The organism is Butyricimonas sp. RTP31003st1_G1_RTP31003_210430, from assembly GCF_040920905.1.
Taxonomy (GTDB): Bacteria; Bacteroidota; Bacteroidia; order Bacteroidales; family Marinifilaceae; genus Butyricimonas; species Butyricimonas paravirosa.
This window is the reverse complement of record NZ_JBCOSQ010000018.1, coordinates 1-57671: the sequence shown is the minus strand read 5'-3', so window position 1 is coordinate 57671 and position 57671 is coordinate 1. Positions and strand designations below refer to the sequence as shown.

41 protein-coding genes, 1 tRNA gene and 1 pseudogene (1 of these 43 running past the window's edge) are annotated in these 57671 nt (G+C 41.9%); 21 read left to right on the top strand and 22 right to left on the bottom strand.

Features of this window, described 5'->3' with window-relative positions; translation table 11 throughout:
* From AB5542_RS07665 to AB5542_RS07650, 4 genes are all read left to right on the top strand, one after another.
* Positions 1-641, top strand: the 3' end of a protein-coding gene (locus AB5542_RS07665; protein WP_279040244.1) for a Gldg family protein. It extends 1660 nt beyond the left edge of the window; the window shows 641 of its 2301 coding nt (coding positions 1661-2301); its start codon lies beyond the left edge, outside the window; it ends in the stop codon at positions 639-641.
* A 7-nt stretch (positions 642-648) separates the two neighbouring features.
* A complete protein-coding gene (locus tag AB5542_RS07660; RefSeq protein ID WP_279040242.1) occupies positions 649-4002 on the top strand; it encodes an ABC transporter permease/M1 family aminopeptidase in 3354 nt (1117 codons plus the stop codon).
* A 71-nt stretch (positions 4003-4073) separates the two neighbouring features.
* Positions 4074-4625 (top strand): DJ-1 family glyoxalase III, encoded by a 552-nt coding sequence (locus tag AB5542_RS07655; RefSeq protein ID WP_087422303.1) that lies wholly within the window; start codon positions 4074-4076, stop codon positions 4623-4625.
* 1 nt (position 4626) lies between these two features.
* Positions 4627-5448, top strand: coding sequence for a DUF4846 domain-containing protein (locus tag AB5542_RS07650; protein ID WP_279040239.1), 822 nt, complete (start codon positions 4627-4629; stop codon positions 5446-5448).
* A 169-nt stretch (positions 5449-5617) separates the two neighbouring features.
* On the opposite strand, the gene AB5542_RS07645 is transcribed toward AB5542_RS07650, so the two are convergent.
* The 14 genes from AB5542_RS07645 to mce all read right to left on the bottom strand — a co-directional run bounded on the left by AB5542_RS07645 (position 5618) and on the right by mce (position 21445).
* A complete protein-coding gene (locus tag AB5542_RS07645) occupies positions 5618-7189 on the bottom strand; it encodes a PKD-like family lipoprotein (RefSeq protein WP_279040237.1) in 1572 nt (523 codons plus the stop codon).
* A gap of 15 nt (positions 7190-7204) precedes the next feature.
* Positions 7205-7942 (bottom strand): DUF4843 domain-containing protein, encoded by a 738-nt coding sequence (locus AB5542_RS07640; protein ID WP_279040235.1) that lies wholly within the window; start codon positions 7940-7942, stop codon positions 7205-7207.
* A gap of 13 nt (positions 7943-7955) precedes the next feature.
* Positions 7956-9389, bottom strand: coding sequence for a RagB/SusD family nutrient uptake outer membrane protein (locus AB5542_RS07635; protein WP_270542768.1), 1434 nt, complete (start codon positions 9387-9389; stop codon positions 7956-7958).
* 10 nt (positions 9390-9399) lie between these two features.
* The gene (locus AB5542_RS07630) at positions 9400-12663 is read right to left on the bottom strand and encodes a SusC/RagA family TonB-linked outer membrane protein (protein WP_270542767.1); all 3264 of its coding nucleotides are present in this window, start codon (positions 12661-12663) and stop codon (positions 9400-9402) included.
* A 178-nt stretch (positions 12664-12841) separates the two neighbouring features.
* The gene (locus AB5542_RS07625; protein ID WP_279040232.1) at positions 12842-14008 is read right to left on the bottom strand and encodes a FecR family protein; all 1167 of its coding nucleotides are present in this window, start codon (positions 14006-14008) and stop codon (positions 12842-12844) included.
* Between the two features lie 71 nt (positions 14009-14079).
* On the bottom strand, positions 14080-14619 hold the full coding sequence (locus AB5542_RS07620; RefSeq protein ID WP_279040231.1) for an RNA polymerase sigma-70 factor: 540 nt from the start codon (positions 14617-14619) through the stop codon (positions 14080-14082).
* Positions 14620-14700: 81 nt separating this feature from the next.
* Positions 14701-15471, bottom strand: coding sequence for a TIGR02757 family protein (locus AB5542_RS07615; protein WP_279040229.1), 771 nt, complete (start codon positions 15469-15471; stop codon positions 14701-14703).
* A 96-nt stretch (positions 15472-15567) separates the two neighbouring features.
* Positions 15568-16224: a tRNA (5-methylaminomethyl-2-thiouridine)(34)-methyltransferase MnmD gene (mnmD, locus tag AB5542_RS07610; RefSeq protein ID WP_118304069.1), complete on the bottom strand. Its 657-nt coding sequence runs from the start codon at positions 16222-16224 to the stop codon at positions 15568-15570.
* 3 nt (positions 16225-16227) lie between these two features.
* A complete protein-coding gene (locus AB5542_RS07605; RefSeq protein ID WP_087422299.1) occupies positions 16228-17256 on the bottom strand; it encodes a threonine aldolase family protein in 1029 nt (342 codons plus the stop codon).
* Positions 17257-17358: 102 nt separating this feature from the next.
* Positions 17359-18567: a sodium ion-translocating decarboxylase subunit beta gene (locus AB5542_RS07600; RefSeq protein WP_370819163.1), complete on the bottom strand. Its 1209-nt coding sequence runs from the start codon at positions 18565-18567 to the stop codon at positions 17359-17361.
* Between the two features lie 78 nt (positions 18568-18645).
* Positions 18646-19080, bottom strand: coding sequence for an acetyl-CoA carboxylase biotin carboxyl carrier protein subunit (locus AB5542_RS07595; RefSeq protein ID WP_087422297.1), 435 nt, complete (start codon positions 19078-19080; stop codon positions 18646-18648).
* 12 nt (positions 19081-19092) lie between these two features.
* A complete protein-coding gene (locus AB5542_RS07590; protein ID WP_087422296.1) occupies positions 19093-19437 on the bottom strand; it encodes an OadG family transporter subunit in 345 nt (114 codons plus the stop codon).
* 5 nt (positions 19438-19442) lie between these two features.
* Positions 19443-21002: an acyl-CoA carboxylase subunit beta gene (locus tag AB5542_RS07585; protein WP_118304065.1), complete on the bottom strand. Its 1560-nt coding sequence runs from the start codon at positions 21000-21002 to the stop codon at positions 19443-19445.
* A gap of 38 nt (positions 21003-21040) precedes the next feature.
* On the bottom strand, positions 21041-21445 hold the full coding sequence (mce, locus tag AB5542_RS07580) for a methylmalonyl-CoA epimerase (RefSeq protein WP_087422294.1): 405 nt from the start codon (positions 21443-21445) through the stop codon (positions 21041-21043).
* Positions 21446-21712: 267 nt separating this feature from the next.
* Here mce and AB5542_RS07575 point away from each other — a divergent pair, with 267 nt between their 5' ends.
* Positions 21713-22126, top strand: a complete 414-nt coding sequence (locus tag AB5542_RS07575; protein WP_270542763.1) for a hypothetical protein — start codon at positions 21713-21715, stop codon at positions 22124-22126.
* A 350-nt stretch (positions 22127-22476) separates the two neighbouring features.
* Here the strand turns inward: AB5542_RS07575 and AB5542_RS07570 are convergent, their stop codons facing one another.
* Complete coding sequence (locus tag AB5542_RS07570; protein ID WP_027202993.1) at positions 22477-23028, bottom strand: RNA polymerase sigma factor; 552 nt, start codon at positions 23026-23028, stop codon at positions 22477-22479.
* 341 nt (positions 23029-23369) lie between these two features.
* Between AB5542_RS07570 and AB5542_RS07565 the strand changes: the two genes are divergently transcribed.
* The 12 genes from AB5542_RS07565 to AB5542_RS07510 all read left to right on the top strand — a co-directional run bounded on the left by AB5542_RS07565 (position 23370) and on the right by AB5542_RS07510 (position 43656).
* Positions 23370-23840, top strand: coding sequence for an RNA polymerase sigma factor (locus tag AB5542_RS07565; RefSeq protein ID WP_279040920.1), 471 nt, complete (start codon positions 23370-23372; stop codon positions 23838-23840).
* A gap of 93 nt (positions 23841-23933) precedes the next feature.
* A complete protein-coding gene (locus tag AB5542_RS07560) occupies positions 23934-26717 on the top strand; it encodes an ATP-binding protein (protein ID WP_279040922.1) in 2784 nt (927 codons plus the stop codon).
* A gap of 96 nt (positions 26718-26813) precedes the next feature.
* Positions 26814-27935 (top strand): FecR family protein, encoded by a 1122-nt coding sequence (locus AB5542_RS07555; RefSeq protein ID WP_279040924.1) that lies wholly within the window; start codon positions 26814-26816, stop codon positions 27933-27935.
* A gap of 77 nt (positions 27936-28012) precedes the next feature.
* The gene (locus AB5542_RS07550; protein ID WP_279040926.1) at positions 28013-31585 is read left to right on the top strand and encodes a TonB-dependent receptor; all 3573 of its coding nucleotides are present in this window, start codon (positions 28013-28015) and stop codon (positions 31583-31585) included.
* Between the two features lie 12 nt (positions 31586-31597).
* Positions 31598-33082: a RagB/SusD family nutrient uptake outer membrane protein gene (locus tag AB5542_RS07545; protein WP_288215220.1), complete on the top strand. Its 1485-nt coding sequence runs from the start codon at positions 31598-31600 to the stop codon at positions 33080-33082.
* Between the two features lie 10 nt (positions 33083-33092).
* Positions 33093-33965, top strand: a complete 873-nt coding sequence (locus AB5542_RS07540; protein WP_147331734.1) for a hypothetical protein — start codon at positions 33093-33095, stop codon at positions 33963-33965.
* A gap of 7 nt (positions 33966-33972) precedes the next feature.
* Positions 33973-36528 carry a zinc-dependent metalloprotease gene (locus tag AB5542_RS07535; protein ID WP_027202986.1) on the top strand — a complete coding sequence of 852 codons (2556 nt, stop codon included), beginning with the start codon at positions 33973-33975 and terminating at the stop codon, positions 36526-36528.
* Between the two features lie 307 nt (positions 36529-36835).
* Positions 36836-38512, top strand: coding sequence for an energy-dependent translational throttle protein EttA (gene ettA / locus AB5542_RS07530; RefSeq protein ID WP_087422501.1), 1677 nt, complete (start codon positions 36836-36838; stop codon positions 38510-38512).
* Positions 38513-38524: 12 nt separating this feature from the next.
* Positions 38525-39331 carry a hypothetical protein gene (locus AB5542_RS07525; protein WP_118304055.1) on the top strand — a complete coding sequence of 269 codons (807 nt, stop codon included), beginning with the start codon at positions 38525-38527 and terminating at the stop codon, positions 39329-39331.
* Positions 39332-39819: 488 nt separating this feature from the next.
* Complete coding sequence (locus AB5542_RS07520) at positions 39820-40587, top strand: polysaccharide biosynthesis/export family protein (protein ID WP_118304053.1); 768 nt, start codon at positions 39820-39822, stop codon at positions 40585-40587.
* 52 nt (positions 40588-40639) lie between these two features.
* Positions 40640-42973, top strand: coding sequence for a GumC family protein (locus tag AB5542_RS07515; RefSeq protein ID WP_288215219.1), 2334 nt, complete (start codon positions 40640-40642; stop codon positions 42971-42973).
* Positions 42974-42975: 2 nt separating this feature from the next.
* Complete coding sequence (locus AB5542_RS07510) at positions 42976-43656, top strand: tyrosine-protein phosphatase (RefSeq protein WP_279040934.1); 681 nt, start codon at positions 42976-42978, stop codon at positions 43654-43656.
* A 51-nt stretch (positions 43657-43707) separates the two neighbouring features.
* On the opposite strand, the gene AB5542_RS07505 is transcribed toward AB5542_RS07510, so the two are convergent.
* The 3 genes from AB5542_RS07505 to AB5542_RS07495 form a co-directional block, all read right to left on the bottom strand.
* Entirely contained in the window at positions 43708-46212 is a 2505-nt protein-coding gene (locus tag AB5542_RS07505; protein ID WP_279041202.1) for an AsmA family protein, read from the bottom strand.
* A 99-nt stretch (positions 46213-46311) separates the two neighbouring features.
* On the bottom strand, positions 46312-46860 hold the full coding sequence (locus AB5542_RS07500; protein ID WP_279041201.1) for a ComEA family DNA-binding protein: 549 nt from the start codon (positions 46858-46860) through the stop codon (positions 46312-46314).
* Between the two features lie 74 nt (positions 46861-46934).
* Positions 46935-48323 (bottom strand): S41 family peptidase, encoded by a 1389-nt coding sequence (locus tag AB5542_RS07495; protein WP_279041200.1) that lies wholly within the window; start codon positions 48321-48323, stop codon positions 46935-46937.
* 219 nt (positions 48324-48542) lie between these two features.
* Here AB5542_RS07495 and AB5542_RS07490 point away from each other — a divergent pair.
* Positions 48543-48618: transfer RNA gene (locus tag AB5542_RS07490), tRNA-Lys, on the top strand.
* A gap of 1032 nt (positions 48619-49650) precedes the next feature.
* Here AB5542_RS07490 and AB5542_RS07485 read toward each other — a convergent pair.
* The 3 genes from AB5542_RS07485 to AB5542_RS07475 are packed head-to-tail and all read right to left on the bottom strand — an operon-like array spanning position 49651 to position 53798.
* Positions 49651-51387, bottom strand: coding sequence for an ABC transporter ATP-binding protein (locus AB5542_RS07485; protein WP_279041205.1), 1737 nt, complete (start codon positions 51385-51387; stop codon positions 49651-49653).
* Positions 51380-53152 carry an ABC transporter ATP-binding protein gene (locus AB5542_RS07480; RefSeq protein ID WP_279041204.1) on the bottom strand — a complete coding sequence of 591 codons (1773 nt, stop codon included), beginning with the start codon at positions 53150-53152 and terminating at the stop codon, positions 51380-51382. The genes AB5542_RS07485 and AB5542_RS07480 overlap by 8 nt, the downstream gene beginning before the upstream one ends.
* A gap of 10 nt (positions 53153-53162) precedes the next feature.
* Positions 53163-53798, bottom strand: a complete 636-nt coding sequence (locus AB5542_RS07475) for a class I SAM-dependent methyltransferase (protein WP_087419806.1) — start codon at positions 53796-53798, stop codon at positions 53163-53165.
* Positions 53799-54174: 376 nt separating this feature from the next.
* On the opposite strand from AB5542_RS07475, the gene AB5542_RS07470 reads away from it, so the two are divergent.
* The 3 genes from AB5542_RS07470 (at position 54175) to AB5542_RS07460 (ending at position 57423) form a co-directional block, all read left to right on the top strand.
* Positions 54175-54786 (top strand): TetR/AcrR family transcriptional regulator, encoded by a 612-nt coding sequence (locus AB5542_RS07470; protein ID WP_279038854.1) that lies wholly within the window; start codon positions 54175-54177, stop codon positions 54784-54786.
* 104 nt (positions 54787-54890) lie between these two features.
* A complete protein-coding gene (locus AB5542_RS07465) occupies positions 54891-55865 on the top strand; it encodes an alpha/beta hydrolase (protein ID WP_279038855.1) in 975 nt (324 codons plus the stop codon).
* Positions 55866-56445: 580 nt separating this feature from the next.
* The gene (locus AB5542_RS07460; RefSeq protein ID WP_279038856.1) at positions 56446-57423 is read left to right on the top strand and encodes a hypothetical protein; all 978 of its coding nucleotides are present in this window, start codon (positions 56446-56448) and stop codon (positions 57421-57423) included.
* A 31-nt stretch (positions 57424-57454) separates the two neighbouring features.
* Here AB5542_RS07460 and AB5542_RS07455 read toward each other — a convergent pair.
* Positions 57455-57671 (bottom strand): annotated as a pseudogene (locus AB5542_RS07455) (MATE family efflux transporter); the annotation flags it as partial.

Here is a 57671-nt window from a genome sequence, read left to right as displayed (position 1 = left end):
AACGTTTCGGGGTGCAGTTTATGCCCGGTGTTCTGGTACAACCCAGTCGGGATTTCGATCCGGATCTGATTCGGGGTGAATTGACAAAAGATGCCGCGGAGATGTCCCTTAACTATGCCGATTTGCAGAAGAAAAAACGGGTGATCACGATGCCCGGAGCCACAGCGTTAAACTATACAATGGATAAAGGTTTTATGGTGCGTCCTGTTTTGACCACGCGTGACACGGGATGTTGGAACGAGATAGAAACCCGGGATTTATTGAATGAGCCGGTAGAACTCAACCCTGTTGCCGGGGAAAAAGAAGGTGTTTACCCGATAGCCTTGGCTTTGAGCCGGAAGATGGGAAACCGGGAACAACGGATTATCGTGTTGGGAGATGCGGATTGTATCAGTAACTCCGAACTGATGATGTACCGGAAGGGTATCAAGGCGTCCAACTTCTCGTTGATCACGGAGTCCTTCCGTTGGTTGACGGATGGGGAATTCCCGGTGAATACCCGTCGTCCCGATCCTGCCGATACCTCGATTTCACTGGAATTGTCATCTATGAAGTGGGTGAAAGTGATGTTCGTGGGGATATTACCCCTGTTATTAATTGGTTGTGGAATATTAATCTGGCACCGTAGGAGGGGTAGATAAAATGAATATGCGTAACGTGAATATCGTGGCTCGCTATGAGTCTAAATTGTTAAGACGAGATATTGTTTTTCTGGGATTTGTAGTGATTGCCCTTGTCGGTATTTCGTTATGGCAGATGATAAAGCAAGGAAGAGTAAATGTGTTTTGGTATAAAGTGGCTCTTCCTTCTTCTTTTCCTTTTTTTAGTATGTATTACTATAACCTGGTACAAGTCCTGATTGCTTTGTTTGTGTGCATGGAGGTCGTGTACCGGGAAAGGAAAAAAGACGCGATGGAAGTATTCCTGTGCCGACCGTTTCGGAACAGTGAATACTGCATCGGTCGTTTTCTAGGAATATTCAGGATGTTCCTTTTCGTGAATATATGCGTGCTGTTGGTATGTATGTATATAAACCTTTGGGTTGTAGGAGCCCCTTTTAACGTGTGGATTTATGTTTTCTATCTGTTCACCTTGTCCATCCCGACTTTAATTTTTGTATTGGGCTGTGCGTTGAGTATATCGGCAATGGTCAAAAATCGTCCGCTATCTGTTTTAGTTCTGGGACTTTTGGGATTGGGTATATATTTCTATTTGGATGAGTGGCAGTTTGGAGCGTTTGACTTTTGGGGCAGGAATTTGCCGAATATGTTTTCGGACGTGGTAGGACACCCTGATTTGAAGGGGTATTTGCTGCATCGCTTGACTTATACCGGGTTGGGTGTTGCCGGAGTTTTATTCTGGGTCGCTAACATGAAACGTCTGCGGGACCATAAAGAACATCAAGGATTGCAATGGGGAAGTGGGGGAGTGGTTGTATTGTGCAGCGTGATCTGTTTGTTTTTATATTGGGATGCAATTCGGCAGCGGGAGTGCCGTTCAGAAGAGTATAGGCAAGCTTATGTCGAATATCAATCCCGACCTAAAGCACGGGTTACCAACCATGAAATCACCTACGAGTGGAAGGATGGAGAGATGTGGTTGGATAGCAGGATGACCTTACAGAATCGGAATCAGGAAAGGCTCTCGGAGATCGTGTTGTACCTGAATCCTTCGTTAGAGATTTATTCTCTAAAGGAGGCAGGTAACGATATGGGTTATCACCGGGATCAGCAGGTTGTCGTGCTTGAACGCCAGCTTTTGCCGGGTGATACCATTTCTTTGCATCTCTCCTATAAAGGTAAAATTGATGAAGCAATATGCTACTTGGATGTGCCTTTTGAAGAGCGGCATAATGTAGGAAGGTATGATCCCGGAAAGCGACGTGGATTATTCAATTTCGGAACTCGTTTTGCTTATCTGGGAGAAAACTATACCTTGTTACACCCGGAAATTCTTTGGTACCCGGTAGCTGTCCCCCCGATCAATATGGTATCACCATACGCTCGTGAAATAAATTTTTCGGAATATACTCTGCGGGTAAAAACACGGGATGGACAACAGGTTCTATCGCAAGGCGAGCCGGAATACGGAACAGGTGAAGTATTTTTCAAGAATAGGCAGAAATTACCCGGGATAACGCTTTGTATCGGGAACTACCATAAGAAAGAAATCGAGATCGGTAATCTTCATGTGGAATTTTATTATTTCCCCGACCATGAATTGTTTTTCGAGGGGTATACTGAAATTCAGGGAGAGAAATTGAGCAAGGTATTGGCCATGCTCAAAGGACGTTTGGAGGCAAGAATCGGGCGGGGCTACCCGTTTCAAAAATTGATGTTGGTAGAAAGTCCTCTCTCGTTTGTTTCTTTTTTACGGAAATGGAAAACGGGTAGCGAATTTGTCCAGCCTGAATTTGTTTTTTTGGGAGAACGGGCAGCAAGTATTCCTTCCTACGTTCCGATGACTGTTGCGAAAAAATTTGCAAAGGAAAGACAGGAGAATTTGGATGATCCGGAAGGGATTTATAGTGTTGAACGTATGGGATTGCAATCTAACGTCACGCTGCTTCAACAAAAGTTACATGACATTTTGCCTATGTATTACGATTTCACGGGATTCTTGTCTTCAGGTACTTATCCGGCAGCCAATATGCTACTTAGCAAAATGTTTATTTCTAAAAAGAAATATACAATAGGAAATACCGGTCTCAGACCGGATGATATGTTAGCTATTGATTGTTTAAAGCAAGCCAGCTTGAAGGAAATTCTTTCTAACGATTCGTTACCGGATAAAGTACAGGCAAGAATTTTCGAGTTGGAAGCAGGAGCATTGGCAGCTTATTTATCTACTTCTGTTGCCCCCGAAAAGTTGTACCAATTCTCGGAACAGCTCTCTTCCGGCACTCAATTTGAAGAAATTACTTTAGAACAGATCGCTCGGAATTTTCAGACTGATCTAGGGGTTGATTTACTTCCGTTTATGGATAAATTATACCAACGGGAGGGACTCCCGTCTTTTGATATAAGAGATATTCAGGTGCAGCAAATTATTACGGATGGCTTCCCGAAATATCAAGTTGGTTTTAAAGTATGGAATATGTCGGATATGGATGGGGTTATATCAATTCTTGCTGATGATGAAACGGTGGATGAATTTATGTCGAAACGAGAAGGAGGCATTGCCGTGGATTTTAATATGCCCCTGAGAGAGAAATATTACATGATTCCGGCCGGAGTATGCAAGGAGGTAAAATTTATCATGAACGGGGATCATGGTTACATCGGGACGAATTTGGCGGCTAATTTTCCCGGTGATTATAATATTCCTTTAGTAAAAGAAGGAATTTCCAAAATAAGGGAAGGCATGGAGGGCATTTGGGATATTGATCGTCGTTTCTTCGAAAATTCCGGCGAGATCATTGTTGATAACCGGAGTGAACAATTCCAGTTGATTGATTCCGGGGAGCGGAAAAGATTACCGTTCTTGACAAAGGAGCGTAAATTGACTTTTAAGGCGTCATTGGAGAAGAAGGAATGGACAGAAATGTTCACGGCAGAAAGCTATGGAATCCCCGTGCGGAGTGCTTTTGGTAAAGTTTCCGGAACCGGGGCGGGAAAGGCTATCTGGACAGCAGATATAAAGGAAACCGGGAAATATGAAGTCTTTTTTTATCATCAGGTTTCATCACTTACTTATCCCCCGATTAGTTCCGTTTTCACGGGTTCTTTGCTGCATTACAAGGTATGTAATAGCTTGATGGAAAAAGAGGTGATCGTGGAAGCGGATATTATTCCGGTCGGGTGGGTTTCCTTGGGAAAATTCGATTTTCCGGTCGGGAAGGCTCAAGTGATTCTGGATGACAGGGGTGGGGAGATCAAGGCTGATGCAGAGGATAAAAGTGCCGGTTTAGTGCAAGTTCATGGCGTGCCGGATGATAAATTACCAGTTAAGAAACAACTGATCATTGCTGATGCCGTGAAACTGGTGCGTGTGAAGGAGTAGTTTATTATTTAGGATTTGAAACCTGTTATATTTTTCGTAATTTTGGAGAATCATTTAAAACTACAAGAATTATGAGAAAGTCATTTTTATTTTTAGCGGATGGTTTTGAGGAGGTAGAAGCTCTCGGGGTTGTAGATGTTTTACGTCGGGGAACGATCGAAGTGAAAACGGTTTCTATTTCCGATAAGAAAGAGGTTACAGGCGCGCATGGAGTTCCTGTGATGGCCGATCTTTTGTTGAGTGACGTGAAAGAAGAAGAGGCGGAATTCTTGATTTGTCCGGGCGGAATGCCGGGAGCCAAGAATCTGGGAGATTGTACGGCATTGGTGCAAATGATTCAGAAACACTTTGACAAAGGTGGTTACGTGGCGGCTATTTGTGCAGCTCCGGCTTTGGTGTTGAGTAAGATAAAAATGAACAAAAGATATACAATGACTTGCTATCCGGGATTTGAAGAATATTTACCGGGTGCCGAAATGCAACCTCATGGCGTGGTGGTTGATGGTAACGTGATCACGGGTAGAGGTCCGGCGTATGCTTTCAAATTCGGTCTGGCTATTTTGGAGCAATTAACTTCCAAGAAAGTGGCTGAAGAAGTTGCGGCTGGAATGTTACTGGATTAATATGAAAAATTGCATTACCCTCTGCATCGTCCTGTTTTGTTGTCTGCAAGGGATAGGGCAGAACACTTTGCTCCGGGCGGATGGAAAAGAAATCCATACCCGGATTGTTCCCCCCGAGGGATACGCGAGGGTAAACGTGAAGGAAGGTTCTTTTGGTGAATACCTGAGGAACCTTCCTTTGCGTTCTCACGGGACTAAAGTGCATTATTTCGATGGCCGGGAGAAATGGAACCGGAGCGTGTATTGTGCCGTGGTGGATATGGAGATCGGTAAGCGGGATTTGCAACAATGTGCCGATGCCGTGATTCGTTTGCGGGCGGAATACCTATATAAGCATAAAGCGTATGACCGGATCCACTTTAACTTCACGAACGGTTTCCGTGCCGATTACACGAAATGGGCAGAAGGTTACCGGATCAGCGTGAAAGGGAATCAAGTTTCTTGGTACAAATCCAAAGAAAAAGACTACTCTTATAAAACTTTTAGAGCCTATCTGGACGTGGTGTTCGCTTATGCCGGGACTTTATCTTTGGCGAAGGAATTAACGTCCGTACCGGTGACTTCCATGCAGATCGGGGACGTGCTTATTCAAGGCGGTTCACCCGGGCACGCGGTCATCGTGGTCGATATGGCAGAGAATCCCGCAACAGGAGAAAAGTTGTATTTGCTGGCCCAAAGCTATATGCCGGCTCAAGATATTCAAGTGCTGGAGAACCCGAAAGAGCGTGATAAATCCCCGTGGTACACCCTCAAGGGAGAGGGCAGTATTTTGACTCCGGAATGGGGATTTACTTCAGCGAACCTGAAACGTTTTAAAGAATAAGAGTTGTAGTGTGTTATATTTTACCGAAGTAAAGAGATGATGTACTTAATGATTGAATAGTAGTGAAATTTAGAAAATACTAATACTAAACCGTGCCAGTCGAATGAAATATATTCATGATTGGCACGGTTTAAATTATTGTTTTTACTCTACTAACGGATGCAGATAATTATTTTCTTTCTCTAAATACAATATCAATCGGTTTGGCGAATCCTGGGTATTCTTTATATAAGGTTACTTCGTCATTCATTCTCTCCTTGATATTTAACATTCGAATCATACCTCCGGTTTCACCTCCTTTGGTTGAACCTACGATGAGACAATACTCACTTTGACCATATCCGTTCGGATCATTTCTGTTCCCATACTGAAGGAGGTTAAACTTGATAAATGTGATTTCCTCTCCGGAGAAGTTAATATCATTACCATCCTTATCTTTAGGAGTTAATTTTCGGCTTTCTTTGGTAACCATATCAAACTGATATATTTGGTTATCTACGACATAAAACAGAAAGTAATAATATGTGTGAACTGCGAACAATTTGGCTCGTTCGATGTCTGGAGCGTCTAACTGATAGTAATACTTTTCTAGTTGGGCAAAGGAATTTTGGTAAATGTTACCTAAACCGTGTAGCCATAATTTATTATTATTATCTCTTAGAATAATGAACGAGCTGGCGTAATTCTGGCGTGTGTTCGTGGCATAGACGAAGTCTTTCCCTGTAACCATGGGCCATATTTCCTTCTTTAAAGTCGGGATTCTGCAAGAGGTTCCGTTCCAGGTTAAGTCGAGTTGAACAAAGCGGTTGTTATCCGTGTCATAAAGTATCACTGGTGGCTCCCATTGAGAGGTTATATCTTCCCCACTTGTGATAACTACCGGAGCAACTTTGAATGTTTTTTCCTCTTCAAGAATATTATTTTTGGGTAATTCGTAGATATATCCACTTCCGACATTTTTGCAATATACTTCGGTGGTAGTTAATAAAATGTTTCTAGTATAACTCCAATCCCGGGGAGCAATGGAAGTTACGCAGGTCGGAATGAACGGTTCAGGTAACATTCCCATTTCGTATTTTAAATCGAAGGCTTCTTCCCATGTGAGATACTCTGGGTCCAGATAACAACTTCCTGTTTCTGTGATTAAGATAATCTTATCTTCCGTACTACTTGCGCCACTACTATAATTTACATTCATGAGAATACGTTTGGGCCCTTTTTTATTTGGTAGATTGAAGTCTTTGAGCAAGTCTCGAACCATGAATTCGTCCTCCCCGGCTTGGGAGATCATGTCTAGTTGGGTCATCCCTGCCTGATCGCTCAGTACGATCCAACCTGACGTAGTGGCAGTAATTACTTCTAGATCAAATTTTTGTCGCCAAGTTACTTGAGTCGTTTTGTCCAATACTTCCAGATAAACGTAGTATTTTGCGAGAGGAAGTTTGATAAGATAACTTAGATCTTTTTCTTTACCAATTTCAAACTCGAATTTATCATCTATCTTACCGTCCTGGAGTACGGCCGTCCAAGTGTACTCGTAATTCCCACCTGCTTGTGTGTTTTCCAGCGTCGGTTGAATTTTTAGCGTATCAACGTCTTTAAATTTGGTGACAATTCCACTTGGTAGACCGTTGATTTTAACTTCGTTAATCTCCTTATAATCGTAATTCCCTTCGTCTGAATAGCACGAGTATAGTAATATAACGCAAAAGGATAGTAATGTATATACTTTTGTTTTCATAATTTTCCGTATTTGTTATTGAGCTTGTGGGCCCATAGTCATTTCAGTAACTCCGTCTTCTTCGTAAATTGTTCTACCCGCAGTTTTTTCGTCAGCCAGATATTTTTTCATGTATTTACCGATGTATGAAGTTCGATAGCTCATGTAAGAGGCATCTAGAAATTTCTCTCGTTCGATACCCATCACGTCACATATTAGTTTGAACTTTTTGGGAGTGAACGTGCCTAGTACATAGGGATTCCATTGTTGTGGCCGTTGTGTCATAAACTCTGAGAAAATTAAAGTTTGTCTCAATCTGTCTGTCTGTACCCACGTGGTTCGGTCGTTGGAGCCAAAATCGTAGTAAGTCTTGAAATACTCGTTGTCCAGAAGTTCCATGTCGATGATTTTTTCTTCTGTTTGGAGGGCATCCGTACGTATCATAACAATCGGGATAACAAGAGTTGTTTCCCCGGCTTTTACCACGTATTGCTCGGCTAATGGTTCAAAGTCGACTCCTTCCACCGCATTCTTTGGGGTAAATTTTATATTGACAACCCGGTCATAATCGTAGACTTTACCGACAGCTTTGATATTTATCTCTTGGGTTTGCCTGTCGTATTTACTATCGACATAGGTAAAAGAGAATCGGGTGGTATCTGTCGTTTCGTTCATATAAATAACGTCTTCCCCGTTATAGGTTTCGTACTCGGAATCACAACTGTACTCTAACCAAAGTAGGGCAAATAGTGTAATAAGTAGATATTTTTTCATAAAGCATTCCATTTTAACGGTAATCAGTTTCACTTAACGGCAAGGGTATCACGTATTTTGTTGCATCCATTGTGATGGATTTTCCTTCCGAGAAAGAATATATGGAAGGTTCGTTTACCCTTTTGTAGTAAAAAAATAATTGTCCTTCTCCCCAGAATTCTCGTTTATACTCTTCCTGTACAGTCGAAGCCAAGTTATCGTTATTGGGTAATTCTGTTAATCCTCTGTTGTATAGTACTTTGTTTATGGCATCTAATGCTTCGGTAGCGTCAGTGGAAGCTTCTGCTATAATATAGTACATTTCGGTGATTCTTAGGATCGGGATTAGATGATTTAAGTTTGTCGTGGTTGATACATTTTCGTATTTGTGGAAACACTTATAGTCTCTTGTTGAGGCTTGTAACCATGTAGAAGAGTAGCGCCAGTCTTTGTCTGTCTCTTGTATAAAAAATTTGTCGAGATTTTTCTTGGGAAGATAAACAGCTGAGGGTTCTAGGTCCGGACTGAAATAATCCGTGAAGATATCACTTCGTGCAGAATGATATAATGAGAATATAATCTCTGAAGAAAATATACGGTCAGCGCTTTTCGTACCCCCCATGATCTCGCTGTATTTGGTGAAAGGAAACCATTGCTCTTGAACAGCAATGACTGCTCTCGCTGCTTTTACTGCTTCTTCGGTATTTCCTGCATATAGATTGACTCGGGCTTGCAGGGCTTTCACCGCGTAATAATTGAATCGTTGAGCCCTATAAGTATAATGATTTAATCCGTCTTCCGAATCTTGATTCTGAGGCCCATTTTCAATGATTGGATCAGATTTTTGTAGTAAATCCTCGGCCGTCTTCAAATCGTTGAGGATTTTCTCGATCACTTGATTTGCCGGAAGTATCGAGGTGGCAGAAATGGAATATTTCGTGTTATAGGGTATTGATTCGGCAGAGGGGGACTCTTTATAAATAGGTCCGAATAGGCGTAAAAGGTCAAAATGGAGGAATGCACGTAAGGCGTAAGTCTCACCTGTGATTAATTCTCTGTTTTGGCCGTTCAACACGTCTTGATTGAGTTCTGCGTATTCAAGTAATTTGTTACAATTGGCGATTAGGGAATAGGCTTTTTCCCAAATTGCGGCGAATTTTGCTTTGGCATAGTCTGTCGTGTAATCATAATTTCCGACTTTACTGATATCTGTCGTGTTTCCCGAGAAGTCATAACGTTGAGCCAATACTTCGATTCCCGTGACAAGTAAGTCTCCGCCATAGAGTGATTTGTCGTTTAATTCCACGTAAATTCCGTTCAGTGCGGTTCTGAAACCTTGTACGGTACTGTAAAGCTGTTTATCTGTTACTCGGTCTTCCGGTTTGGCATCGAGCCACGAATTACATCCCATTAACGTAAGTACGAATAGGAAGAGTAGACCTGTTAATTTGTATATTCTTTTATTCATAATTTATTTTTTAGAACATTATCGATAAAGAAAATGAAAACGAACGGGCAAACGGGTATTCTATTCCTCGTTCTTCTGTGATTGAAGAAATACGGAATAAGTCTGTCGTGTTTGCTTGTAAGCGTAACGATTGAATACCTAATTTCTGAATTGATTCCGAGTCGAAATCGTAACCGATTGAAATAGATTCTGCCTTGATATAGTTCTCTCTCATAACGAAACGGGATGAGATCGGGGTAGTTTCCGTGAGAGAAATACCCTTGAATTTAGCGATGTCACCTGGTTTTTGCCATCTATCGTATAAGGCCCGTTTGTCTTGATTGTATTTCAGTTGACTTTCGGAGATATTCTCTACTTTTTTGTAGGTTGCTTCGGTAAATACATCTGCTCCTAGACTATATCTGAAATATAAGGAGAAAGAGAATCCCTTGTAGTATAGAACGCTCCCCACGACACCTTCTAATTTGGGTTCGCTATTTCCAACAATTACTTCATCTTCGACATCATACTCGAAAGTGTATTTCCCATCCTTCGTTAGGAAAACCTCCCTTCCATCCGTGGGATTAATTCCCAAAGAACGTACAGCCCAGAGGGAAGTGGGACTACCACCATCGTAATATCTCACCAAATTTTTATTTCTATTTTCTTGATTGAACTGATCTAGACTATTTCCGATATTTCTATACTCTGCCGTCTGGTGTTTGAAGTTGGCACTTAATGTCCAGTTTATGCGATCGTGAGGCCGGTAGATTGGAGAATATTTAATCGTACCGCTGATACCCTTGGTCAGTTGTTTACCTAAATTCGTGAGTACCGTTTTGACTCCGACAGATGAGGGAACTGAAATGGAAGCTAAAAGCGGGTCTGTCGATTTGTTATAATAATCGAAGTTTACGTTTAATCTGTTATCCATTAACGTTAGGTCGAAACCAATATTCTTGTCAAGAGTCTTTTGCCATTTCAGATTCGGATTTCCGAAATTAGACACGATCATGCTGGCTCCGAAAGCATTCTGAATCCAGTTATTAAATGTGTAAGTTGTGTAGGATTGGAATGTCGAGAAGTTCTGGTTCCCCGGATTACCAATAGAGGCTCTGATTTTCAGTCTGTTTAACCATTGTACATTTTGCATGAATTTTTCGTTATGAAGATTCCAGGCAAGCCCCACGGCCCAAGTTTCTGAATAACGTTTGTTACTTCCGAAAACAGAAGCTCCGTCCAGTCGGATATTAGCATCAATCAAGTACCTGTTGTCAAAAGAGTATCCCCCGTTAAAGTAAAAGCTGTTCGACCGGGTAATGTATTTGGTATAGGTTGGTTTCTCTCCTTCGGCATATCCGGTGGCAAAGGAAGGACGTTTAAAATCTCCGATAGGAAATCCCGTGGAATAGTTTGTTTCGGAATTACTTTCGTCCGAACGCATCCGAGTTCCGATGACGGCATTCACTTGATGTTTTTCTCCGAAAACTTTACCATAACTTAACGTGATATCTCCATCGTAATAGAAATCTTTTCCACTTCCACTAATATAACGTCCCTTTTTGTCAAAAGAAACTTTGTCGTAGGAGGGGTCTAGAGGGGAAGTAAAATCATCGGATTTTGTCTGACTTAATCCTAAAGCGAAACGTCCTCTAAGTACGAGTTCTGGTAAAATTCGGTATTCCGCATTCAATTTGTTATCGAATTTGGATTTATCGCTTTTTTTAAAGCTATTGAGATTGGCATTGTAGATCGGATTTTCTACGGTATACTGACCGTTATAGGTGTTCATGTCGACTAGATACCGTTCAATTTCTCCCGAATTGGAATCTTTACGGTAGTAAGGGTTGGCTTTTGCAAATTCTGAAAAGGAAACGATGGGATCTTCTTGTTGGTAATAATCGTAGGACATTTTGTTATTTAACAGAAAATTTCCTTTCCGGTATGTGAGGTCAAAATTTGCTCCTACAAGGCTATTGCTGGATTGTTTCATTACTCCGTCTGTGCCATTGTACGTGAAACCAAGCCCGTAGCGAACAGCATCATCTCCTCCTTCAGCGTATACATTGTGTTTATGCGTGATTGCCGTGCGGAGAGGTTCGCTTAGCCAGTAAGTATCAACACCTCTTGCAATTTCTGCTTGATTCAGGTTGTAGAGACTGTCTAAGAAAAGTTGTTCATTACTGTTTCCGAGTTGAGAGGTATATCTGCCTGCTTTTTGTTCAAATTCAAGTTTTTCTTTGGCATTCATCAGGTTATAGTCGGAAAGGTCTGGAATGGAAATATACAGATTCCCGCTATAAGTTACCCGGAATTTACCTGGTTCTGGTTTTTTCGTTTCAATGACGACGATACCATTGGCAGCCTTGGCTCCGTAAATCGCTGTCGAGGCAGCATCTTTTAGAATGGTAACAGAGGCAACCCGATCCATGTTCAGATCGACAATTGTTTTCAGATCTGTTTCAAAACCGTCAAGGATAAATAGAGGTTGGTTGGGATCTGTACCGAATTCTTCTTTTAGACCGATCACGCTACTTTTTCCCCGGATTTCAATATCGGGAAGACGATTCGGGTCAGAACCGTAATCACGACTTTCTAAAATAGAGAACGAAGGATCTAGTGTTTTGAGGCTTTGGAGAACATTCTGGCCGCCAACTCTTTTTAATTCTTCTGCTTTGAATGTCGCTGTTGCTCCAGTGAAACTTTCTGATTTACGTTCAAAGATACCGGTAACGACAACTTCATCAATCTCTAATTTATCTTCTTGAAGGATAATGGTTATCTCTTTTTGCCCGGTGTATCGGAAATATTGTGTTTTCATTCCGATAAAAGAAAACACAAGAGTATCATTCGGTTGAAGTTTGATCGTGAAATTGCCTTGGGGATCAGTAGTAATTCCATTGCTGGTTCCTTTTACCAAAATTGTCACTCCCGGTAGAGGCAGATTTTTTTCATCTTTGACGGTTCCTTTCAATACAGGTTGTTCTTGGGAGACTTCTTTGGGTGCAATAATGATAATGTCATCCTCGAATTTGAAGGTATATTGCGTGTTATGCAAAATATCCTTCAATACGTTTTCGACAGTTTCTTCTTGTACATCCAAGGAGAAGACTCCCATTTGTTTCGCTTGTTCTGAATTGAACACGAAATAATATCCGGTTTGCCGTTGAATTTCGTCGAATAGAGTTTTGATCGGAACCTCCTGTAAACGGATGTTCACCCTCTTTGATTGCGAATAGGTCACAGCGGATAAACTCATGTTAAAGAATAACATAAATACGATAAAGATTTTCATGATTAATGGAAATTTGTGCCGGTGTACTATGCGGCAATGAGGCCTAATCCAATAATTTTTCATAACTTTGTGAAGTTTTATTGTTATTAAAATGAACTTGATGTTACTGGAATAACGTCAGTTCGTGATTTAACTAATGACGGGGAATGCTGGAACATTTTCCGTCTTTTGTTTATTACTATTTCATTTCATTACTCGTTACAAGGATTGTTTTTCCTTTTATTTCGAATGATACGCTGACGGTTGAACCAATAGCTTTTAGTATCTTGTCAATTTGTTCGTATCGCTTTAGATAACCCGTAAAACGAATGTTGCGTGATTCTTGGTTTGTGTAAAAAACTTGACAATCGTACCACAAGGCAAGTTTATCCATGATTTTTTCCAAAGGTTCTTCTTCAAACACGAAGAGGCCGTCTTTCCAGGCAATATATTGCTGTGGGTTTATATTCTGAATATCGATTTTGTGTTGTTTTTTATCAAACAAGGCCAATTGAGACGGATTTAAGATTATTTCCTCTTTTTTACCGACGATACTAACACCAACTTTACCTTGAACTAGAACGGTACTAGTATAGTCAGGATCGTGCGTGTTGACGTTGAATGTTGTTCCATACACTTTTATCTGTATGTTATCGGTTATCACGTAGAATGGTTTATTCGGATCTTTTGCCACCTCAAAATAGGCTTCTCCGGATAAATGTACCTCGCGTTTGTCGGGATCGAAACAAGTCGGGTATTTTAGCGTGCTGGCGGAATTGAGATAAACGAATGTTCCATCTGGTAAAGTTAGTTTGTATTCGCCTCCACGTGATACCTGCAATTCGTGATATTCTTTTGGTGTGGTAATGTCTTGCTTTTTATTGTATATCAGTTGAGAATTACTATCCACGATTTGTACGTAGGAGGGAAGTTCGTTTGTCGTGTGTTCCTGTGTTTGAAGTTGTATACTTTTGCCTCCGGAGACAAGTAGTACAGCTTTTGGGCTGCCTGTCTCAATTTTTTCTGACGTAGTTTCGATCGCCTGTTTCTTGGGATAGAGAATGAGACCGATTGTGAAAAGTACGATGATGATAGCGGCATAACGGCAGACGATCTTCAGGTGTAAAGAAAGTCTTCGTTTGCGGGTGTGCTGTAAAAAGGTCTTTAAAGCATGTTGTGTATTCACGTGACGGTACATTTCCCTTTTGGCGATAAAGGTTTTGTTTGAGGTTAATTTCTCAAACAAAAGTCGGTTGGTTTCATTTGATTCTTTCCATGAATGAAGTTCTTCTTTTTCTTCTTCCGTTAGATTGTTTGTCAAGTAACGGAAAATCATGTCAATGATTTGATTTTTATTTTTAAGCATACATTTTTATCTCCTATTTTATATAGAGACAACAAGAGGTACTAAAAGTAGCACGCTGAAAATCGAAAAAATCAGATTATTTCTAAAAAAAGAAGGATATAAAAGAGATTTCCCATCTTTTCTTTTAGTTGTCGGAGAGCCTTTTGTTTTTGGCTTTTTACAGTAAGTATTGAAATCTGAAGCGTTGAGGCTATTTCCTCATTCTTCTTTCCTGCCAGATGTAATTCGAAGACAGCCTTACATTTTTCGGGTAATTCCCTGATTGCTTTAAAAAGTAAACGATATACTTCTTCTTCTATCTCCTGTTGTTCGTCTTCATCTGAGGCATTGGCATGAGCCATCGTGTAAGAAATATATCGTTTCTCGACTTCTTTATGTTTTAAATAGTTGAGGCAACGGTTTCTGACGGAATGGTATAGAAACGAGCGGAATGCAATAAAGGATGCATATTTATTTGGGGATTCCCAAAGATCTGTGATTAGCTCCTGCACAATATCTTCAGCAGTTGATTGTTCTTCCACGAACCGGAGGGCATATATAACTAATGGGGTATAAAAATCCTCAAACAAGATTTTAAATGCTCTTGTTTCCTTTCGATTGATTTGGCTCATAAATTGATCCTCCGAAAACATACTTCTAATCCCCACGAATTTACGAGCAAATGTAGTAAATCTTACATTGAAATCAAATCTCTATTTAATTTTCTCAAAAGCCCCCAACCCGAAAAGTGAAAAATCATAGCGAATCGGATCGACAGGATCCATTTCCCGGAGACGTGCAGTAAGTTCTTCCACGGCTTTCCGGTCATTCTGGTTACGGGTAAGGAGGCCTAGTTGACGACTCACGTTACCCGTGTGCAAGTCAAGCGGAATCAATAGGGCAGAAGTGGGAATATCTTTCCACAGGCCGAAATCCACCTCTCCGTCGTGTCTTACCATCCAGCGCAGAAACATATTTACCCTCTTCGCTGCTGAACCCTTCTCCACGTTAGCGATATGTCGCAGTACTCTTGTCTCGGCAGGTAAAGAGGTGAAAACAGAATACCACTCTTTTAGAACTTCAAACATATCTTGATGCTTTTGGTAGGCCCGTGTGAAAACGGTTTCCAATCCCCCGTGATGGCGATAAATATTCGCTAGCGATTTCAAAAAGTAAACACAATCGTAGCTATTAAAAGTGCGGTGCTTGAAATTGCAGAAACGTTCGTAGTCTTGGTCTTCCGCCTGCATCACGAAATCATAGGGTGCATAATCCATTAATTGCATCAACTCCTTGCATTTCTTGATAATCGTGGGCCGCTGTCCCCATGCTAATGATGCTGCCAGAAATCCGGCAATTTCGATGTCCTCTTTTCCTTCGAAACACTTCGGTATCTGAATCGGATCGGTTTCTATAAAGAATTCCGATTTATTGTATTCTAAATACTTCTCGTCAAGTAATTGTTTTAAGTCTTTGGAAAACACGGGGCAAAATTTAAAATATTCTGTGATTGTCGATTCAATGATTCTGTGATTTTAGAAACATCTGATCGGAAATCATGAAATCGCTAAATCATGAAATCATTTCACTGCTCTCAACATCTCCCGTTTCCCCGGGGGACCGGGAAGGCGTTTCAAGTTAAAACCGATATTACGAAGAGCTTGTTTCACGGTTCCTTTTACGCAGTAGGTCGTGAGAATTCCTTCCGGTTTAAGCGCTTTGTAAAACTTGGTAAGCATAGATTCCGTCCATAGGCGAGGTTGTACGTCGGGGGCGAAAGCATCGAAAAAGACCATATCGAAATATTCGTGAAAATTAACTTCTTCGAAATCTGCCCGATGCTTGTGGAGCGTGAAATAAGGGGTGATGACAACATCCTCTTCCCAAGGCGCATTATGTAATTGTTGAAACAGGAGAGCATCTTCCGGGGTGAAGAGGTCGGAATAATTAATCTGTTCCACCTCCTGAGGTGTCAGCGGGTATTTCTCGAATGTGTGAAACACCACCTTGCGTTCATTATCCCTCGCCTCAAGCAACGTTAGAAAAGCATTTAGACCTGTTCCGAACCCGGCCTCCAAAATCCGGATATTCTTCTGCCCGTAGTATTCAATGCCTGCTTTTATAAATATATGAGTAGATTCTTGTATGGCCCCGTGAATGGAATGATAATGCTCGTTCAGTTCCGGTATATACAGGGTGGTACTTCCGTCTTCTGTGGTAATAATTTCTCTATCCATCTTCTAGCATAATTCTTGACGCAATAGGTTTGCGAATTCGATGACATCATTTTCCGTGGTGTCAAACGAGCAAACCCATCTCACTTCGGCCGCATCTTCATCCCACACGTAAAAGAAACATTCATCCTGAAGTTTGGTAATCTTTTCTCGCGGGATGATAGCGAAAATCTCGTTTGCCTCAACCTTCTGCGTGATGCTCACGGAAGGAATCTGCTCTGCCGCATTAGCGAGCTTTTGTGCCATGGCATTTGCGTGTGCGGCTGATTTCAACCATAAATTATCTTTTAGAACAGCTGAGAACTGGGCGGCGATAAAGCGCGATTTGGAATGTAGCTGCATCAACTGTTTCCGGATATATTTAACCTCTTTCGACATCGTGGTGTTAAAGAAGACGACAGCTTCCCCGAACATCATGCCGTTTTTGGTTCCCCCGAAGCTTAAAACGTCGATTCCCACTTCTTTCGTGATGCTGGCCGGGGTACATCCCAAGTATGCAACGGCATTTGCCAGACGGGCTCCGTCCATGTGAACATACATATCGTGGGCATGGGCGAAGTCACAAATTTCTTTTAATTCATCATGCGTGTAGACTGTTCCGAGTTCCGTACACTGAGTTAGCGAGATGATTTTCGGTTGGGCGTGGTGTTGATCATCAAATCCATGCATATGATTGTGTATCAATCCCAGAGTGAGTTTTCCGTCAAATGTGGGAACGGTCAACAGCTTACTGCCGGTTTGTTTCTCGATAGCCCCGCACTCGTCCACGTTAATATGAGCTGTTTCCGCACAAATGATCGCGTTATATGAATGAGTGAAAGCCGAGAGACTCAATATATTGGCTCCCGTTCCATTATAAACGAAATACACGTCAACATCGTCTCCGAAGATTTGTTTGAAATCTTCGATGGCTTTTTCCGTGTATTTGTCTTCCCCGTAAGAATGTTGATGTCCGAAGGCTGATTCTTCCAGTGCTTTAAATACTTCCGGTAATACTCCGGAAAAATTGTCACTACCGAAACCTCTAAGTCCCATGAATAGAATAAATTAGTTTATGGTTAAAAGAAAATAATGTATAATGAACAGAATATAAAAAGACTACCTCAAAGTAAATTTGAGGTAGTCTGAAATATTAGGTTATCCTAAGAATGACAATAATATACCGGCTGCAACGGCAGAACCGATAACTCCGGCCACGTTCGGACCCATGGCGTGCATCAACAGGAAGTTTCCTGGGTTAGCTTCTTGTCCCACATTCTGTGATACGCGGGCTGCCATCGGAACTGCAGAAACTCCGGCAGAACCGATCAACGGGTTGATCTTGTTCTTGGTAAACAAGTTCATAAATTTTGCCAGTAATACACCACCGGCACTACCGATACCGAAAGCTAGAACTCCGATCACCAGGATAGCTAATGTTTGAAAATTCAAGAATGCAGCAGCCGTAGTCGTGGCTCCGACCGAGATACCTAAGAATATCGTACAGATATTCATTAGTTCATTTTGAACTGTTTTACTCAAACGTTCAACTACACCACATTCACGCATTAAGTTACCTAACATCAAGCATCCGATTAGAGGGGCTGCAGAAGGTAATAATAATGATACAAATATGGTTACAACGATCGGGAATACGATTTTCTCTTTTTTAGATACTTTACGCAATTGTTTCATCACAATCTCCCGTTCTTTCTGGGTTGTTAACGCTTTCATGATAGGTGGCTGTATCACAGGAACCAAAGCCATGTATGAATAGGCGGCTACCGCGATCGGACCAAGTAAGCTCGGTGCTAATTTTGAGGTTAGGTAAATAGCTGTCGGACCATCTGCCCCTCCGATAATTCCGATAGATCCAGCTTCAGCATAGGTAAAGCCTAATGCGAGAGCTCCTAGGAACGTTGCGAAGATTCCGAGTTGAGCTGCAGCTCCCAAAAGAAAACTTTTAGGATTTGCCAATAATGGACCGAAATCCGTCATGGCTCCGACACCAACAAAGATTATACAAGGATAGATTCCTAATTTTACCCCTAAGTACAGGTAATCTAGCAAACCAACGTTATTGGAATTAGTGAAGTTTGCCCAATGTACGTGTCCTCCATCAAAAAGTTCTGGATGGAATAATCCGGCTCCGGGTAAGTTCGTCAATAACATACCGAAAGCTATTGGCAACAATAATAACGGCTCGAATTTCTTCACGATAGCCAAATAAAATAGCACGCATGCCACAACTATCATGACTAAGCATAGCCAATTCCCGGCGAAAAGTTGGGCAAATCCCGTGTCATTTAAGAATTTAGACACTTTTTCGCCCATATCAATTTCTTCTGCACTAGCGGCAAAAGGCATGATAAATATACCGAGTAATAAGGCTATTTTTAACAGGTATTTTTCCACTTGTCTCATTTTCAATTGTTTTACGGTAAATTAAACCAAATCAACAAGCGGATCATCCTGAGAAACACTTTGACCAGCTGTTACATGTATTGCTTTCACTTGACCGTCAACACTTGCCACGATATTATTTTCCATTTTCATGGCTTCCATGACTAATAGACAATCTCCGCGTTTTACTTGACTGCCAACTTTCACGCTAATAGCGGAAATCGTTCCGGGAAGCGGTGCTTTAATGTAGGTAGTCTTGTTACTTGTTGCAGATGTACTTTGAGCGGAACTCTTGTATGTAGTTGAAGTCGGTATGGCAGCAGGTTTACGAGGAGCTGTGGTAGCAACCGTGTTTTTGCTTTCGTATGATACTTCATAAGATATACCGTTCACCTCAACTGTAGCTTTGTCATGATCCGTTACATTCACAGTTACATCGAAATTGTTTTCGTCTATGGTGATTTTGAATTTATTCATAATCTGTTTATTTTACTTATTAAGGTTTCTCATACCGTAAATTTTAGAACTCCACGGAGAATAACGTTTTTCAACTTCTTCGATCGTGATCACGTGAGGTTCCTCGTCATGAGAGTTGAAATATAAATGCATAGCCATAGCGATGGCAGCTTGTTCGTGAGGTGTCGGATGGGTATCCGTTGTCACTACTGCTTTTTCCGTGTCTTGAACTGTTTTCGCATGATCTTCTACTTGATTCGTCAACTTGGTCTGTAAGTTAATAATCCAGATCAAAAGAATCAATAGCAGAAATACTGTTACCATCCCCACGCCTGTAACGAGGAGTGCGTAACCCCAGTTAATTGCTAATGTAATCATATGAATTACAACGGTATATTTGAGTGTTTCTTCATCGGGTTAACAACGCGCTTGGTCTGTAAAGACTGGAAAGCACGGATAATGCGGAAACGCGTGTTACGCGGTTCGATAACATCATCAATGTATCCATATGAAGCGGCTTTGTACGGGTTCGCGAAGGCCGAGTTGTATTCTTCCTCTTTCGTGGCAATAAATTTAGCTTTTTCCTCGGGATCAGAGAGTGCTGCCAATTCTTTACCATACAACACCTCGATAGCTCCCTTAGCTCCCATAACGGCGATTTGTGCCGTGGGCCAAGCGTAATTGAAGTCTCCACGCAATTGTTTACATGACATCACGTCGTGAGCACCTCCGTAAGATTTCCGTAAAGTAACGGTTACTTTAGGCACAGTCGCTTCTCCGTAAGCAAACATTAATTTTGCTCCGTGAGTGATGATTCCACCATACTCCTGTACACGTCCCGGCAAGAATCCCGGTACGTCAACCAAGGTCAATACCGGAATGTTGAAACAGTCGCAGAAACGAACGAAACGTGCAGCTTTACGAGATGCTTCAATGTCAAGAACTCCGGCATAGAAGTTCGGTTGGTTAGCGATAACGCCGACAGAACGTCCGCCCATACGGCAGAATCCGACAATGATGTTACGGGCATAACGTTTGTGAACTTCCAAGAATTTTCCGTTATCCACGATAGCTTCAATGACATCCATCATGTTATACGGTAAATTCGGATTATCAGGAATTATTTCGTTTAACCGATCTTCCAGACGGTCAATCGGGTCATTGCATATGGCAATCGGGGCCTCTTCCAAGTTGTTGGAAGGTAAATAAGAAAGCAAATCGCGAATGATAGAGATACCCTCTTCCTCGTTTTCTGCCAAGAAATGAGAAACACCGGATTTCGTGGAGTGAACTTCTGCACCTCCTAATTCTTCGGTTGTGATATCTTCTCCCGTTACGGTTTTCACTACTTTCGGACCGGTTACAAACATGTATGATGATTGGTCAGTCATCAGGATGAAGTCCGTCAAGGCAGGAGAGTACACGGCACCTCCGGCGCAAGGGCCGAAAATAGCGGAGATCTGCGGGATAACTCCTGAAGCGAGAATATTCCGTTCGAAAATTTCCGCATATCCGGCTAAGGAGTTAACCCCTTCTTGAATACGAGCACCACCCGAATCATTCAATCCGATAATGGGAGCTCCCACGGTCATGGCTTTGTCCATCACCTTGCAAATCTTTTGAGCTAACATTTCGGAAAGCGCTCCTCCGAAAACAGTGAAGTCTTGAGCGAAAACAAATACGAGACGTCCGTCAATTGTTCCTTGTCCGGTTACCACACCATCACCCAAGAATTTGGTCTTTTCCATCCCAAAGTTATAACAACGGTGTGTTATAAACATATCAAACTCTTCGAAACTATTTTCGTCCAGCAACATGGCGATTCTTTCGCGAGCGGTATATTTCCCTTTTTTGTGTTGGGATTCTATACGCTTTTCCCCTCCGCCAAGCTTTGCCTGCGCGCGTAATTCGATTAACTCTTTGACTTTATCTTGATTTGTCATATTATCAAAATTTATATGAGCTGATTATTTAAAAGAAATTATTTCGTTCCGCAAAGTTCAGTTAATACTCTGAACGTTGATTTCGGGTGAAGGAATCCGATTCTCAATCCCTCTGCACCTCCGCGCGGAGCTTTGTCGATTAACTGGCAACCTGCAGCTTGTGCATCATTCAATGCGGCTTGAACATCTTCAACAGCGAAAGCGATGTGGTGCATACCACCCCCGTTTTTCTCAACGAATTTACCGATAGGGCCTTCCGGGTCAGTTGATTCCAGTAATTCAATTTTAGTTTGTCCTACTTTAAAGAAAGCTGTTTTTACTTTTTGATCTTTTACTTCTTCAATAGCATAGCATTCTAAACCTAATACTTTTTCATAGTATGGGATTGCTTCATCTAAACTGGCAACTGCGATGCCGATGTGTTCAATATGTGTTGGTTTCATAACAAAAAAACATTAAAGTTAGATATTATATTTTAATCATTTAGCTTATTTATAGCGCACTTTCTTCGAATATTTCTCTCGTTCCAATATTTATGCGCGAAACTACTCATTGTTCTTGCGATTTTCAAGTAAAAGCGGTAAATATTTTCAAAAAAAACGAGTTTATACTTGTTTTAAATAAAGTATTGATAACTTCATCATTATTCGTTACGTAAACCCTATTTAGAAAGAGTGAAATTTATATTGATAATAAAAATATCGGATATTATGAGTAAGCAAAAATTTGTCGTTTTTTTGATCGCCATCATTGGTATGATTGCGACGTTTCTACCTTGGTATGAAATCGGTGGCTTGGGAATGATCATGGGGTATCAAACCGTTGGTTGGTTTACGTTTATCATGTTTGCCCTTGTTTTTCTTTTTGGCTTGCGAAAAGAGGCAAAGCAGGATATGTCCATGGGGTTACTATACCTCGGATCATTTTTTTCGTTGCTTGCCGCTTTCATGGTTTTGTGGCAGATGATCACGCTCGGTCTGGACAAGGAAGGGGGGAGTATGTCGGTTGCCGGTAACGTGCTGGCTAACGACACTCGTGTTTTATACGGGGCTTACCAGATCGTTATTGCTGGAATCTGTTTGCCGTTCGGGGCTTTCCTTTTCCGTGATAGGAAAAGAAGATAAAAATGCAGGTATATTCTTTGGGAAAAAGTTTACCGGGAGCAGGTAAACTTTTTCAACCCTGTTATATGGATATTAATGCCTATATAAGATAATTTTTTCTTATATTTAATGTATATTTATCGTATCAACTCCTATTCAACTCCCATTCATCTCCTATTCAACACTAATTATTATAGGAATTAGATTGAAAATAAAAAATAAATATGAAGATAGTAATTCTATTATAATACCTGTGATATTACTCTTTTATTATTTTTATGGGTAGAAATGCTTTCTGAAAACCTGATTAATTGGATTTGAGATAGGACAAAAGTTATAAAAAATATATGGAAATGACGGGTTTGCAGAATTTATTTATCCACGTGTAGCAAGTGCTTGGCGAAAAAAAGGATAATATATTCGTGTCCGATAATCTTTCGTAATTTGGTGTACATTTCTTTTTTGAGAGATTTCACGGAGTTAAGAGAGATTCCCAGCACGTCCGCAATTTCCGGGTTTGATTTGCCTTCTAATGCGAGGGTGGCGATTTCGAGGCTACGTCCGGAGAGTTGGTTGATGGCGGAGTGTACACACCGGATCATTTCCTGAGTGGCAATTTCTTCTAAAAACGAATCTTCAGAGGGTAACTCATCCTTTAACTGTTCGGCATCTTCTGTTTTAAATTTGTTCCGTCTCAAGATATCCATACAGATATTTTTTGCCGTGATATAAATGAAGGCAACCGCGTTTCGCTTGGTGTAGGAATCATCCAAGCGTTCGTACAATTTGAAAAATGTCTCCTGCGTGGCGTCCATGGCTTGTTCCCTGTCTTTTAGATAGGTATTGCAGAATCCCCACACGGCTTGAAAATAATCCGTGTACAGTTCTTTAAATGTATCTATACCGTTAATAGAGTCGCTCATGTCAGGAATTTTATCCACACAAATATATGGTGAAAAGTTTAAAAGCAAAAATCTTCTTGGTTGAAATGAACTGGAAGTACATAATCAATGTATGTCAAGGTGTCATTGATAAAAGAAGCATTAATGGTTCGTTTAATAATATTGATTTCTGTTTTCGTCAGGGACGTTACTCTAAAGAAAAATCCTTGATGTATGTTTTTGATTTTGAGGGAAGAATAAAAAATACATCAATTTTGGTAATTGTGTGCTATTATTACTATTTTTGAGGATTATTAAACGAAGGTTTAATCCTGTTTTGAAATTATGTGAGAAAACGGGGGATTTCGTAGGGATCGGCATTTATGACGGAAGAGAAAGAGAAGATTATTGCTCGACTATATTGCAAGTTGAGGCATGAATTGCGTGTTTATGCTGCTCGCTATTGTCCTGATGAGGCTGAAGATATCGTGCATCAGGCTTTCGTGAATGGCTATGACAAGATCGTGGAAGAACGAAATGAATCGGAACAGCGTTCCTATCTTTATTCCACGGTAAAAAATTTGTGTCTGAATTTTATTCGTAATTCTCGTCCGGTATACATGGATTTATCACCCGAGTTGATGACCGAGTTTGTTGTCGTGGATACTCATGATTATATGTACGAACTGATCGGTCGCTTACCGCGAAAAGAGCGTTGTATTTTAGAATTAGCCTTACAAGGATATGACACGAAGGAAATCGCCGAACAAATTGGCATGGAGTATAATACCGTGCGGCATTACAAGAAAGAGGCTTACGCTAAAATACGAGAGGCATTGAAAAATGAAATTTAGCGGCCTGTTTTATTTTGAAAAGAAAGCCGGAGTGAAGGATATTTTACTATTTTTGTGGGATTAGGCGTTGAATATAATCAAATTTGTAAGGTCGTGGATAATAATGGTCGGTTCAATAGTGGACGTGTTCAAGATTTATTGAATAAGGCACGAATGGGTTGGTGGGAAGCTGATTTCTCTAAAAAACAGTATGTCTGTTCTGATTTTCTTCGAGAATTGTTAGACTTGGGCGAAGATGGGATAATCAGTTTTGTTGATTTTCGTAAGTTGATCCGGGAGGATTATCGTTTGCGAACGGTGAACGAATTTCGTTTTGGAAAAACCCAGAATATATATGACCAGATTTACCCGATCGAGGTGAGAGGAAAAATCGTGTGGGTACGAGTAAAATTGTGTTCTAGGGAGGTGGATGCCGAGGGGAATATGAAAACCTGTGGTTTCATGGAGTGTCTTGATGTCCCGGAGAATATGGATACGGAGGAAACGGCAATGGAGCGTGTGAACAATTTGTTTGCCCAGCAGAATAGTATCTCTCGCTCGTTGCTTTCATTGCTTCGTTCCGGGGATGTGAGTAGTGTTATTAATAAGATATTGGGCGATATTATGCAGCATTATCCGGAGGGGTGTACCTATATTATAGAGTATGATTGGGAAAATCGCACGCAGACCTGTCGTTACGAGGCGGGAAATTACAAGTCTTTCAAGAAAAAGAATTACATGGAGCAATTCCCGATGAGTAATATTCCTTGGTGGACGAAACAGTTGGCCGGAAATGCGTCCCCGATTATTTTTGCTAGCTTGGACGAGTTACCGGAAGAGGCAAGCGAGGAAAAAAGGCGTCTGACGGAGCAAGGGGTGAAATCGCTTATTGTTATCCCGATGTTTTCAAAAGACGGCGTGTCCGGGTATGCCGGTATCGACATTTTGGATAAGCCTCACGTGTGGAAAAATGAGGATTACCAGTGGTTTGCCTCGATGGTGAATATTATCAGTATTTGCATGGAACTCCGGAAGTCGGAGGATAAGGCTCAGGAGGAGAAAAAGTTCTTGGCTGATTTGTTTAAACATATGCCGGTGGGGTATGTGCGGATGAAATTGTTTTATGATGAGGATGGACACGTGAAGGATTATTATTTCATGGATTCGAACACGATGGCTCAGATTCTTTACAACACGAGGGGGAATAGTTGGATCGGGAAATATGCTAGCGAGATTGATCCGCATTTTGCGGAACGGGTGCCTGATCTGGAACGGGTGATGCGAAATGGAGTTGTACGGGATATAAATTATCATCTGGAAGAGAAAAATAAGTATTTTCATGCAGTGATGTATTCTCCTTGCAAGGATGAGGTCGTGTTAATGTTTTCGGATATGACCGACACCTTCTCTGCCCACGAGGCGTTGGACCGGAGTGAACGTTTGCTACGTAATATATATCAGAATATCCCGGTCGGGATAGAGTTGTATGATAAAGACGGGTATCTTGTCGATTTGAATGATAAAGACCTTGAGATGTTCGGGTTGGCCAAGAAAGAGGATGCATTGGGAATTAATATGTTTGAAAATCATCTTATACCGGAGGAGATGAGGGAAAGGATGAAGAGAAGGGAAGATGTGAGTTTTTCTTTGGTGTATGATTTTTCGAAATTGAATGGTCTTTATGTTTCTAAGAAGACGGGGAGGTTGAATTTACTGACGAAGGTGACGACGTTGTATGATGCGCAAAATAATTTGATCAATTATTTGTTGATCAGTCTGGACCGGACGGAAGCCACGGAGGCGTATAACCAGATTCAGGAGTTCAAGGATTTTTTCACGTTGGTGGGGGATTATGCACAAGTCGGATACGCGCATTTTAACGCCTTGACTCGTAACGGGTACGGTCTGGATAGTTGGTATAAGAATGTGGGAGAAGAGATCGGGACACCTCTGCCGCAGATTATCGGGGTACACTCGCATTTTCACCCGGAGGATCGGGCTTTAATGCTTGCTTTTTTGGCGGATGTAATTGCCGGGAAGCGGACGCATTTACGGAATGATATGCGAATCCGACGGGCTGATGGGCATTACACGTGGACGCGGGTGAACGTGTTGGTGAGGGATTATCGCCCGCGGGAAGGAATGATCGAGATGATTTGTATTAATTATGATATTACGGAATTGAAGGAGACCGAGGCGAAGTTGATCAAGGCGAAGGATAAGGCGGAGGAATCGGATCGTTTGAAGTCGGCGTTTTTGGCGAATATGAGTCACGAGATTCGGACGCCGTTGAATGCGATTGTAGGTTTTTCCAATTTATTGGCTTATGTCCAAGAGGAAAGTGAGCGTGCGCAATATATCGGTATCGTGGAGGAGAATAACGAATTGTTGTTGCAGTTAATTTCGGATATTCTGGATTTATCAAAAATCGAGGCGGGGACTTTTGAATTCGTGTATGATCGGGTGGACGTGCGCCAGTTGTGCGAGGATGTCGTGACTTCACTCCGGGTGAAAGTTCCAGCCGGGGTTGATTTGTGTATAGCTCCCAATTTGCCGGAATGCTGGGTGTACAGTGATAAGAATCGGTTACGGCAGGTTATTTTCAATTTTGTGAATAATGCTTTCAAGTTTACGACTTCCGGGGAAATTGCCGTGGGGTATACGTTGAGAGATGGAGAGGTTGAAATATCAGTGACGGATACGGGCGTGGGCATCGAAGAAGAAAAGCAGAAACAGATTTTTGACCGTTTTGTTAAATTGAATAGTTTTGCTCATGGAACAGGTTTAGGATTATCTATTTGCAAGAGTATCGTGGAACAGGTGGGAGGTCGCATCGGGGTTAATTCTGAACTGGGGAAGGGTTCTCGCTTTTGGTTCACACATTCACTGGGTAGATAATATTTGTATACAATATGATTGTTAATGTAAGTTAAATATAAATTTTCTTTCATACATTTTTGTTGTTCATGTGTAACATGGATATAAGACAAAAAGATGATGAAGGAACTACATAAATTAATCACGAGGGACATCTTTGATTGCTTGTCGGAAGAGGATGCCGAGAGGTTACGAGAGTTGCGTGCCGAGCTGCATATTGATGATGAGGCATACAGGCAAATGAAAAAGATGATCACCAGCCGGGAGGTTCACGAACGGATCATGGAGGTAAGGAAAAAGCCGAGCCGGATGATAAAGATGATGCGTTACGCGGCCATTCTGATTTTACCCGTGGCTGTTGCTGTCTATATCTTCATAAGTCAAGGAAATGTAATAAAGCCGGAAATAGTGGTACAAAATCAAGTCGAAGAAAAATTACCTGTTCCGGTTCGTAAACAGGCCATGCTGGTTTTGGAAGACGGTTCTGTCTTGCAACTTCAGAGAGTGGAGGGTAAAAAAGAGGTTACCTCGAATGCCATCACAAATGGAAATGAGCTTGTTTATTCGAAGAAAGATTCTTCAGAGAATAACGTGGTGGTTGAGTATAATACCGTGGTGGTTCCGAAGGGTGGAGAGTATCACGTGATGTTGGCTGACGGAACAAAAGTTTGGTTTAATGAAGAGACCCAATTGAGGTTTCCCGTAGATTTTGTTGGTGATAGCCGTGAAGTGTTTTTGAGCAAGGGCGAAATTTATTTGGAAGTGGCGAGAGATGAGAAACACCCTTTTATCGTACACACGGAGAATGGAGATATACAAGTGCTAGGGACGGAGTTTAACGTGAAGTGTTTACCGGATAAAAAGGTGGCAACGACTTTGGTGAAGGGTAGCGTGCAAGTGAAAGGGAGTGATGCGGAAGTTGTGTTAAAACCTAATCAGCAAGCAATTGTGGGTAACGTGATGAATGTGGTCTCGGTGACCGAGGTGGATGTTGAAGAAATTGTTTGCTGGAAGGATAACATGTTCTTTTTCCGGGACGTGGAATTGGAGAAAATTCTGGATCAATTGGCGGAATGGTATGGCTTTACGGTATTCTATGAGAATGCGGATGCAAAGCAGGAGAAGTTTTTTGTTCGAGTGGATAAATATGCCGAGGTCGGTAAGATCTTGGATGTAATTTCTGATGTTGGTAATGCTAAATTTAAAATTAGTGGAAAAGTAGTAACTGTATATAAATAGGAAAAGCGAGTGCTACCAACACTCGCTGCATCCCATGCCTAAAATGGCATAAGTGTTAAATTCTAATTTACAAATGTATGAAAAAAATGTTTGATTCTTGGGGAAGTCATGTCAAAAAAATTCCCCTTCAAGGATTGTTATGTCTTTTTATCTTGTGTTTGAGTTTGCCTCTTCACGCTCAGAATGAAGAAGGTAAAATAAACATTAACGTGAAGGAGGCCAGCGTGAAGGAGGTCTTGGAGGTGTTGAAGAAGTATAATTATCGCTTGGTGTATTCCACTGCCGTTATTGATGCCTGTAAGAAGAAAATAACTTTGGATATGAAGAAGGCTACTCCTTCGCAGGTATTGGATGAAATTTTTAAAGAAACGAATCTGGTTTACAAAATCGAGGGAAATCTGATCACGATTAAGGAGGTGAAAAAGGATGAGTCGCTTGTAGCTCAAGGGGTGGTTAAGGATGAGAATGGGGAGCCGATTCCGGGAGTATCCGTGTTGATCAAGGGAACTGTGACGGGAACAGCGACAGATAATAAGGGAAATTTTCAGCTAAAGGTTGCTAAAAACAGTGCGTTGATTTTTTCTTTTCTTGGGATGGAAACAAAGACTGTCTTTATTGAGTCGGAAAAACCAATACAGGTGGTAATGAAGGAGAAAACGAACGAAATGGAAGAAGTTGTGATTACAGGTTATCAAAAGATAAATAAACGGGAATCAACGTCTTCGATCGTAACGATGAAAGCTGAGGATATTATCGAGCCGATAGGTAATCGTCTGGATCAGATGTTGCAGGGGAAAATCCCGGGAATGGCTGTTTTACAACAATCTTCAACAGTAGGAGCTTCTCCAAAGATTCGTATTCGTGGTTCTTCTTCTATCATAGGTAATCGTGAGCCGGTGTGGGTTTTAGATGGAATAATTCTGGAAGATCCGGTACCATTGGACGTGACGGAGTTGAATAGTATGGACAATGTGAATTTGATTGGTAACGCTATTTCCGGTCTGAACCCGGAAGATATAGAACGAATTGACGTGTTGAAAGATGCTTCGGCAACAGCTATATATGGGGTAAAAGCTGCAAACGGAGTGATTGTTATTACAACTAAAAGAGGTAAATTGGGGGAACCTGTCCTTCGTTACACGACTTCCATGAGTTTGATTGCTCGTCCGACTACGGATATGATGCGATTGATGAATTCGAAAGAGAGGGTAGAAGTTTCAGAGGAAATTGTAAATCGAGGATTACAAACTGTTAGTGGTGTTCCTATCGGAACGATTGGTTACGAGGGATTGATTTACCAGCTATGGCATAATGAAATTACTCGTTCTGAGTTTGATGCCGGAGTGAAGGAGTTGAAAGAGATGAATACAGATTGGTATAAATTGTTATTTCGGAATTCTTTCAGTCACAGTCACACGCTTTCATTGTCTGGAGCAACGGATAAAGTGGGTTATTATTTTTCATTTGGTTTTTCCGATCAACAAGGAGCTTCATTAAAAGAAAGTAGTAATCGTTTTAATTTCATGTCTAATCTGGATGCAAGGCTTTTCCATGATAAACTAAATGTTAGCCTTAGTTTATCGGCATCAACTACAAATGGTTCAAGACCTTATATAGATCTTTATAAATACGCTTTCGAAACCTCAAGATCAATTCCTGCTTATAATGAGGATGGAACATTAGCTTACTATGCAATGAAAGAAGGTGAGTATGGTTCTGATTATTTGATGTATAATGTTATAAACGAGTTGAATGAAACCGGGTCCAAAAATAGGACTAATAGTTTGAATGTATCTATGAATTTGAGTTCCAAACTTACGGATTGGTTAAGTTGGGATGCTGTGGTTGGTTACAATACGAGTGCTTATAAGCAAAATAACTGGGCAACAGATAAAAGTTATAAAGTTTCGGCATTAAGGAGAACAGCTTACGGTTATGAACCCCAAGGCGATGATCTTAAAGATTTTAAATCTCATTCTTCCTTGCCTTTTGGTGGTATTTTAGATGAAGATTACACGAATAATACATCTTATACGGTGCGAACATCTTTATCATTTAATAAGTTATGGAATGATCATAGCGTTTCTGCCAGTGCAGGATTGGAGGTGCGGGGAAGTAAGTATGACGGGACTAATAGTGAGTCGTATGGGTACTTGCATGATAGAGGTAAAAAATTTATAGGGATTGATCCCGTGGACTATACGGGTTATGCAAATTATAGTAAATCCAATGTTCCGACGGTCATGGATAACACGACGAATAATATGTCTTATTATGCCACGTTTGCTTATGGTTTTCGGGGAAGATATGTATTGAGTGCTAATGTTCGTGGAGATGCTTCTAATAAATTAGGACAAGATAAGTCTGCTCGTTTTTTACCTATATGGTCGTTTTCGGGTAGGTGGAATGTTGCAGATGAATCCTTTATGCAGAACGTGAATTGGGTTAATGATTTGTCTTTCCGGGCTTCTTACGGTTTGCAAGGGAATGTAACTGATGCCCATAATCCGAATATGATTATCTCTCTCGGATCGTTGGATACGAAATCAATGCAATATATTGCTACATTGTCTTCTTTACCTAATCCGGGATTAAAATGGGAAAAGACGACTTCGATTAATTTGGGTTTGGATTTTTCTCTGTTCAAAGGTGCAATTTCTGCCACGGTAGAATATTACACGAAGAAGGGGAAAGATCAGTTGATTTCGGCGTCTGTACCTTCAACTAATGGGGCTACATCCGTGATGTTGAACGCCGGGACGATGAGTAATAAAGGCTGGGAATTATCGATCATGGCTACTCCGGTTAAAACAAAAAATTTTGCATGGAGTGTTAGTTTCAACACGAGTAAAAATTATAACAAGGTAACGAATTCCGAGTACGAGAGTGTGGAGACATACAATAATTATATAAACGGTTCGTTAATTCGTAATGGTAAATCTATTAATAGTTTCTATTCTTATCGTTATACCGGTTTGGATGAATCCGGTTTACCAACGTTTGCCGGGGTGAGGGCTACTGACGATGAGGGCAACGTGATTATTTCCAGCAGAGAGGAAGCTTTAGCAGCAGCGTTTGTTTATAGTGGTAAGCGAGAACCGGATTTTACGGGAGGTTTGTCGATGAATTTTAAATGGAAAAGTATTTCTTTGAATACTTTGTTTGCAATGTCTTTGGGGGCTAAGGTACGATTGAATGATTTGTACCAGGAGAGTGGGGGACGTATTCCTTATCCGGAAAGTAATATGTCCAGTGAATTCGTGAATAGATGGAAAAAACCAGGAGACGAGAAATACACCGATATTCCGGTATTAACGGATGTTTCTCCGTCAATTAATTCATATGCATATTTGGAAGGAGGGACTAACGTGATCGCTTCGAATATTTGGCAAATGTATAATAAATCTGATTTACGGGTAGTTGACGGGAGTTTTTTAAGATGTAAATCTATTTCGTTAACTTATTCTTTACCAAAAAGTTTTTTGAGTAAATGTTATATTAAAAGTGCATCTATTGGTTTAGGTGTAAGTAATCCATTTGTAATTAAGAGTAAGGATTTGAAGGGGCGTGACCCGGAACAATCTACTTTGGGATCTGGAGCAATCCCACCGCAATCAACGTATAGTTTTAGCTTGAATGTGTCATTTTAAATAATAGAAGTAATGAGAAATATATTGATAATCGGATTATTGTTATTAGGATTATCTTCATGTGATGATTTTCTTGAATACAAGGATAAAGATAAAATCATTCCGAAGGAATTATCTCATTTTGACGAGTTTGTCTATGGTGAAATTATTAATAAGACGGAAGGTTCTTTGATGAATTATTTATCTTATATGACAGATGAAACGATGAGTTACGTGTCGTCTTCCATGTGGCTATCGAAAGAAGATCTTCGTGATGAGATGTTTTCATATTTCACTTGGGCTAAAGAGCCTCAGGTGAGGAAAGATGAAGTAGAAGTAAATGATAAGGCATGGAGCTTTTTTTATCATCGGATATTGATGTGTAATATCACATTTGAACAAGTCAAAGAATTAGATGAGGATATTGAAGGAGTAAAAAATAGATTGTTGGGAGAATCCCTGTTTATGCGTGCATTGTCTTATTTTTATCTTGTGAACTTGTACGGAGAACCTTATGAAAGCGCTGCGCAGGCGAAGACTGCGTTGGGGGTTCCGATAAATGAAAATGTTGGAGTAGAAGCCAATGTTTATAATAGAGCTACTTTGGACGAGAATTATACGTTGATGGAGGAGGATTTGAAAGCGGCAATCACCTATTTTGAAAAAGGGCAAAAAAAAGGAGGTATTTATAGGCCGAATAAGGATGCTGCTTTGTTGTTGCTATCCAGGGTTTATTTATATCAGAAGAAATATGATGATGTAATAACGGTTGTTGATGATCTGCTTAAAACGACAGAGACTGAAATTATTCCTTATAGCACGTTGGAAAAATTTATATCGAGTGATGATGTCGTATATAAAGTGTATAATACTAACAATCCGGGAATGATTTTTTCTTGGGGTAAATTAGATGTTGATGCAACTGGCTTTGGATATGATCTGATGAGACATTCAAAAGCTTTTTTCTGTGCATCCAGCGAATTAATCGGGTTGTATGATGAGGGGAATGATCTTCGTTTTTCTCGATATTATGACAAATATGATTTTAATAATTACGATGAAGGTATATTTTACGTTGCGACAAAAAATTATTGTAAAGCGTCAACGGCTAATGAGGCGTACGATCAAGCGTTGAGATTGGAAGAGGCTTATCTGAATCGGGCAGAAGCATATATAGAAAAGGGTGAGTATGAATTGGGCATGGATGATGTTAATGCGATACGTGCGGAAAGAATTAAGGGAGAGTATGAATTAGTTGCAAATTCTGTGGATGAGGCGAGGGAATTCTATCGTTTGGAAAAACGTTTAGAATTTAGTTTCGAGGGATTGCGTTGGTTTGATATTCGTCGGTGGGGACTTGAAATAGAACATCTTTATCAGGATTATAGTACTCCGACAGTTATAAATCATTATGTTTTGAAGGCCGGAAGTCCGAATTATGTTTTGAGTTTACCATTGGAAATTCAACGTAGTGACGATAAAATCGAGAGATTTGAACGAGTAGAAACCAAACAATAAGATGATTATTATGAAAGCGATAAATATATTTATATTATTGATGTTCTTGGTGGGATTTTGTTGTTGTGATGACGAGGAGAATATTCATGTAGAAGAAGAGGGACCACGTCGTGATTATGATATAAATTCTACTGATCCGGTAAAGAAAATTGTATCTGAATTCTTTTTTAATACGGGAAAAGAATTTATTGTAGATCCGGATTCATCCGATTACCTGTATAATTTTGCAGAAAAGAATGGAGTGAAGATGTACCCCGTGAGTGATGCGAATAGAGATTATCTGTTATCTACAGTTCAACTTATTAAGTCAGGTTTTCTGGATTGCTACACGACAGAGTTTGTAAAAGAGAATTTTCCTTACAGTGTGATAATTGCAGACACTATTTATGATACCGGTACTTATTTAACCCCGAAGATTGTAGACAATATTGCTCGGATAAATTATTATGGTGTTAACGTGGCTGGTAAAGCTAATTTAGATTTAGCGGAGCAAAAGGCCTTTTTGGCTTTAGTACATTACGATTTCTTCAACACTTATCTCAGTGTATTCAAGGATATGAGTTTTGGTGAGACTTTTGAGTCTGTTTATGAAAAGAAAAGTCGGGTAAATGATAAACACTTAACAGAGGAAGAGGGGTACGCGGAAGGATTTGTAACGGTTTCTACTGGAACTACTTGGTTAGGTTCTAAATATACGGATTTTCCATCGGTAACGACCGATTTGAAAAATACATTCATATTTTTCTTGACAAAGGATAGTGATGAATACACGAGAGTGACTACAACTTATCCGAAGATTAAAGAAAAATGTGATGCAATCATAACAGATTTGACAAATTTAGGAATTGATTACAAGAAACTATTTTTTAACGGTATAAATTAATAATTAGATGAAAAGTATTGTATATATTATTACGGTATTACTGTGTTTTAGTGTTACTTGTGTAAATGCTTCAAACTCTTCTTGGGGAAAAAAGAAGAAAAAGAAGGCCGGAACGGAAAAGGTGGAATCGAGTGATTCCACCTCTAAGGCGGCTTCTACGAGCGAGTACGAGAAGTTTATGAAGGATGCGGTGGTAAAGAAGGGAATGTTTAACGTGATTAAGAAGAAGGATAAGATTTATTTGGAGATTCCGAAGGCGATTATGAGCCGGGATTTCTTGATTAGTTCGCGGGTTTCTTCCACGAGTCGCACGTGGCAGATTGATCCGGGAACGATCAATCGTGACCCTTTGCTGATAACATTTTCATGCGATGAGAATAAGGTGTATATCCATTTTCCTCATTTGGATTACGTGTGCAAAGAGTCGTCGGAAATGTACGAAGCTTACAAGAGACACAGTAACCCGCCGATCTGGAAAGCGTTTAAAATCGAGGTGATGTCAAAAGATTCTTCCAGTTGTGTGATTGATGCTACTCCGTTGTTTTTGTCTTCGATTGCTGAGTTTTCTCCATTCCCGGATCTTCCTGCTGAAGTGCGTATGATGATACCGTTTGGAGGCTCTTTCCAAAGTGACCGTTCAAAGATTGAGGAATTCAAGGCTTTCGAAGATAATATTATCGTGAAGAGTATGATGACTTACACGACGGATAAAGAAGGTCCTTTGACCACGATAGAGGCTCGTAATATCATTATCTTGCCGGAGATCCCGATGGTTCCCCGTTATGCGGATGAACGGATTGGCTTTTTTGAAGAGTCTCGTAAATTATTTGACGAACATCATGATCGTTTGCAACAATACGGGATTATCAATCGGTGGGATTTGCAACCGAAAGATATGGATAAGTACCTGGCTGGAGAGTTAGTAGAACCCGTGAAACCGATTGTTTGGTACGTGGACCCCGCAATTCCCGAGAAGTGGAGAAAATACGTGAAGTTGGGTATTGCCGACTGGAATATCGCTTTCGAGGCTATCGGTTTTAAGAACGCCATTGTCGTGAAAGATTACCCGACAGATGATCCGAATTTTGATCCGGATGATATTCATTATAATTGTTATCGTTTTGTGGCATCGACAAGAGAGAATTCAATGGGGCCGTCGTGGATTGATCCCCGTTCGGGAGAAATTTTGTGTGGAGACGTGATTTCGTGGTACGGTGTGGTGACTTTGCTGAACAAGTGGAGAATGATCCAGACCGGGGCGGTAGATCCTTCCGTGCGTTGTCCCGTGATGACGGATGAGAATATGGGAGAAGCCATGCGTTACGTGGCGGCTCACGAGATCGGTCATACGTTAGGGTTAATGCATAATTTTGGAGCATCAGCGGCTTACCCGGTAGAGAAGTTGAGAGACCCGGAATTTACTCAAAAATACGGGACTACCCCGTCGATCATGGATTATGCACGGTTTAACTATGTGGCACAGCCCGGAGATTTGGAGAAAGGTGTAAAGTTGACTCCTCCTCTGATTGGCGAGTATGATAAATTTGCTATTAAATACGGGTATCAGGTACTCCCGAACGTGAAGAGTGCGGATGATGAGAAAGAAATTTTGCGGGGATGGGTGAGAGAACAGATCGGAAATAAGATGTGTTTTTACGGGAAACAGGTGTTTCAATTTAATTTTGACCCTCGTTCCATGGCAGAGGATTTAGGGGATGATGTGGTGAAAGCAAATACTTATGGTCTTAAGAATTTGAAATATGTGGCGGCTAATTTTGTGGATTGGATGGCTGTAAATGATGAGGGGTACGCGGCTGTTGAAAGTACTTATAAGGAGATTATCGGTCAGTTCGTGCGGTTTATGGATCACGCTATGGTGAGTGTCGGGGGAATGTATATTAATCCGAAATATTATGGTGATCCGGAACCTCTTTACCAGTATGTTCCCAAGGCAAAACAGATCGCGGCGTTGAAGTTCGTGTTGAAGAATTTGAACGAGTTGCAGGACTGGATTATTAATGATAAGATTACCGCGATTATCGGCCCGACAGCCAAGCACTACGTGGCTCAAACGCAATTCTTCAACGAGATGTTGACCCGGGAGACGTTAGGGCGCTTGCAAATAAACGAGGTGGACGGAAAGAATGTATTCACGTTGGATGAATATCTGGGAATTATTTTTGACGAGATGTTTACCAAGAAAACCGGTAATCTGCAGTTGGCAGATATGGCTTTCCAGAATTCTTTCGTGGAAAATCTGACCGGGTACATGGATAAAGGTGAGTTCAAGAGTGCCGGGAGTAATTCGTTGAGAGAATGGTTGAACGAGACAACTTGTAGTTGTCATGCCTATTGCGAGTCTCATCATAGTTTTGATGCAGTGGATGCTCTTGGTGAAATTGTGTTATCTCCGAGAATTGACAAGTCAAATAAGCGTCCGATCGTGATGAAATATTTGCGAAAAACATACAACACGGCCAAAAGTCGGATGAATACAGGAAATGATAAAACACGTGAACATTATCGATTGTTAGTGTTAAAATTGAATTATTTATTCGATTAATTAATTTATAGAGATTTGTGTTTTTTTATCCCCGGGAGAGAGAAGGCTCCCGGGGATTCTTGTGTAATGGCTATGATAGCTAGTTTGTTATATGTTTGAATGAATTATGTTTGATGAGGGGGCAAGTGTCTTGTTAAAGAATAATTGTGAATTTCTTTTAGAATTTTGAAACAAAATACACGCTTGTTTCGTATAACGGATTAAGTATATTTTTTTAATTTGAAGATATAATATATCTTTGTATCCATTTTAAGGATAATTAGTTGTGTGCTAGAAGTGAAACATAATATCGTGTAAGTTAATGGGTATGACAGACGAGAAGAAAATTATTTTTTCCATGATGGGGGTGAGTAAAACGATACCACCTCAAAGAAAGATTATAAAGGATATTTATCTTTCCTTTTTTTATGGGGCAAAAATCGGGGTGATCGGTTTGAACGGTTCCGGAAAATCGACGTTATTGAAAATTATTGCCGGGTTAGACCCGAATTACGAGGGTAAGGTGATCTGGTCGAAAGAACATTCTATCGGGTATTTGCCACAGGAGCCTCAGTTGGATGATTCCAAGACCGTTAAAGAGGTCGTGCAGGAGGGTGTTCAGGAGGTGATGGATTTGTTGAAGGAGTACGAGGAGGTGAACATGAAGTTTGCCGAACCGATGAGTGATGAGGAGATGGATAAGTTAATGACTCGTCAGGGGGAGTTGACAGAATTGATCGAGCATCACGGCGGATGGGAGATTGACCAGAAGTTGGAGAGGGCTATGGATGCTTTGCGTTGTCCTGAACCGGATGCGGAAGTGAAGTTCCTTTCCGGGGGAGAACGTCGTCGGGTGGCCTTGTGTCGCTTGTTGTTGCAAGAACCGGATATTTTGTTGCTGGATGAGCCGACGAACCATTTGGATGCCGAGTCTGTGGAATGGCTGGAACAACACTTGCATCAATATCCCGGTACGGTGATTTGCGTGACGCATGATCGTTACTTCTTGGATAACGTGGCCGGTTGGATACTGGAGCTAGACCGGGGTGAGGGAATTCCATGGGAAGGAAATTATTCTTCTTGGTTGGAACAGAAGGCAAAACGATTGGAGCAGGAGGAAAAACAGGCCAGCAAACGCCGGAAGACGCTGGAACGGGAGCTGGAATGGGTACGTATGGCTCCTAAGGCTCGTCAGGCAAAGAGTAAGGCCCGTTTGAAGGCTTATGACCGGATGATGGATGAGGACGTGAAGGAGAAAGAAGAAAAGCTTGAAATATTTATTCCGAACGGTCCTCGTTTGGGAAACAAGGTGATCGAGGCCGAGCATGTGGCGAAGGCTTTCGGGGATAAAGTGTTGTTCGATGATCTTGAATTTAAGTTACCTCCGGCCGGAATTGTCGGGGTGATCGGCCCTAACGGTGCGGGAAAGACTACTTTGTTCCGTTTAATTATGGGCGTGGAGCAACCGGATAAGGGGACATTTGAAGTTGGGCCGACCGTGAAGATCGCATATATAGATCAACAGCATAAAGCAATAGACCCGGAGAAGACGGTTTATCAGGTGATTTCCGGGGGAAGTGATTTGATAAACCTGGGAGGACGGGAAGTGAATGCCCGGGCTTATGTTTCCAAATTTAACTTCTCCGGGACGGATCAGGAAAAGAAATGCGGGGTGTTGTCCGGTGGGGAGCGTAATCGCTTACACTTGGCTTTGGCATTAAAGGAGGATGCTAACGTGCTGTTGCTGGACGAGCCCACGAATGATATTGACGTGAACACGTTACGGGCCCTGGAAGAGGGATTGGAAAACTTTGCGGGCTGTGCCGTGGTCGTGTCGCATGATCGTTGGTTTCTGGATCGTATTGCAACTCATATCCTGGCTTTCGAGGGTGATTCTAAAGTGGTATATTTCGAGGGAAGTTACTCCGAATACGAGGAAAGTAAGAGAAAACGTTTGGGAGATGTTACCCCGAAACGTATACGTTATAAAAAATTAATCGGTTAAGATTATAAGGACGTGCCTAAGAAAAAAGAAAAAAAGATTGTAGATACCGGTTTCGTGCCGGGTATCTACAATTATTGCGACAGATGGTGTGAACGTTGTCCATTGCAGCTTCGTTGCATGAGTTACATGATGGGGAAGAAGCTGAAGGAGCGTACGAAAGTGAACTTGGGAGAGGAGATGCCGGATGATGACGAGTCGGCGTTAGCCCGTCTGAAAAATATTTTTGATTCTACTTTTGACGTGTTGCGAGAGTTGGCGGAGGAAAGAGGTATGGGGATAGAGGATATTTATTCCTCGGAGAAGGTGGACCGGGGATTCTGGGGGGAGGATTACGAGGATTTGGAAGATGAGGATGAAGAGGCGGTCAGGCAGATAGAACAGGAAGATCTTGTGAAATGTGACCGGATTTATAAGACTCTGGCCGAGAAATGCCAAGAGAGTATTTATCAATGGTTTGACGAGGCCAGGATAAAAGAAGGTGATGCTCCCAGAACGAAAGAGGTCGGGGATGCGTTGTTGGAGGTAAATTGGTATCTGGATTTGATTCACTCCAAGATTAGGAGGGCGTTGTATGGGTATTATATCTATTCGGATAAGATTAATGCCACGCAGGAAGAGGATGATTATAATGGATCGGCGAAGGTAGCCTTGTTGGCTGTCGAGATTTCTCAAAATGCGTGGATGGTTTTGAGGGAGCGTTTATCAAGTTTTGAACCGAATATATCTCACTTGATCGTGGTTTTGGAACAATTGGGCTTGGAAATTGATCACTTTTTTCCCAAAGCCCGTTATTTTAAGAGACCCGGTTTTGATTGTTAATATAAAAATGTAAATTGAGGTGGGGCGTTTGATGTTTAAATACCGTTTTTCTTTTACGAATCATCCGTGTACAGGGTGAAATTGAAAAACGGTATATTTCGAGGGAGAATAATAACATAGTTGTGAGATAACCTGTTTTTCGAACGAGTGAAGTATTTGCTATTTTGTTAAAAATATGGTGTTGAATAGGTCGAAATCGGCTATGAAATGTGTGAGTGAAATTTTCTAAATTTATGGTGATTGACAAAAATATTGAAAATGATTAGAGGTGTATGAAAAAATATCTATATTTGTAATCAAATAAACGAACGATTCTTAATATTATAAATCCTCTTCTTCTTTTTTATTTACGTTTTTTGCTTAGTCATTCATACACATACCTTTATGACTAGGTGACTTTTCGTGATTATTTGATTTTACCTTTCTTTTTTCGCTATCAAAAATCGTTGGTTTTTTGATAGCGTGAATGTATAAAAAGAGAGGTGTATATGTCTGTTTATAAGCTGTTTATTGTTTGGGTGTGTGGAATGTGCATTCTCGGGTGTGCATCCAGTAAAAAGGTCGTTTATTTACAGGATATTAAAGTGGATAAACGAGTTAAGGCGGCATGTGAGTATCGAACCGTGATTCACGTTGATGATTTATTGTCGATTATCGTGTCGTGTGATGACATTGAGGCAGCTTTACCATTCAATACCCCGATGATCGGTTTAGGGAAAGAGGTCACTTCGGGAAACCAGCAAGCAGCCTTAGGATATTTAGTTGATAAAGAGGGATATGTTGATTTTCCTGTTTTAGGTAAGTTGCAGGTGGACGGGATTTCTCGTAATGAATTGGCCGATATGTTAAAGGAGAAGTTGTCCGGCTATTTGAAGAACCCGATCGTGACGATTCAATTCCTGAATTTTAAGGTGACTGTTTTGGGGGAGGTGCGTAATCCCGGGAGCTACAAGGTGAACAGCGAGCGAATCTCTATTCTTGATGCCTTGGGAATGGCGGGTGATTTACAGATTAATGCCAAGAGAAAGAACGTTTTGGTGATGCGGGAGGATGGGAATGAAAAGGTGTTTTCCCGTGTCGATCTAACTTCGAGTGAGTTGTTACATTCCCCGTTTTTCTATTTACAGCAAAATGACGTGGTGTATGTTGAACCGAGCCGGGGTCGAATCGTGGGAGGCAATGCGGGAACTTTCTTACCTTATATATTATCAAGTGTATCCACTTTCGTGGCCGTGCTGGCCTTAATAATAAGATGATGACCGGAAGAGCTGGTTGCAACTATTTATGAATCTATAAAATAACCATTTTATGAACGAGAATGTTAGTAGAGAAATACAGTCTGATCAGGAAGATGTCATTGACTTGGGTAAGTTGTTTTATAAGATTCTAGTCCGGTGGCGTTGGTTTATCATTTCGGTGCCGCTGTGTCTGGCGGCGGCACTATTTTATTGTTTAATCAGTACGCCGGTGTATGATATTCACGGGAAGGTGATGATTAGTGACACGAAAAAAGGTGAGTTGGGAACAAACGTGATGATGAAGGAGTTGGGGTTGTTCCGGGCGGGGGATGTGTACGTGGAGAATGAAATGGTGGAATTGCAGTCGAAGAATTTGATGCGGGAGGTGGTTCGGGATTTGGAGTTAAATATACGTTATACTCAAGAATGTTTTTTCCGGGATCATGAACTTTATAATGATTCTCCCGTGAAGATATTGGTTGATCACCCGGAGGGTATAAAGGATACTTGTCTGTATGTTCTTTTGACTGCAAATGACGAGATTGTCGTGACCGACCCGAAGGGAGAGGTGATCCGGCGAGGACATTTTTCGGAGAGTATTTCCATGGGGGATTATTGTATCTCCGTGGAAAAGAATGCGGACTACATGGGGAGTGAATTACGGGAAGTCCGAATTAACTTGGATTCATACGAAACGGCCACGAAGGCTTTTTATAAAAATTTGAGTATCATGCCGCTGGAAAAAAATACGAATGCCGTGCGAATTATGTTGAAAGATCCGATTCCGGGGCGGGGAGTTGAGTTGATACACGCTTTGGTGGATCGCTATAACCAGAACGGGGTGACGGATAAACAACAGGTTTCGGCCAAGACGGTGGAGTTTATTAATGCTCGCTTGCAGGTAATAAACGGGGAATTGGGGACAATTGAGAATGATGCTGAACGTTTTAAGCGCACGAATAAGCTGACGGATCTGACTTCTGACGCGGCTTTTGCCATGGAAAGGAAAAAGCTGGCCGGAACGGAGTTACTAAAGGCTCAAACAGAGTTGGACGTGGTGCGAAGTATTCGATTGCTGACGGAAAAGAACGAGGATGGGGAGTTCTCGTTGTTACCGGAGAATATGGGGTTGACGGATGACGGGTTGAATAATGCTCTTTCTCGTTACAACGAAATGATATTACGACGCGAGAAATTATTGTTGAGTGCCCGGGAGAATAACCCGATCGTGACGGGGTTGGATATGCAGTTGCGAGGGGTGAAGAGTAGTATCCGGGAGGCCATCGGAAACGTGGAAAAGGGATTGATTATAAAGATCAAAGGGTTGGAACGGGAAAGTCTTTCGGTGGACGAACGATTGACTTCGGTACCCACGCAGGAGAAACAATACCGGGCAATAGCCCGCCAGCAGGAGTTGAAGGAGAATTTGTTTCTTTTTCTGATGCAAAAGCGGGAAGAGGCAGAAATTGCGAAACTGGTTTATGTGCCGACAGCGAAGATTATCGAAGATCCTGATGCGGGAGAGGGGCCTGTAAGCCCGAAGAAATCGTTGATTTTGTTATTGGGGTGTATGTTGGGCGTGTGTATACCCGTGGGGATTATTCTGGGAATGGATATGTTGGATTCGAAAGTGAGGAGTGTTGAGGATCTCGAACGAGTGGTTCGTTTGCCTTTGCTGGGAACCTTCCCGGAGGTCGGGAATGGAAAGGTAAAGGTTGGAGAAGAGGATTTTATTCAATCGGAATCGATGCAGTTGATCCGGGAGAAATTGAATTATATCCTTAAACAACAAAAGTCCCCGGTGATTATGGTGACCTCTACCATTCCCGGAGAAGGAAAATCTATGGTTGCAACTCATCTGGCCAACGCGTATGCCAAGGCAGGGAGGCGAGTGATTGTTGTCGGGTGTGACTTGCGGAATCCCAGTTTGCATAATTTTCTTGATTTCGATCGACAGGAGGGGTTGTCTGCCTATTTGGCGGGATTGTGTGATACTCCGGAGCAGTTAATCTGGCGGGTTAACGAGGAGTTACACGTTTTGTTCGGGGGAGTTATACCGCCTAATCCGGTACAATTGATAGCTAGTCCACGGATGCAGGAGTTGTTGGAGTATCTGAGAGGGAAGTATTCTTGTATTATTCTGGATACACCGCCTCTGGGTGTGCTGGCAGAAGGTTTTACTTTGAGTAAGTTGGCGGATGCCTGTGTTTACGTGGTGCGGGCTAATGTATTGAGGAAGGAATCGTTGAGACTTTTATCCGAGCTGGAAAAAGATAAGCGCCTATCGGATTTAGGGGTTGTTCTCAACGGGGTAAAGGTTGAATCGGGCGGGTACGGATACGGTTATGTATACGGCTATCAATACGGTTACGGTAACGGGAATAAAGATCGTAAAATTTCTTGATCATGTTGTTTTTTAATAGACGTAAACGATATTTTTTCGAGTATGAAAATGATATACATGCTCACGTTTTACCCGGTTTGGATGATGGGGTGAAGACGATGGATGAGGCCGTGATGATCGTGAAACGAATGGAACGGGTGGGATTGAAACGATTGACGTGTACGCCCCACGTGGCTTACCCGGCTATGATAAATACACCGAAAGATGTGGAGAGTATGTTGTTCGTGTTGAAGTCCCGCTTGCGGGAAGAGGGGGTGCGTGTAGAGGTGGATTCCGGGGCGGAATACCGGATGGGGGAGTTTATGCTGGAGGTGTTGGAAAGGGGAGAAATCATGGCATCGAACCGGGGGGAAGTGTTAGTTGAGCATAGTTTTGTCGGGCCATCTAATTACGTGGATGATATATTATTTGGTTTGCAGGGACGGGGATTTTGTCCTGTGCTGGCGCATCCGGAACGGTATCCGTTTTACGCGAAGGATCTTGTCCGGTATTGTGAGCGGTTTAAAGAAAAAGGTGGAAAGGTGCAGGTGAATATACTTTCATTTGCAGGATTCTATGGCAAAGAGGCTATGATGGGAGCCCGAAAATTGTGTGATGCCGCTTTGGCCGATTATTATGCCGGGGATATCCATTGCTTGCAGCAAGAGATATTGATGGAAAAATATATAGGAGGAGCGTGGTAATTCTTTTTAGAATTGCTTTTTTTGAATGTTTTTTACGCTCCTCCGTTTCTTTTATTTGAATAGTTTATCCAAGCCTTTCAAGAGGTTATTTTTTAATTCCTTACCGGCTTCTTTTTCTATTTTCTTCAATGCTTTAGACAAATCGGGGGTAATTGTCGGTTTATCCAGAGTACCACCAAGTTTGACATCAACGTCCAGTGATTGAATGTTGTTGGCTCCGGGGATGGCTTTCAACACGTTGTCAATGTCTTTCCCGAAGTATTTCCGGGCAATGTTCATGGACATCGTGTAATCCATTTTGCCATCAACGGTTTGGCTACCGGAGAAGGTGGTCGGGTTACCCGCGATATTCGTGGTAAACGGTTCCACAATAATATTTCCTTGTTCAATCTTGAAGTCTATTTTCAAGTTGGAAATACTTAAACGGCTTAACTCGTCATTTTTCAACAGGCTGGCCAGTTGGGTCATGGCCGGATTATCATTCAGGACAAATCCCTTGGTTGAGAGGCTACCGCCACCATTGGCCGTTGTCATGATCGGGCTCATTTCTTTGTCCAGATCCGAGCTGAATTTCATGGCAGCAGATATTTTACCATTGCAGTTCATGGCAATCGGCAGGCTTTGTTTGATGAAAGAGAAAGCGTTGTATGCCGAGTGAATGTCAATGTCGGTAACCCGTAAATTCAAGTCCACGGAAGGCTTGGCCGGGTTTGCCGTGTTGTAGGCCCCGTTCATGATCAGGTTCCCGTTCAGCATATCCATGCTCAGATTCTTTAGCGTGGCGATACCACCGGATGTTTCGATGTTTCCTTTGACGGAGTTTATCACGAGGCTATCGAACAAAATTTCTTTGATGTTCGTGCCGAAGGCCAGTTCTATGTTTTTCGGAATAGCCAGTACACTTGATGTTTCTTCTGCCGGGGCCGAACTTTGTGTTGTTGCAACCTGTGTCGTGTCGGCCTCTGAGGTCGTCATGTTTGCCATGAATTCATTCAAGTCGATTTTGTTGGAATTCAAGGTGAAGTTACCTTTTAAGGTCTGATCCTTGAACACGTAAGGCAGGTAGTTGGCTAGATAGCCGGCTAGGGCGAAGTCTGAAGAGTTGATTTTTACTTTCAAGTCTTTCAAGTTCAGCCGGGCGGGTGTGATGGTTACCTCTCCGGAGGGAACAGAAATTCCGGCAGGGAAGTCCGCATTCTTGAACAACACGTTTTGCAGGGCAATCTTACCATTTGCCGTGAACTTTTCGTATTGTTCTTTCTCGATATATTGGTACTTCCCGTCAAAGGAGAGATCGGTTGTTAAGATACCGTTTAACGTGATGTCTTTTAACGGTAAGGCTTTTTTCAAACTCTCGAAGTTGATAACGCCTTTCATGCCGCCCTTTAATGTCGGGTCGTCCGGATTGACCACAAGCAGGTTCATGCTGAACGGGTTGTTGGCAACCGTGAAGGTCAAAGTACTTAAATCTGCCTTGGTTTGTGCGATGGTTCCGCCGGGGTTGGTTACTGCCAGTTTCAGATTGATTTTTTCAACCGATTCGGGAAGGTCCGGGTACTTCAGATTTGCGTTCAGAATGTTGAAACGCAAGTCAAAAGCGGGAAGATGATTCTCGTAATATTCCCCTTTCGCGGATAGGCTGAGTTGGAATTCTCCGGAAGTTTTGACCCCCTCGATTTCTTTCTGGAAATCTTTAGGAATTAGCGCTAACAGGCTTTCGAATTTCGTGTCGGGTGCGTTCAGATTCAAGTCCATCGTGTATTTGTCGTCATCAATATCAATGTTTCCGGTTAAATCCAGTTTCAAGTCATTCAATGACATATCATTTTTCTTGATGTCGAATTGGAGTTCTTTCAAGTTGGCACCGATTTCGGCTTGCCAATTGAAATCAGTGTTGTTTACCCACACACTCTTACCTTGACGCAAATATATGTTTTTGAGTTCCAATAACACGTTTAGTATGGTGTTGGTCTCGGAAAAATTTCCTTGTAAGGCCATGTTCACGGCATCGACCCGGGCAAATGTCTGTGCTTGTTCGTCTTGGTAGTTTAACATCAGATTACGCACTTCGATGTTGTTGAAAGCGATGGCAGTTTCCGAACCGGACTCTTCTTTGGTTTCCACGGGAGTTTCTTCTGTTTTCACCTCTGTCGTGTCGGAAGGAACCATGATGTCCCAGTTGGCTTTTCCTTCGGCATTGACTTTGGGCATAAAATCACAATCTTTTAATAAAATGTTATTGATTATGATTTCTTTACCGGAAATTAAGGAACGTAAATTTACGGATGCCTCGAAAAGAGGAATATTGATTAAAGTGTCCCGTGTGTTCGTTTCTTCCTTGGAAATGACCACGTTATCCAAGGATACGCTTAGGTTCGGGAAGTTTTTGAACATGCTCAGATGTACGTCCCCGATAGCCAGTTCGGCCTGGATGTATTTTGAGGATTTCTCCTCGATTAATCGTAGGATGTCACTTTTGAAAAAGACGGGTATAACCATCAGTGTGACAATAATTAGCACGATAATAATTGCTAGTGTTATAAATACTTTTTTCATACGCTATAAGTTATGTGTGTTGTTTGCGTTGTAAATGACAGTGTTGTAAATTATTTACGACAAACTATCATGTATTGTTCTATACAAAGTTATACAAAATTATTTGAAGTAAGGTTTTATTTTTTTGAGTTTAAATAATGGTAAAATATTTTGGGATTCCAAGGTAGAATAGTCAATCTTACCGAATTTTCGTTTGGCGTTGAAGATGAGTTGAACATCTTCGTACACTAGATAGGGGTGATGTAAAACGTTTTTAAAACTCATGGTGTCCAGTTCCTTTTTTCGGATTAGCGCAGGATTCACGGAGAAATGGGGAAGTAATGAATCTATGTTCAGGTATTGAAATTTAATTTCTTTGAGTTGACGGGTGGCGTGAAAACCGCCCAGTTGTTCCCGGTAACGCAGGATTTTGCTGGCGTAGTATGGGCCAATGCCCCGGATACTGACCAATGCCGTGCTGTCGGCGGAATTGAGTTCGATTACAAGAGGTTTTGGGGAGACGGTTTGTGTCGTATCAGAAAGTCGGGAATAGGGAATCAAGAAGACCGGGTATTCACTCTTGTGAATGGTTCGTGGTAGCACGAATAATGCCATGGTAAGAATGCCCAATGTTATGATTCCTTTTTTCTCCGATTTTCTGATAAACATGGTTGTGATATTAGCTGTATAAACGCCATCACAAGTTATGAATATTTTACTAAATAGTTGCTATATTGATTTGATTATTTTACGTGAATTATCCGATTGCTTTTGATGTCATTAAATGCTTTTGGGAGCATATTAAATACAGGGGATGTTTCAATGCTTCTGCCTTTTGCTTGCATTCGTCGTGTTCCGGAAATGAGGGATAGGGCCTCTGCCAGTAAGGGTTCGTTTTCATCGCCAAGTTGAATACCGTTGAAAAGATCCTCTTTAACCTCGTGTTGAGGTGTCATGCCTTCCAAGGAGTTGGGATACCCGTCAATATTGGTGAATCGAGAGCATACCGGAAATATTAACCAGTTGGCCAGTTCTCTATCTGCCACTAATTTCCCATTTTCTTCATATTGCGGGGAGAAAGCGTACATGGTGACGTATTTTCCGTAAGTCTTTGTTCCCACGAGTTCGACATCCATAAATGCTTTAAGGCAGGCAATCGTGTACTCGGAGGCAGAAACAGTTTCGCCTGAGGTTAAGATATATACTTTCTGGGAGGGTAAATCCAGATTGCAATTGGTTTCCACGAAGAACCTGTTAAGTAAGTTTCCGTATTGGGAATCACTTTCGAATATTTTTTGGCAGGGCGAATTCCATGTTTCTTTGGAGAGAAGTGTACCTACCACGGCTTTTTCTTTGGGAACAATCGCACTGCATAGGAATGTGGAGGCGTCATCGTCACCTCCGTGGTTGTACCTGAGGTCGAGTATAAGATCGGTAATCCCGGCTTCCTTAAATTCGTTGAAGGCTTTTACAATGCTAGTATTGAACGTTTTCGTGAAATTGGTGTACATGAGGTAGCCGATTTTGTGGTTTCCCCGTTCGAAGAGTTTGGTTATAAGAACGGGGTCTGCATCCATTTTCCGGGAAGTGATGGTGACAGTCTTTCCCGAAGGAGCTATGACATTCCCTTCTTGTTTTCCCATTCCCAAGTTGAGGGTCCCGGGATTGGTAAGTTTGCTGAGGTCGCTTTCTGTAAAGCTTTGCGAGTTCAATTCTACGATAATGTCTCCTCGTTTCAATTTTTCAGCAGCCGGAGAACCGGGATAGACATATTGAACAACGGCAAAACATTTATCACTGTCCTTGAATCGTCCGTAAGCAAGCCCGTAACCGTAAGTTTCCCCTGTTCCTGCCATTTCTTCTAGAAGTCCGTTGGCATCATCAGTGATCAGGGACCATTTGTCTTTGGAAGAAAGGAGGGCCTTGAAATATTCTTTCGGGTCTTTTTCTGATTCCGGTTTAATGTCCGGTATTTCGGCATACCACAAGTAGAATGTAGATAAATTGTTCTGAATGAATTGATTCATCCGTGTGGCTAATTCATTGTCTTCCGAGTGATTGTTGTCTTTTTCACAGGAAACTAAAAGAGATAGCACAAGGAATAAAGAAAATAGAATTTTTGATGTATTCATGAATGATTTTTTTGTGATTGTTTGGTAAAATAAGTAAAATATACCGACAATTCCTATCTTTTGTCCGAATTTATGGCGAGGAAACGGGAAACTCAATTAAATCATAATGAAGTTTTTACTCTTTTCATGAAAAAAATGCGTGAAAAAAAATCGAAATAAATTTGTGAGAGAAACAAAAAGATATACCTTTGCAACCGCAATTGAGAAACACAATTGAAGGATTCAGTAGCTCAGTCGGTAGAGCACAACACTTTTAATGTTGGGGTCCTGGGTTCGAGTCCCAGCTGGATCACCAAAGGCGATTACAAAAGTAGTCGCCTTTTGCGTTGATATAGAGATTGTTGCTCTGACAATCAAGGGGTTATTCTTGTTTTTGGGGGATGAAAAGTATGTTAAAACTATGTCTAAAGATGCCAACTTTAGGTCATGGACTGCATATTTTTGTAACCAATGCATTACTGCTTGCATTACCGTTTGCATTACTAAAATTTTCAATTATGAATTACCCAGTTCCATTAGTCGTATTTGATAGAAAGCATCAAGCGACCAAAAAAAAAGAGGTTTGATAGAAACAACCCGGCACAACAAGAATCTTCTACTACAGTTTATTTGCTAGTAGAAGAATTAAATAAATTTCTATAATATTAAAAACCTGTTTAAATTTCGTGTTGATACGATAAAAATCTTGGGTGGCAGTTGTTCAAGAGACTGATACAAGGGATCATCTAATGGTAAAGCCATATAAATTTACGTCCGTGATATTACTCTAATCCAACCCGGATAAAGAAGTAATTTAACCCAAATAATCTCGCTCCCTCAGAGATCATTCGATGCTTACCCGGAGCCTAGCCATTCCGTAATGTTTGAGCCACGAAGAAACTTCGAATGATCTTCGAATAAGGGAGATTATTTCCCTAGGATTTCCGTGGGATTTCCCTTGTTTTTTTATTATAAGTTAGGTTTGATGGTGTCGGGAAAAATTCATTCGGGTATAAACGTCACCATAATATTTATTTTGACGCGGAGGGGAACGTGGTGAAGCGATAGTTATTCTCTAAACTAAGCTTACTTGTAGGTTACCTAATCTTTTCTGTATTCTCCATAGGGTGTTGTTATATGAATAAATTTGCTCGGATGATAAAGAAATAGAGAGGTAGGGGGAGAGGAGGCGTTTATTATTCTTAGCGGAACCTCGTGAATAAGTCAGCGGGAAGTGAACGAGGAGGATTATTGATGTGTGTGGATGGTTTTGTAAAGATATGATTGAGGAACTTCGTGTTCCCTGGTGAGGGATTGTCTTGCTCTCGAAAGGGAACACGAAGTTGGATTAATTTATGCTCGTAATCTGTCTTTCAATCATCTTTGCGAATATTCCTTTTTGTTTTTTCAAGTATTCTGCTGATCCGCTTTCCACTACCTGACCGTCTTTCAGCACGATTATTTTGTCGGCATTAGCCACGGTACGCATCCGGTGAGCGATGATCAGTACCGTTTTGTCCCGAACGAGTTCGGATATCCCGGCTTGAATTTTGGTTTCATTTTCCACGTCGAGGGAGGCGGTTGCCTCGTCAAGCAGGACGATCGGGGCATCTTTCAGCAGGGCGCGGGCGATAGAGATACGCTGGCGTTCTCCACCGGACAGGGTTTCCCCGTTTTCCCCGATAATGGTCTGGTAGCCTTGGGGCATTTTGCTGACGAATTCATCACATTGGGCAAGCCGTGCGACACGTAGTACTTCCTCGTCACTGGCATCCCGTTTTCCAATACGGATGTTGTCCATGATGGAGGCGTTGAAAAGAACCACGTCTTGGAATACGACAGAGTAATTTTTCAGCAAGGTTTCCGGATCGATACGACTGATGTCCTGTCCGCCTAGGGTTATTTTTCCCGATTGTATATCCCAGAAGCGAGCAGCCAGTTTGGCCGCGGTGCTTTTGCCGCTACCGGATGGGCCAACCAAGGCGGTCTTTTCTCCTTGTCTTGCCGTGAAAGAAACTTTATTTAGTATGGGTTTCCCTTGTTCATACGAGAAGTCAACTTCTTGGAATTCTATATTGAAATTTTCAGGTTTAAAGTTCGTGTTTCCTTGTTGGATCGGGAGTGATTCCATTTCATTCATCCGGTTGATACGGACATCCAGATAGAACAAGGCAGCGAGATTGTTCATGACTTCATTTAACGGGTTGTAAATCCGTGAACCGATCACCATGAATATCAAGTAGGTGAACAGGTCTACACTGCCGTTTGCCAGCATGTTGGCTCCCACGATTATCACGCTTGCCAGTCCGAGTTTCAAGATGCTTTGGGAACCGTTTACTAGGATGCCGAGGGTCAATTCATTGCGAGTCAGCATCTTTTCATAGGTGTCGATTCTTACGTCCAGTTTTTTCAAGTAATCACACTCTTGATTGTAGGACTTAATCTCTTGAATCGTGTCCAGTCCTTCCTGTATATGTTCGGTTACGGCTCGTTTTTTCAGATAATTGGTTTCGTTACTTTTGAGGATTGCTTTTTTCGAGAAGAGAATAACAGCCATAGCCAGCGGGACTACCCAGAATAGGGAGAGGGTTAATTGCCAGTTGTAGAAGGCCATTCCGATAGCGATCAGTAACAGGCTGATGAGAGAGGCAAATAGTTGGGGAACGGCATGAGAGAACGTGTGTTCCAAATCCGTGCAGTCGTCCATGATCGTGGCGGTCAAGTCGGAAAGGTTTTTCTCCCCGAAGAATGACAAGGGTAGTTTACGCAGTTTTTCAGCCAGTGAGATCCGTCGGTTGGCACTTTCGTCGTACACCGTGGTGTAGGTGGAACGATACTGTAAAACGGCGATGATGTACATGACGATCATGAAGGCAAGCCCTAGTAGGCTATAATAGAGAATACCGTGTGTCACGGATGCCGATGGGGTAAATACCGGGCGAAGATAGTCTTCGAGAAACAGGAATACGAAAACGGCCGGCAGCATCAGTGCGATGTCAAGCAGGACGGTGAAAAATGTTCCTTTACAGAAGTCTTTCGCTCCTTGTGTTGAAAGGGCGAAACGTTTTTTTATCGTGTTAAGCATGAGTGATCTCCTTTCCAATAGTCCAGCGAACGGATTGCTGGTATTCGTTCCACATATGATTGTAAATCCCTTGTTGTTGGATTAATTCGGTGTGTGTTCCCTGTTCTGCTACTTTTCCTTTATCTATGACCAGGATATTGTCGGCATCGGTTACACTCGACAAACGGTGAGCGATCATCAGCACGGTTTTTCCTTTGGTCAGTTCTTTCAGGGCTTGTTGTATTAAGTGTTCGTTTTCCGGATCGGCAAAAGCGGTTGCCTCGTCGAGTACGATAATGGGAGCGTTTTTCAAGAAAGCACGGGCTAGTATGATACGTTGTTGTTCGCCCCCGGAAAGGTATGTCCCTTCCGAGCCTATTTTCGTGTTCAGTCCAAGGGGAAGTTTATCGATGATTTCCCGGCATTGGGCCATGTCCACGGCTTTCTCGACTTCGGGCTGCGTGGCCGTGGGATTGCCGTATTTAATGTTTTCAAGTAGGGTCGTTTTGAATAATTTCGTGTTCTGGAATACAAATGATATATGTTGCATCAATTCGTTCGGGGCGATGTCTTTCACGTTGATATTGCCCACCATCACTTGGCCTTCCGAGGTTTCCCAAAAGCGGGGAACAAGTCGGGCCAGGGTGGTTTTTCCCCCGCCTGATGCTCCGACGAGGGCAACTCTTTTCCCCTGGGGAATTCTGAAACTGATCCCGTCGATTGCTTTTTGTGTCGTTCCCGGGTAGTGGAATGATACTTGATTAAATTGAATACTGAAGTCTTTTAACGGTTTCGGGGAGGACGGAACGGGGAGTTTCTCGTAAGAAACTAGGTCTTCGAGACGTCCGATAGCCTCACTCGCTTGTCCCAAGGCTTGGTTTAAATACATACTTTTCATGATACTTTGAGAGAAGACTGGGGTGATGAGGACGAACAGGAAAAAATTGAGTAACACCGGGGCGTAATTTCCCGTGTTCCCGATCAACAGGATAGCCAGCGGGGCTAGAAAGAACACGAAACCATTGATAATGACGGTGTAGAATGACATGGGCTTTTCCCACATTCGAGTGTAGCCGAATACCATTTTATTATAGTTTTTGATGCTTTTGTGAAAGTTCTTGAACGAGTAGATGGTTTGCTGGAAAACTTTCACCACGGGAATTCCTCTCACGTATTCCACGGCCTCCGTGTTCATTTCTTCGAGGGCGGTCATGTAGCTTTGCATGAATTGCCGTCCTTTGGTACCCATCATGAATCCCATCACGATCATGGATATAATGACGGGAGCCATGCAGGCAAGGCCGAGTCGCCAGTCAAATGAAAAGATGAGTATGGCCGCAACGAGTGGAACGAGGAACGTGGCTGCCAGGTCGGGCATTTGGTGGGCCAGGAAACTGTGGGTGATTCCCGCGTTGTCATCAATGATTTTACGGATGCGCCCGCTGGTGTTGTAATCGAAAAAGCCGAGGGGCATTTGTACGATTTTACGCATGGCTTCACGGCGCAGGTTGGATTCAACTCGGAATGCGGCCAGGTGTGACGCCATCAGGGCCGCAAAGTAAAGAATCACGCTGCCCACGGCTAGACCGGCAGCCCACCACGCGTAAGTTTCTATATTGCCGGAAACGATAGTTTCGCCGGGGGCGAGTAATTCTCTTACAATAAACCAGATCAGTATGTACGGCAACATACCTGCCAGCGCACTAAGGGCAGATAATACCATGGACACGGGCAAAAGTGCTTTTCGATTGCCCATGTACTGCTGAAGTTTTTTTAATGTATTCATGATATATTATTTAATTGTTTGAACTTTGTTTTTGTGCCACGATACATAAATCTTCTTTGTTCTTCCGGTGTAGGGTGATATTGGTAAAGCCGGATTGGGCAAGGATGTATTTTAGTTCGCTGCTTGGATGTACTACCATTCCTTCTATGCGGCTTGTCCAGGTTTCGTTTGTCGGGTCACTTGCCTCACAACAGATTAGAAAGAATCCGTTGTCTTTCAGCACTCGTTTCACTTCAATAAATGCCCGGTGAAGATCACCCCAGAAGTAGATTGTTTCGAAAGCGGTAACAACGTCGAATGAATTGTCTGCATACGGGAGCCGGTCGGCACTCCCTTGATCCACGAAACAACGTGTGCCAAGGTGTTTCATGTTTTTCTTTCGGGCAAATGCCACGCTTTCCTGTGAGATGTCGATGCCGTGAACTTTCCCTTGCGGGCATAGTTTCAGTATTTCCGATAAGTTGGCCCCACCGCCACAGCCGATGTCGAGAGTGTTCCACTCCGGTTGCCATACTAGGCAGGATCTGGCCCAGCGTGACAGAGGGGCGTGTCCCTTGTTCATACCTCTTAATATCATTCTGCCGAGAAATCCTTCCGGTTTTCCAGCGTTTTGGAAAAACTTGTTGATAAATCCTTTCTTCTCCATGGTTATTATATTAATTTTCGATGTCTTGCAATAAAGAACAATATTTAAAATCGTTCAAAAAAAGAGAGCTTGTATTTCTACAAGCTCTCCGTGGGGTGATTTTGATTGTGGGATGCGTTATATTTTGTTTGTCAACATTTCTTTTCGTCTTTTTTTTCGTCATGTGGTAATATGAATTTTATTTTAGACAAAATTACAACTCCGGGAGGAACGGGACAATCCCTAAAAATAGTGAATTTTTAATGGAAAATTTCTGAATCATAGTAAATATGGGCCCCCCTATATCAAGTAGTCTGAACGGGTAAAATCATCATTTTTAGGGATTGTCGGGATGTGTGATTACTTGTTTATTTACATTTAAATAATGAACCGAACTATGCAAAAGTTGAAGAATGACATCAGAAGAGAGCTGTTGAAGTCCGCGGAAGAATTGTTTCTACGAAAAGGATTTCAGAAAACGTCCATGCGTGAAATTGCCGAGACGGCGCAAGTCGGGTTGGGGAATATTTATAATTATTTTAGTAGTAAGGATGACCTTTTTTGCTCGATCGTGTATCCCGTTACCCATGCTTTTGAGCGGATGCTGGAAAAGCATCACGGGCATTACGGGGCCGATGTGATGGAGATATTGAGCGAGGTTTATCTTCGGGAGGCGGTTGACGAGTATATCGTGCTGATTCGTCGCTATCGGGAATTGATGATCTTGTTGTTGTTCCGGGCTCAGGGATCATCCCTTGCGAATTTCCGGGAAAGTTTTACCGATCGTTCCACTGAGTTGGTGAAAGAGTGGTTTTCGGAAATGAAATACAGGTATCCCGTTCTGAACGTGACGGTTTCTGATTTTTTTATCCATCTTCATTCCGTGTGGATGTTTACTTTGTTCGAGGAAATTATCATGCATAAGATAGAGGATCAGGAAATTGAGCAAATCGTGGCCGAGTACGTTAAGTTCGAGATTACCGGGTGGCGGGATATATTGAAAATATAGGCGAATGTGTAGAAGTATGAAAATTTATACTTAATTTCGATGGCAAAGTGACCGGGAGCATGGGGTATATGGTCCGGTCGGAAGAACAAAAAAAAGGCACGAGTATGGACACTTTTTACGAGGAAGATATATTGGGAGAGGGATTTCAACGAGCGACAATCTCTTTGTGCGATGATTACGAGGGGCGGGCGATAGCCACGCTTGTCCGCCGTTTGTCGGATTCGGGAAATGGACGGGCGGTGCTTTATATTCATGGTTTTAATGACTATTTTTTCCAACGGGAAATAGCTTTCCGTTTTAACGAACAGGGATTTCATTTTTATGCGCTGGATTTGCGAAAATACGGGCGTTCATGGTTATCTCATCAAAAGTTTAATGACATCCGGGATATTCGGGCTTATTTCGAGGAGATCACATTCGCTTTGCAAATGATCCGGGAGGAGGGAAGCCGGACAACCGTTTTGTTAGGACATTCCACGGGCGGGTTGATTGCCACGCTTTACGCTAAAGAACACGGGGATAGTTCTCTTTTTGACGGCATCATGTTGAACAGTCCTTTTTTTGATTTTAATAAAAGTTGGTTTGTGAAGAAGTGTATCCCGTTTGCCTCGTTTGTGGGAGGTTTTTTACCGGGGATAAAGATTGCCGGAGGATTCACGGAGCAATATGGTAAATTCCTGCACCGGGAGAGTCGGGGAGAGTGGGAGTATAACTTGGCTTGGAAACCGCATGTTGCACCCCGGATTAATTTGGGATGGGTTCGGGCTATTCATAAAGCACAACGGGAGTTGAGGCAACCTTTTGAAGTACGAAAACCCGTGCTGGTTTTACATTCGGAGAGGTCAGTCTCGAATTTCTCGAATGAGGAACAAGTGCAGTCCCGCGATGCTATATTGAACGTGAGAGACATTCAGCAGGTAGCACGGAATATCCGGGGACAGGTGGAGATCATGTCGGTCTTGGGTGGTCTGCACGATTTGGTTCTATCCTGCAAGGAGGTCCGGGGAAAGGTCTACCAGATCATGTTTGACTGGCTGGAGCGTCAGAACGGGACGAATGATCGTAATTGTCTGGGTTAAAGCACGTGGTAAGTTTTATGGTGTGATTAAAAAAGAGTGGGTCCGCGACCTGATAGTGTGTGTATTTGGGTTATTGTTTTGAAGATTTCGCGGACCCGGTAGCTCTAGGGACCCTCACGGTCAGCTGTTTGCGAGCTTTTGTTTTTTAGTTAAACAAGGGACGTATCCCACAGTTAACGAATTATGAAAAAAAAAGAAATGGTTTTAATGAACCTGATTTTACTCGATGTCTGTTATTTCTAAGTTTATTTATTTATTATTGTTTCATTAAGTTGATGTAAAGGTACAAGATTATTATTAATCCAAGTAATCTATAATTGTATGTGAATGTTGGTTGTTTTACAATAATAATAGATTGTTCTTGTTTTTGTTCTTGTTGGTTGCGGGGAAGAATAGAGGAGCGAGAAAAAATGGCTATTTTTAAAAGAAGGAACGGTGTGCTAATGTTGGATGTTTGAATTGGGAGGAAATGGAGAAGGTGCGTGTCAAAAATAGTCGCATTATGTTTCTTGTGTTTCGGGGATCTGGGAGTATTTTCCATACTTTTGACTTGAGTTCTTTATGAAAATAGTGTATAAGTATGAAAGATGTTTCACTGTATGAAAGTTTCCTGGCGGAATTGCGAAAGAAAGTACCGCAAGGGGCTAAGTTGACAAATACTTTGGTTGATATGTTGTATATCGAACGGGAAGCGGTTTATCGTCGGTTGCGCGGCGAGGTCCCGTTCACGTTTATGGAGGTTATGACTATCACCAAGGAGTTGGGAATTTCTCTGGATAATCTGACGGAAACGGATACATGTAAGAGTCGTCCGTTTCAATTGAAATTGGTGGAGTATGCGAACCCGCTTGATGCGGATTTCCGGATGATGCAGGATTTCGTCGAGATATTCGCTTGTGCGGAGAATGAACCGGACTGGGAGGCCGGTTTCTCGACGAACACTCTTCCCAAGTCTTTTTGCTACTATTATCCCGGGATCACGCGTTTTTATTTATTTAAATGGTTATATCAATATAGCAACGTGGATACGGTGAAACCTTTTCGTGAGGTGGTGATTAACGATCGGTTAGCTAGGATTCAACAGGACTTTTTACATGGAATGCGGTGTGTTAAATCCTCTTTTTATATTCTTGATCATCTGGTGTTTCATTATCTGGTGACGGATATGTTGTTCTTTGCCAGTATTAACTTGATTACACCCGAGGAGTTGAAGGAGTTGCAAGAAGAGTTGATCTTGCTGCTGGAGAAGTTGGAGCGTTTCACGGCGAAAGGATTGCATGAGGATACGGGGAACGAAATGTATATTTATCTGTCGAATATTAATCTTGACACAAGCTACTGTTACCTGGGTAGCCCGAATTATCAATTAAGTATGTTGAAGGCATTCACATTGAACGTAATATCATCTTTTGACTTGGAGACGTTCAACCGGTTGAAGAGCTGGATGAATTCGTTAAAGCGTTCGTCCACGCTGATTACGGTGAGCGGGGAGAAGGAACGGGTACGTTTCTTTAGTGACCAGCACCGTTTGGTGCTGGACATGACGAACGCGGTCTGAAAAAGTTTTTCATGACCGTGTTCGTTTCTTATTATAGTTTCACGATTTTTTCGTTTGTTCTTTTCAGGTGAAACCATGAAAAAAGAAAAAGAAGGAGTACGTAAAGATGTTCCGATGTCCAGTACACCGCTAGCGGGACTTCTCCGATCCGGTTGATAGAAGAGAGGTAAACAAGATATATGATGATCGTGATACATTGATAGATGAATGCGGCACGGGTAGCCCCTGTTCCTGATACTGCGTTACAG

What these genes read in the sequence shown, in the direction of transcription:
- AB5542_RS07460 (WP_279038856.1), top strand. Translation starts at nt 56,446, where the DNA reads ATGAAAGATGTTTCACTGTATGAAAGTTTCCTGGCGGAATTGCGAAAG.
- AB5542_RS07635 (WP_270542768.1), bottom strand. Translation starts at nt 9,389, where the DNA reads ATGAATAAAAGAATATACAAATTAACAGGTCTACTCTTCCTATTCGTA.
- AB5542_RS07545 (WP_288215220.1), top strand. Translation starts at nt 31,598, where the DNA reads ATGAGAAATATATTGATAATCGGATTATTGTTATTAGGATTATCTTCA.
- AB5542_RS07480 (WP_279041204.1), bottom strand. Translation starts at nt 53,152, where the DNA reads ATGAATACATTAAAAAAACTTCAGCAGTACATGGGCAATCGAAAAGCA.
- AB5542_RS07640 (WP_279040235.1), bottom strand. Translation starts at nt 7,942, where the DNA reads ATGAAAAAATATCTACTTATTACACTATTTGCCCTACTTTGGTTAGAG.
- AB5542_RS07600 (WP_370819163.1), bottom strand. Translation starts at nt 18,567, where the DNA reads ATGCCTTTTGCCGCTAGTGCAGAAGAAATTGATATGGGCGAAAAAGTG.
- AB5542_RS07595 (WP_087422297.1), bottom strand. Translation starts at nt 19,080, where the DNA reads ATGAATAAATTCAAAATCACCATAGACGAAAACAATTTCGATGTAACT.
- AB5542_RS07540 (WP_147331734.1), top strand. Translation starts at nt 33,093, where the DNA reads ATGAAAGCGATAAATATATTTATATTATTGATGTTCTTGGTGGGATTT.
- AB5542_RS07660 (WP_279040242.1), top strand. Translation starts at nt 649, where the DNA reads ATGCGTAACGTGAATATCGTGGCTCGCTATGAGTCTAAATTGTTAAGA.
- AB5542_RS07585 (WP_118304065.1), bottom strand. Translation starts at nt 21,002, where the DNA reads ATGACAAATCAAGATAAAGTCAAAGAGTTAATCGAATTACGCGCGCAG.
- AB5542_RS07515 (WP_288215219.1), top strand. Translation starts at nt 40,640, where the DNA reads ATGAACGAGAATGTTAGTAGAGAAATACAGTCTGATCAGGAAGATGTC.
- AB5542_RS07505 (WP_279041202.1), bottom strand. Translation starts at nt 46,212, where the DNA reads ATGAAAAAAGTATTTATAACACTAGCAATTATTATCGTGCTAATTATT.
- AB5542_RS07590 (WP_087422296.1), bottom strand. Translation starts at nt 19,437, where the DNA reads ATGATTACATTAGCAATTAACTGGGGTTACGCACTCCTCGTTACAGGC.
- AB5542_RS07495 (WP_279041200.1), bottom strand. Translation starts at nt 48,323, where the DNA reads ATGAATACATCAAAAATTCTATTTTCTTTATTCCTTGTGCTATCTCTT.
- AB5542_RS07510 (WP_279040934.1), top strand. Translation starts at nt 42,976, where the DNA reads ATGTTGTTTTTTAATAGACGTAAACGATATTTTTTCGAGTATGAAAAT.
- AB5542_RS07605 (WP_087422299.1), bottom strand. Translation starts at nt 17,256, where the DNA reads ATGGGACTTAGAGGTTTCGGTAGTGACAATTTTTCCGGAGTATTACCG.
- AB5542_RS07650 (WP_279040239.1), top strand. Translation starts at nt 4,627, where the DNA reads ATGAAAAATTGCATTACCCTCTGCATCGTCCTGTTTTGTTGTCTGCAA.
- AB5542_RS07575 (WP_270542763.1), top strand. Translation starts at nt 21,713, where the DNA reads ATGAGTAAGCAAAAATTTGTCGTTTTTTTGATCGCCATCATTGGTATG.
- AB5542_RS07485 (WP_279041205.1), bottom strand. Translation starts at nt 51,387, where the DNA reads ATGCTTAACACGATAAAAAAACGTTTCGCCCTTTCAACACAAGGAGCG.
- mce (WP_087422294.1), bottom strand. Translation starts at nt 21,445, where the DNA reads ATGAAACCAACACATATTGAACACATCGGCATCGCAGTTGCCAGTTTA.
- AB5542_RS07470 (WP_279038854.1), top strand. Translation starts at nt 54,175, where the DNA reads ATGCAAAAGTTGAAGAATGACATCAGAAGAGAGCTGTTGAAGTCCGCG.
- AB5542_RS07500 (WP_279041201.1), bottom strand. Translation starts at nt 46,860, where the DNA reads ATGTTTATCAGAAAATCGGAGAAAAAAGGAATCATAACATTGGGCATT.
- AB5542_RS07565 (WP_279040920.1), top strand. Translation starts at nt 23,370, where the DNA reads ATGACGGAAGAGAAAGAGAAGATTATTGCTCGACTATATTGCAAGTTG.
- AB5542_RS07520 (WP_118304053.1), top strand. Translation starts at nt 39,820, where the DNA reads ATGTCTGTTTATAAGCTGTTTATTGTTTGGGTGTGTGGAATGTGCATT.
- AB5542_RS07535 (WP_027202986.1), top strand. Translation starts at nt 33,973, where the DNA reads ATGAAAAGTATTGTATATATTATTACGGTATTACTGTGTTTTAGTGTT.
- AB5542_RS07630 (WP_270542767.1), bottom strand. Translation starts at nt 12,663, where the DNA reads ATGAAAATCTTTATCGTATTTATGTTATTCTTTAACATGAGTTTATCC.
- AB5542_RS07475 (WP_087419806.1), bottom strand. Translation starts at nt 53,798, where the DNA reads ATGGAGAAGAAAGGATTTATCAACAAGTTTTTCCAAAACGCTGGAAAA.
- AB5542_RS07620 (WP_279040231.1), bottom strand. Translation starts at nt 14,619, where the DNA reads ATGAGCCAAATCAATCGAAAGGAAACAAGAGCATTTAAAATCTTGTTT.
- ettA (WP_087422501.1), top strand. Translation starts at nt 36,836, where the DNA reads ATGACAGACGAGAAGAAAATTATTTTTTCCATGATGGGGGTGAGTAAA.
- mnmD (WP_118304069.1), bottom strand. Translation starts at nt 16,224, where the DNA reads ATGGATAGAGAAATTATTACCACAGAAGACGGAAGTACCACCCTGTAT.
- AB5542_RS07625 (WP_279040232.1), bottom strand. Translation starts at nt 14,008, where the DNA reads ATGCTTAAAAATAAAAATCAAATCATTGACATGATTTTCCGTTACTTG.
- AB5542_RS07555 (WP_279040924.1), top strand. Translation starts at nt 26,814, where the DNA reads ATGATGAAGGAACTACATAAATTAATCACGAGGGACATCTTTGATTGC.
- AB5542_RS07465 (WP_279038855.1), top strand. Translation starts at nt 54,891, where the DNA reads ATGGACACTTTTTACGAGGAAGATATATTGGGAGAGGGATTTCAACGA.
- AB5542_RS07645 (WP_279040237.1), bottom strand. Translation starts at nt 7,189, where the DNA reads ATGAAAACAAAAGTATATACATTACTATCCTTTTGCGTTATATTACTA.
- AB5542_RS07550 (WP_279040926.1), top strand. Translation starts at nt 28,013, where the DNA reads ATGAAAAAAATGTTTGATTCTTGGGGAAGTCATGTCAAAAAAATTCCC.
- AB5542_RS07655 (WP_087422303.1), top strand. Translation starts at nt 4,074, where the DNA reads ATGAGAAAGTCATTTTTATTTTTAGCGGATGGTTTTGAGGAGGTAGAA.
- AB5542_RS07570 (WP_027202993.1), bottom strand. Translation starts at nt 23,028, where the DNA reads ATGAGCGACTCTATTAACGGTATAGATACATTTAAAGAACTGTACACG.